The organism is Mycobacterium conspicuum (assembly GCF_010730195.1).
GTDB classification, from domain to species: domain Bacteria; phylum Actinomycetota; class Actinomycetes; order Mycobacteriales; family Mycobacteriaceae; genus Mycobacterium; species Mycobacterium conspicuum.
The window spans coordinates 3,938,970-3,996,640 of record NZ_AP022613.1 but is presented as its reverse complement, the minus strand read 5'-3'; the positions used below and the strand labels follow the sequence as shown (position 1 = coordinate 3,996,640).

The window sequence follows — 57,671 nt, the reverse complement described above, 5'->3', positions numbered from 1 at the left end:
GTGATGCACGAGGGGCCGCGGACCCTCGGCTTCGGCGCCGATTTGGCCGCACGCATTCAGGAAGAGATGTTCTACGAGCTGGAGGCGCCGGTCTTGCGCGCCTGCGGTTTCGACACCCCTTATCCGCCAGCGCGTTTGGAGGGGTTGTGGCTGCCCGGGCCCGACCGGCTACTCGACTGCGTCGAACGGGTTTTGGGGTTGCCGTGAGCACCGAGGAGCGGGTGAAGTCCTTCCGCGTCCCCGATCTCGGCGAGGGGCTCGAGGAAGTGACGGTGACGAGCTGGAACGTTGCCGTCGGCGACAGCGTCGAGCTCAATCAGACGCTGTGCACGGTCGAGACCGCGAAGGCCGAGGTCGAAATTCCGAGCCCGTACCAGGGCCGGATCGTCGAAAGGGGCGGCGCCGAAGGCGATGTGCTCAAAGTCGGCGCCGTGTTGGCCCGCATCGACACCGCAGCGGTGGCCTCCAACGGCGAGGCGCCACCCACATTGGTCGGCTACGGCGCCGACACCGGCATCGACACCGGCCGACGGCCGGTTCGGCCGCTGGCCGCGCCCCCGGCGCGCAAGCTGGCCAAGGAACTGTCGATTGATCTCGCCGCGATTCAACATGGCGCCGGCGCGGTGATCACCCGAGCCGATGTGCTGGCGGCCGCCCGCGACACCGAAGCCGATTCCGATGTGCGACCGGTGCGCGGCGTGCAGGCCCGGATGGCGGAGAAAATGACGCTGTCCCACCGCGAAATTCCCGCCGCAAAAGTGAGCGTGGAGGTTGATTGCACCGCGCTGCTGCGGCTGCGCGAGCGATTCCGTCGCGAGCACCCGGACATCACGCCGTTCGTGCTGACACTACGCCTGCTGGCTATCGCCTTGGCGCACAACACAATACTGAACTCGACGTGGCTCGACTCGCCCGCCGGGCCCCAGCTGCGCGTCCACCGGAGCGTGCACCTGGGGATCGGGGTGGCCACCGAGCGGGGGCTGCTGGTCCCCGTGATCGCCGACGCACACAACAAGACGACCCGCGAATTGGCCAGTCGGACAGCGGAATTGATCACCGGCGCGCGCGCCGGCACCCTCACGCCCGCGGAGCTGACCGGCTCGACGTTCACCGTGTCAAACTTTGGAGCCCTGGGCGTGGACGACGGTGTGCCGGTGATCAACCATCCGGAAGCGGCCATCCTGGGCATGGGAGCGATCAAGCCGCGGCCGGTGGTCCTCGACGACCAAGTCGTGGCGCGTCCGACGATGGTGCTGACCTGCGTGTTCGATCACCGGGTCGCCGACGGCGCCCAGGTGGCGCAATTCGTCCGCGAGCTGAGGGATCTGATCGAGTCGCCGGAGACCGCGCTGCTGGACCTGTAGCGAGCTGGCCGCGACCAGCTGTTACTCACCACACACTGCAGCCTGCCGCAGAGTAAGGCAAGCTAACTAATCATGGACAACCGCTACTTTCCGCTGGTCGTCGTCGTGGTCATGCTCGCCCTGGGGCTGACGCTGACCGTCGCCGACTTCCAACGGGCGGCCACGCTGCGGCGGCCGCTTCTGGTCGCACTGATTTGTCAGTCCTTGGTGCTGCCCACCCTGTGCCTGCTGATCGCCGAGGCTTTCCACCTGCAACCCACTCTGGCGGTGGGACTGATGCTGATGTCCGCCACTCCCGGCGGGACGATGTCAAACATCCTCAGTCATCTGTTCAACGGGGACCTGGCGCTCAATCTGACGTTGACCGCGATCAACGCGGTGCTGTCGATCTTCGCCCTGCCGGCCATATTGGCGGTCGCGATGGGTTGGTTCATGGGGGACGGACGGTTCATTCCCCTGCAGGTGGACAAGTTCCTCGGGCTGTTCGCACTGGTGCTCATACCGACCGCGGTCGGGATCGCGATACGCCACCGGTTCCCCGAGTTCGCCAGGCGACTGCAAAAGGGGGTCCGAATTGCCGCGGCGGTGCTGCTGGTCGTCGTGGTCGTCGCGTCGATCGCCAAAGGGCAGGCGACGCTCTGGGCCAACTTCGGCGTGCTGAGCGGCGCCGTCGTGTCGTTTTGCGCGGTCAGCCTGAGTGTCGGCTATCTGGTGCCGCGCCGCATGCACCTCGGGCCGCGGCAGGCCATCGCCGTGAGCCTGGAGGTCGGAATGCACAACGCCGTGGTGGCGATGGGTGTAGCCCTGAGCCCGCAACTGCTGAACAATGTCGAAATGGCCACGCCCGCAGCGGTTTATGGCGCGATCGCACCCTTGATGGCCCTGACGTTCGTGTTCGCCGCCCGTCGCCTGGACCCTGCGTTTCGCATGGGCGTGAACACCCCCATCACCGAATCACCCGCAAGTTAACGGCGTTGTGCGGCGGCCAGGCGGGCCGCGAACTCGGGCGACTGGATCGAGGTGGCCTGGGGCCCGAGCTCCGTGCGCATGGCGAGTTCGTGTTGTTCGGTGTCCACCGACCCCAGGCTGGCCGTGGCGCGCATGGTGGCCTTGGTCGCGATCACCACGTCGCGGGGAGCCGCTGCCGGTCCCGCAGCCAGCTCGAGGGCCGCGGCGACGGGGTCGTCGGCGACGCTGAGTGCCAGCCCGTGGCGCACCGCGGCTTCCGCGTCGAAGCGCATCCCGAACAACAACGCCGCCCGGGCGACCTGCGGGCCCACGGCTCGCTGCAGCATCCAGGTCGCACCCCCGCCCGGGTGCAGTCCGAGCTTTTGGAACCGGGAATCGAAGACCGCGCCCGGCCCGACGATGCGGACATCGGCCGCCATCGCCAGATTGAGGCCGGCGCCCACCGCCGCGCCATTGACCGCGGCGATCGTGGGCAGCTTGCACTCGCCAACGGCCATGAAGCCGTCGTAGAGCTCTTTTAGTCCCGACTCCGTCGCTTCGCCGCCCGCGGCGCCCAGTGCGCTGAGGTCGGCGCCCGCGCAGAACGCCTTGCCGGCCCCGGTGATCACCACGGCGTGCGCCCCAGGATCGGCCTCGGCCTGCTCGACGGCGGCACGCAACAACGCCGACATCTCGCCGGTCACCGCATTGCGCCGGTCGGGGTCGTTGACGGTGATCAGCGCGACGTGGTTGTCGACACTGGACAACACCAAGCCGGACTGGGTCATTGCGCACACCTCCGCGTTAGATTCACTCGCGCCGCTATCTTTGCAGGCTCCAGTGCGGGCCAACCGGCGGAGGGCGCGCACGCAAAGTTCACAGAAATTTTTCTCTTCGCCGCTCCCGGCGGTTGTAGGGTGCCGGGACATGACGACTACTTCGCCCGGGCCAGGTTGGTGGCTGGCGTCAGACGACAAGTGGTACCCGCAACGATGGGAAAACACCTTCATCTATCACACGAATGAGTCGCTGAAGGACCTGATCGAAGAGGTGACCGCGCTGGCGAAGTCCTACGGAGAACAAGGGTGGGAGATCGTCAGCTCCTCGGTGCAACGCACCCAGGTGTCCCACCACTTCAAGGGTTACGACAAAGACGGGGAACTGTATTTCGAGTGGAGCATCGTCTGCAGCCTGAAACGGCCGCTGCGACCCGCCTAGTGCCGCAACCGAACTCGTGGTCGTAGATCCCTAGTCGGTGAAGTCGATCCGCACCGACACCGGAGCGGTCTCCAGCGATTTCACCACCTTGGCTGCGATTCGCCCGAACTTGCGGCCCCGCGCCACCAGGTCGTCATCGGGCCTGAACTCTGCGACGCCGCTGCGCCACCGATTTCCCTGTCGGATACGGACATTCGGATTGGCGGCGATGTTTCGGCCCCAGCCCGAACGCGTGCCGTGCTGGCAGATAACCCACGCGCCTCGGTCATCGAATTGCGCCGCCACGGGAACGCGGCGCGGCTGCCCGCTCTTGCGCCCAATGGTCTCGAGTTCCGCGGCCAGGGCCGTCCGCAATCCCAGCCTGCCCAAGGCCTTCACCGCCGGGTTGAGCAGATACCGCCCCATCGCGCGTTCCCGCTGGAACTTCCGCAGCGTCTTTTCGTCGTGCGTGTTGGTCACGCCTGACCTCCCAAATTCGAAACATGTTCGGCCCGTTCAGGTGAAGACGCTAGTAGACCGATTGGTATAGTGCAAGTCATGTCCGCACGGGATGCCCTTATTGCCAGCGTCACGGGTCTGGTTCGGCGGCGCGGTGTCGCGGGAACCGGGATCAACGCGCTGTTGGAGGACAGCGGGTTGGCGCGTAGAACCGTCTATCTGAATTTCCCCGGCGGCAAAGCCGAACTCGTTGCCGAGGCCACCCGCATCGCCGGTCAGGGTCTGACCGCGGTGCTCCGGGCGGTCGACGACGGGGGAGATCCGGCACGCGCGGTCCAAACATTCATCGATGAATGGAAAACCCAACTGTGCGCCACCGAGATGGAGGCGGGTTGCCCGATTGTGGCGGCGATTCTCGGTCGCGCCGAAGTACCGGAGGCCGCGCAGGCGGCGGCCGCGGCGATCACCGAATGGCGGACAATTCTCGCCGATCGGCTCGTCAGGTCCGGCGTCGATCCGGACAACGCGCGCTCACTGGCCACCCTGACGATCGCGGCTATCGAGGGCGCGGTGATCATCGCGCTGGCCACGCAGTCGACCGACGCGCTCGATGACGTCGGACGTCACCTGTCCGAAGTTATCGATTTGCATCTCTGAACGGTTAAAAGTTCAAGCTGGAGAACATGATTCGGCCCGGATCGTATTTCTGTCGTACGGCGCTGAGCCGGGACAGGTTTGGGCCGTAATACCGCGACGCGGCTTGGTTGGCTTCGAGATAGTTCACATAGCCGCCGACCGAATACGGTTGCACCGCTTGATGTGCCGTGTTGAGCCAGCCGAGGGCTGCCGACGGGTCACCGGATGTTTCGACATACCACTGCACCAGCGACGACTGCCGACGCCAGGGAAAGGCCGTGGCTTCTGGTGCAACAGTCGCCAGGGCGCCATCGAGGGCGTGCATGATCGCCAGCATGCGGCCGGCGCCGCGGGGAAAAGCGTTGACAGCCGCGGCGATCCCCTGGGCGGCCGCCGGGGTGATCGTCGTGAACACATCCGAACCGCCGACGTATCCGAGCGGTGACGGATTGAGGTTGCCGACGGCCAGGTAATTCACCAGGTCCAAATAGTTGAACGTGTGGTTGTCGGTTCCGGTCGGTTGTGCTCCGACCGCTGCGGTGATGGCGCTCGCCACACTGTTCCCCGACCCGGCCGGGCAGGTCGCCATGATGCGACAGTGCGTCCCCATCGCGTCGGTGGTGCTGTCCGCCAACGCCCAGCTGTTGCGGTCGGCGGTGCGCAGCCAGTTCTGCCAACCGACGAGGACCTGCGCGAACGCCTGCGGCGGGTAGTTGAGGTTGACGACGTCATAGGTCGCGGTGGGGAAGGTGGCGAAGGTCAGCGAGGTGGTCACCCCGAAGTTGCCACCGCCGCCGCCGCGCAACGCCCACAACAGGTCGGGGTTGCTGCTGGCAGAGGCGGTGACCGCCTGGCCGCTGGGCAACACCACCGACGCGGACGTCAACTGGTCACACAGCAGTCCCGCGTGTCGGGAATGGGCGCCCAGCCCGCCGCCCAGCGCGTGCCCGGCGACACCGACCGATGGGCAGGTCCCTGTCGGGATGCCGCGACCGGCCGCGGCGAGCGCCTGGTGGATCGCATACAGAGTTGTGGCGGGCGTGACGGTGACCTGCCCGCTGGCCGCGTCGTAATGGATGTCGCCGGGCAATTGGCGCAGGTCGAGCACCAGGGCGCCGTTGGCGGTGGACGCCCCGACGTAGGAGTGCCCACCACTGCGCGGAGCGACTTTGAGGTTGTGCGCAGCGGCGAATGCCATCGCCTTCTGCACGTCCGCCGGCGACGTCACGGTGACCACCGCCGCCGGTGTGAAGTTGTTGTAGTTGGTGTTGAAAACCTGTTTGGCGCTGCCGAATTGGGCGCCGTTGTCCGGCAGGATCACCTGTCCTTTGATGGCGGTGGAAAGGCCTTGCCAGCCGGACATATTCGGGTCGGCGGCCGCGCGCCCCGGCCCGAAAACCGTTCCTGCGGCCAACGCTCCGGCCGTCGCCCGCAAAAATGTCTGCCGCGAGATCTCACGCGCCGGCCCCCGCGGAACTGTCATGTCCGCATTCTCGACGAGCCGTCGTCGAAAACCGTCTCGGCGCGTGACGTGTCGCATAACGATTGGGCTCCGACCACGGCCCGGGCCAGGTGGGGCCCGTGCGTCGCGGCAATCAACGCCTTGAATCGATGCCATCAAGCCGGAGCTTTACCTGCTAGCTGCCGGTTGGTTAACCAACTCCCCAGAACGGGTAGCCTCGTGCACAGGCCGGGCCGCTTCGCGGCTCCAACGCCGTGACAAGCAGGGCGATCCTTCGAGACAGGCAATCATCAAAGGCACCAAGCGAGCGGCCCGGCCCCCTCGACATTTTCAGTCATTGCTTCGTTTGGCGTGGGGGAACCACGGAACATCGTCGGGACTTTCGTTCGCCTTATCTGGAAACGATGGTCCGGCTCGTACCGAGCGGCACTGACTAACCCGCTGGGCGCCGGATCAACCCCGGAGAGTGACAGACCTGGTTACCGCCGGCGCGTTTGGCCTCATACATAGCGGCGTCGGAGGTGCTGATCAGATCATCGACGAGTTGCATGTCGGCGATCGGCGGGAGTTTGTCGAGTTCGACAGCTGACGTCCCAATGCTCGCCGTGACCCCGAATGAGATCTCGGCGATCGCCTGGCGGAGTCGTTCGCTCAGCTTTTCCGGGGTGGGTGTGGTGTCGGTGTCGACAACCACGAATTCCTCCCCGCCCATGCGGGCGGTCACCGCTGTGGAGCGGCAATTGTCCCGGAGGGCCTGGCCAACGGCGACCAGCGCCCGGTCGCCCGCGGCATGGCCCTCGGTGTCGTTGAGCTGCTTGAAGTTGTCCAAGTCGATCACCACGGTCACCAGGTACGTGCCTCCGGCGCGGCGGTGGAGCGTCATCAACTCCTGGACCGCGGCGTAAAACGATCGTCGATTGTGCAGGCCCGTGAGTGAGTCGCGGTCAGAACTGCGCAGGTCGTTGCGCAGGCTATGCATCAGAGACAGGATCCCGAACGGCATGCCGATATTGAGCGCGCCGACCGTGATCAGGCCGGCACTGATCAGCGCGACGTCGCCGGTGGCGACGATGAACCGGTGGGCCAGGATCGCCGCGCAGACTGTGGCCACGGCGAAGTTAACGAGCACGAGACGAAGCGTGTGGAAATAGGCGATGAAGCCACCGAGCATGGCGAAGGTGGTGCAGCCCATGAGTCCGGTATAGGGGTTGGACAACCACAGGCAGCAGATGCTGATCACGGCCATCGCCGCGATCGCGAAGAGAATTGACTCCCGACGTGTTGGCCAGCGCACCAGCCAAACCGTTGCTCCGGCAAAACCTACTGCCGAGATCGCGACCGATGCGGCTCTGGTTGCCGCGTGGGTGGGTCCGGACGGACTCCACAGCATCAGCAGCGGCAGGGCCGCCTGCGAAGCGGTGAACGCAAAACTCGATCTCTGCCAGACGGTTTGGAGACCCCGGCTTTTGAGGTAGGCGCTGAGCCGGTCGTAGTGATGGGATTGGTTCACCATCTACGCTCCTATCCGGTCACCGCTCGGGGGGCCATATGACCGTATTATTGGGTCTCTGCCTGCCGCAAAAGCTGGCCGGTTCGGGCCCGGAGCTCGATGTCTTCCCTCGATGGCCGAAGTTGCCATAATTCGCACTGTCCAACGCTTGGTAGTCACCAGTGCCCGGCACGCGACCTAGGGATTTGGAATCGGGCGCTCCGGTGGGTTCCGGATATGCGCCTGTTTGCCCTGGTAATAGCGGTTTTACTGCTGGCTGATTCGGCCCCGGGCCGCCCAAATCCGATCGATTCTTGGTCATAAGCGCCGAATAAGCGGCAACGCGAACGTGCTACGTATGAACCATGGCTGCACCAATACGCTGCGGGCCGATATGAGGGTCGCGCGAAATGATAACAAAGCTCTTCTTATTATCAGTTATGTATCTAAGTGATGATACTCTAATCGGGTGTCATCACATGGCGCTACAACCGCCGTCCAGTACGAGACCTTGAGATGGGGTATGCCGGCCGAGGCTGGGTACGGGCGTCAGGATGTGCGGGCAGCGCTGCGACAGTCCGGTGACTACCAAGCCGCAATCCCTGCAGAGGTCGCAAATCTTGAGGTTTCCCTTCCCTCCCGTACCCTTGCCGATGCAGAGGAGGCCAGCCAGGAGATAGCCCGCTTCGACGCGGAACTTGGTGTCGAGATTGCCCCCTTCGCTTCCGTGCTGCTCCGGTCAGAGTCGGCGGCCAGCTCCAAGATCGAGAACCTCACCGCCTCAGCGCGCGCCATCGCCGAAGCCGAGAGTCTCGGACAATCGAGTCGACGCAATGCCTCTGAGATCGTCGCCAACACCGAGGCCATGCAAGCCGCCGTCGCACTAGCCGACCGCATCGACGGTACCGCCATCCTTGCGATGCATGCTGCACTAATGAACGACAGCAATCCGCACATCGCCGGCAAGTGGCGAACCGAGCAGGTGTGGATTGGTGGCGGCGACTTCGGTCCCCGCGGCGCAGACTTCATTGCACCGCAGCACAGTCGGGTCCCCGGCGCCATCGACGACCTGATCCGGTTCGTCGGGCGCGACGACATACCCGTTCTTCCCCAGATCGCTATCGCACACGCGCAGTTCGAGACTATTCACCCGTTTCCGGATGGAAATGGCCGCACCGGCAGAGCGCTCATCCAGGCGATGTTGCGCAACAAGCGGCTGACTCGTCAGGTCACGGTCCCAGTCTCGGCGGGCCTGCTTACCGACACCGATTCATATTTCCAAGCGCTGACCGCATACCGTGAGGGTGACGCTGCCCCGATCGTCGAAAAGCTCTCTGCCGCATCGATCCTCGCAATCGACAACGGCCGCCGCCTCGTGAGCGACTTACGAGCCACCAGGGAATCCTGGGCATCGAAGATCACTGCTCGCCGGGATTCCGCCGTACACCGCATTGCCGACCTGCTCATTAGACGTCCTGTCGTCAACGCAAAACTATTGACCCGTGAACTGAACATCCCGATGAGCAACGTCTACCGCTATCTGGACCCATTGATCAAGGCAGGGGTCATCGTCGAATTCACAGACCAGTCACGAAATCGCGCGTGGCGCGCACCTGAAGTGCTTGCTGTGCTTGATGCTTTCGCCGAACGCGCGGGGCGGCGAAACTGAGCTCAGCTTGCCCGCTATCGTCGGACGGGAGTCCACCGGCTCATCCCGGCAACTGCAGACTGGACGTGGGCGGTTGTCAACGCCGCTTCTCCTGTCGCCGCAAAGACGACACGACGGCCGATCTCGACAGCGTGGTCTGCGAAGCGTCGGTAAAACCGACCTAGGAGGATGACACCGGGGTCCAGCGATTCGCAAGCCCATCACATAGGGTGCGCGAAGCGAACACATCCTGCGGTGTCGCGACGGGAGCAATGGATGGTTACCGACACGCTGCCGCCGGGTCCGCGGCTACCAATGACATTGCAAACCGCTGCGTGGATCGCTCGACCGTGGGACTTCATGACGCGTTGCGCTGCCCAATACGGCGACATGTTCACTATGAAGCTCGCGGGCTTGGGAGCCATCGTGATGGTTTCTCATCCCGAGGTGGTCAGGGAGGTATTCACCGCATCTCCCGAACTGTTGCACGCGGGTGAAGCCAACCGCGTGCTGTTGCCGGTGGTGGGGGCGAACTCGGTAATGCTGCTCGATGGTGACGCCCACAGGGAGCAGCGCCGACTGCTCGTGCCGTCGTTTCGCGGCAGCCACTTGCAGAGCTACATGAACACAATCAGAGACATTGCCGAGGCGGAGATCGCTCGGTGGCCGCGTGGTGAACCCGTGAGGCTGCTCCCGCAGATGCAGACGTTGACACTGGAAGTCATCCTGCGCGTCGTTTTTGGACTCGAGCACGGGGAACGCTTAGATCGGCTGCGGGCCGCGCTGCTACGCATGCTTGCCCTCACCATGAACGCCTTCGGTCAAATGATGATGTTGGTGGTCGGCCCTGAACGGATGAGGACCGCGCTCACCCACAGAGTTCTCAGAGAAGTAGATCGACTTCTCTATGAAGAGATCGCCGCGCGGCGGCAGGCAGACGACCTGGATGAGCGCCGCGACGTGCTCTCGATGCTGCTACGGGCGAAGCACGCCGATGGTCAGCCGATGAGTGATGGCGAAATCCGCGATGAACTCATCACGCTGCTGTTGGCCGGTCACGAAACGACGGCATCGGGGCTGGCCTGGGCGGTCGAGCGGATCATCCGACACCCTGACATCCATTCGCGACTTGTCGAGGCAGCACGCGCCGATGCCCATGAGTACATTGACGCCGTTGTGAAGGAGTCACTTCGACTGCGGCCAGTGGTCTCGCTGGTAGGCAGACGGCTGAAAGAGCCTGCGGTGATCGGCGGGGTGCCGTTGCCGGCCGGGGCGGCCGTCGTCCCGTCGATCTACCTCATGCATCGGCGGCCTGAAATCTACCCCGACCCTGAACAATTTCGTCCTGAGCGATTCCTCGGCGATCGTGCGGGCACCTATACGTGGATTCCGTTCGGCGGAGGTGTGCGCCGCTGCCTCGGGGCGACCTTCGCGGAGTTTGAGATGCGGATCGTGCTGGCTGCATTGTTCGCAAGTAACCAGTTACGGCCCGACCGGCCCGAGCCCGAGCCGGTACATCGCCGTTCGATCACGCATGTACCAGGTCGGGGTACAACCGCAATATTGCGATGAACTACCTAGCACTGCAACGAAGTTAAGTCAGTCCTCGCCACGATCCCTGCCCACCGATCATGCGGACGGCGGCAAGCGAGTGCAAGCGGGGAAAATGTTGGGGTCGTGCTCATGACTCAGACATTTAGCAGCTCGGATCGCGCTATGCGTGGGACAGCAAGAGACGATCTTTGCATCCAGCAGCGGAACACCTCGTGACACCGTCGCTGATCACCGCTAACACGGCCTGATACCGCTGCTCGGCCACGCTCAACTCCTTCATCTGAAGAAGTGTCAAGGATCAACCGAAGTAGATGTAAAGCATCAGCCGAAACACTGTTCGCCCATCACCCGACATAGATATGTCAAGCATCAGCCGACGTCATACACGAAACCAGTGCCCCCGGCACGACTCGAACGTGCGACCTAGGGATTAAGATTTGAGGGCTCTCGCCGTTGCTCGATTCTGCCTGTGTTTGCTTGCGCTGCAACGTATTTGGACGATGACCGGCATCGCTGAGAACCCGCCAATTACCGTCGAATCGTGGTCATTGGCGATGAATAAACGATGACTCGATGTCCCGCTGCTTGGGGGGTCGCGGAACGTGATCGCCCATCAAACCACCAGTGCGGTCGTTGCCTTATCAGTGTGCATTGTTTAGGCTTATGGCCTAATTCCTGCATAGTCAAGTGAATGAGGATGGTGAACCGCAGAAACACGTCGCTCCCGGCGCTCCTTGCGAGCGCACCGTTGCGAACCCTACGCGCCGAGGACGCTGGCGTCGCCTACGCCTTTCCGGGCCCCGAGCTGGCACGCCTGGCGGACAGGGGGCTTTTGCAGCGCGTGGCCCATGGCTATTACGTCGTCGTCCCGCAGGACATGGTTGGCCGCGAATGGATGCCGAGCCTTGAGGCCACGGCCGCGGGGATCGCCTCGGCCATCTACGGGCCGAACCACGCGGTCCTGATGGGTATCAGCGCCGCCCGCATGCTGGGCGCCATCCCGCGAGCCCTGGCAACGGCCGTTGTCGCCGTGCCTGGCCAACACCGACCGATTCGGCTCAAGGACCGTCCATCGATCGTGCGCTTCGTCAAGCGCGACACCGACAGGTTGGATGCCGAACGTGTCGAGACGCCCCTGGGGCCGGCCGTCGTCACCACGCCAGAGCAGACTCTCCTGGACCTCGCGCATCGTCCTCACCTCGGAGACGCCGCCGACGAGGTGCCCGCGGCGATCCGCATGTTGTATCAGCGCAGCGATCACCAGCGCCTAGAGGCTCTGGCCGCCGAGCAACGCCGCACTGCATCGCTGCGCCGCGCGCAATCGTGGGTCGCCACAGAACATGAACGCTGACGAGCGCGCCAAAGTCGCACAGCAGTTTGGCGTCGCACCCGAACAAGTCGAACGCGACCACCTCATCTCTCATCTGCTGGCATATCTCAGTTGCAACTTCAGCGACCGAATCCAATTCATTGGGGGCACCGCACTAGCGCGTACACATCTCCCCGACGGACGGCTCAGTGAGGACATCGACCTGATCGCCATCGACGATCGGAAGTCCGTGGCGGCCGATCTGGACGCGGCACTGCCGCGAGCGCTGGCCCGCACGCACGGCAGGCTCACCCTGGAACCGCCCTTCAGCGGTGGGGCCGATACCGCCGCGGCGATACTGCGATCCGCCGCCGGCATGGTTGTGAGGATCCAATTGCTCTCGGCCCGCGGCAGGGTGCTATGGCCCACGGAGCGCCGCCTCCTGGAGCAGCGCTATCGCGACGCGCCGGCAGCCGAACTTGTCGTTCCCACTTTGCCGGCGTTCGCCGCGTCCAAGACGGCGACGTGGGCGGACCGGCGAGCACCGCGAGATCTCTGGGACCTGTGGGCGCTCAGCAGAATCGGGGCCATCGACGCCCCCGCTCTAGAGCTGTACCGGCGATTGGGTCCGACGAATCAGCCGCCTGGTTCCTACGTGTTCGACACGCCTCCGTCCGACGCCGAATGGCAATCGCAGCTCGCCGGCCAGACGCGGCTCACCGTCGACGCCGCCGACGCGCTGGCCGCCGTTCGCGACGCCTGGGCCCGCGTAATTGCCTAGCGCGGCGGATGGACTGCGCCCACCATCCCATCAAATGCTTTATCTACCAATTCTTCTCAAAGAACCCTAACTTCTCCCGACGTCACCCTCTCGTCCCCTAATTCTCATGGTAACTTCCCAAAAGACCTACATTGCAACAACTTACATACAACACACCCCAAAAAATACGTCTGGCACATTGGCACAAGGGGTGCAATACTGATTTGGTGGCGCGTTGCACGCGTCACCAAATCCAAGCCGCTGCAGCTGGTTTCGCTCGTTGATGTTGTGAGGTGATCGCCTATGTTGACGATCTCTCGGTTGTCGCGGTGGAGCATCAACTATTACAACGACACCGCACGCCAGGCCGCGCAGTCCGGTCTGGATCGCCAGCGGGCTAACGGCGGGCTGGGGGAGTACTACTCCGAGGGCGATACCCGCACGCCGACGTGGTTGATCGCCGGCGACACCGCCCGCACCGTGGAACTGGTCGGGCTGGATGGGCGGGCGGTCGACGGAGGTTCAGCTGATCCTGAGGTGGTGCAGCGTTGGCTCGATGACGGTATCGCGCCCAACGGTGCTGCCGGACGCGCGTTTTCGAAGGGCAGCGTGCACGGGTTTGATTTGACGTTCGCCGCGCCTAAGAGTGTGTCGTTGCTGCGGGCGTTGACCGATGACCGGGCCGAGAAAGCGATGCAGGTCGCCCATCAGCGCGCCGTCAGCGCGGCCATGGATTATCTGCATCAGCACGCCGGATATACCCGAGTGCACAACCCGCTTACCGGGATGAAGGACTTGCAGCGGCTACCCGGCTTGGTGGCGATCGCCTACCAGCATGAAACCTCGCGCTGCGGTGACCCGCACCTGCACACCCATGTCATTGTTCCTAACCGCCAGGCCCGCGCCGACGGCGCGCTGGTGTCGCTGGATTCCAAGTCGCTGTTCCACGAAGCTAAAGCGGCCGGGGTCATCTATCAGGCGGTGCTGCGTCACGAACTGCACGCCGAGCTGATGCTGGAATGGGCTGCGGTGGACCCCTTCACGGGGATGGCCGAGATCGCCGCCGTCCCGAAACAGAGCATTAGGGCGTGGTCGCGGCGCTCGTCGCGGTTGCGCGAGTGGGCGCACCAGAATCTGGTGATTGTCGATGGCGCGCTGAGCGCGCAGCAGTTGGCGGCCGCGCAGAAGGCCACCCGGCCGGCTAAGCCGGAAGCCACCTCGTGGGCCGAGCTGAAGGCGGCCTGGCGCGCGGATGTGCGCGGTCTGGCGCTGGATCGCGCCGCGCATCTGGCGGCGCGCACCGCGCGGCGCGCCGCCGCGCGCGTGCGGCTGCGCGGACCGTTGGTGCGCGCCGTGGCACAGATTGACAAGGCCGCGTTCACCCGCGCGGACCTGGTCGAGCTGGTCGGCGCGCTGCTGCCGGTGGATGCACCGGGGGAGCCGCGCGATCTCATCGAGGGGCTCGTTGACATGTTCGGGGTGCGCATCAGCGCGGCGCGCGCCGCGCATCACCGGGAAGGACACGAGCTGTTCACTGTCGCGGCGGTCATCGCCGAAGAAGCGCGGATCTTCGAGCTGGTCGACGCGACCGATACCCGTTCGCGCCTCGATGTGCGCACCGCCGACCTCGAGGGCCTGTCGGTTGATCAGGCGCGCGCTATCGCGGCCATCGCGCACTCGCCGTATCTGGTGCAGCCGCTGCAAGCCCCGGCCGGCGCGGGCAAAACGCATTCGCTGCGTGCACTGCGCGCCGCCGCGGCGCGCACCGCCAAAGAGGTGTTGCTGTTCGCGCCCACCGGTAAAGCGGTGGACGAGGCGCTGCGCGAGGACGCCGGGGATCGCGGGTTCACCGTCGCCAAGGCGCTGCAGCTGCTCGACGACGGGCAACTGACCCTAGATCGGCGCACGGTCATCGTGGTCGATGAAGCCGCCATGGTCGGCACTCCTGAGCTACGACGATTGCTGGAGGCCGCTGCGGCGGCGGGCACCAAGCTGGTCCTGGTCGGCGACGGCTACCAGCTGGCCCCGGTCAAAGCCCGCGGCGGCATGTTCGAGCAGCTCTGCACTGACCTACCCTGGGCGCAGCGCCTCTCGGAGGTGTGGCGGATGCGCGACCCGGCCGAACGCGACGCCTCGCTAGCGCTGCGTTCGGGGCGCGGCAACCGGCTACGCAAAGCCGTCGGTTGGTATCGCAGCCACGACCGCCTGCGCACCGGCGACGCGGTCACCATGGCCGCTGATGCCACCACCGCCTACATCACCGCCCGCGCCGAAGGGAAAGACGCGGCGATCCTGTGTGACACCTGGGACATCGCGGATGCCATTAACCAGCGCCTGCACGACCACTACACCAGGCCTGATGCACCGAGTGTGCAGGTGGCGCGCGATCAGCAGGCCCGTGCCGGCGATCTGATCCTTAGCCGCCACAACGACGCCACCGTGGCCGTCGAACCCGGCACCGAGCATCGCCGCGGGTCCCAGCAGATCGATCAGGTCCGCAACGGGAACCGCTGGCGCGTAGTGAAAGTCGATGCCCAACTAGGCCGCCTCGCCGCCGAGCGACTCACCGATAGCGCCCGAGTCATCTTCGACGCCGACTACCTACGCGAACACATCACGCTCGGCTACGCCAGCACGGTGCACTCCGCGCAAGGGTTGACCGTCGGCAACTCCACCACCTCTGGAGTCTGCTGGACGATCCTGTCCGATCGCGCCAGCCGCTGTATGGCTTATGTCGGCATGACCCGCGGCCGCGACGAAAACCACCTCGCTATCTACGCCGCTAATGAAGCTGACCACCAGGGCGCCAATATCGGTATACAACCGGCGCAGCGCGGGACTAAAACGGCTGCATCTCAACGATTCCGGATGATCCTGGCCAACGACGACCGCGCCCGCACCATGCATGCCGTTGCCGCACAGACCGACCGCAACCATTTGCCCGCCATCGTCGCCGACTCACTGGACCGTAACGGCCAACGCCTAACACAACGCGCACACGCCTGGCGCCAACACACCGTCCAAACCCAAGCCCGCGAAGCCGCATACCAACGACTCAGCGCCACATTGCACCAAGACGTTGCGCGGGAACGTAGCCGCGGGTGGGACCGCGACTACGGGCTCGAGCTATAGACAGGCTCAACGCCGTTCACATCAGCCGGCGTCTGGCGAGGCCACGATGTAGAAGCTCACTCGGCGATCCAAGTCCCAATTTTCTTTCCGTAGCCCAGACTTAGCATTGTGGCCTGACCAGGGAAAACCAGGTCGTTAAGAAGCTCTGTAGCGCGAAATATATCGGACACAGCAAACACGGCGCTACGCGTCTTCTGGGGCCTCGACGGTCTCACTGCGCGCCTGATAGGCGTCCTCGATCGCGGCCAGCCTCGCCGGCGACTGGTACACCTCGTCAAGAATCTCGCCCATTAGCGTGATGACCGGCGAGGATTTCCTCGACGGTGCGCTGTGGTAACTCGGCGAAACCCTGCACCGCGCCAAGCCGTCGCGGTGGTCGTTCAGCGCCAACGTGGCCAACATCGGCGGCAGTCCGCGTGCCGGGTTTGAAATCTTGGCCAATCTGCAGTACGACGCCTACGACATCGGCTACCCGATGGGGGTGTATCTGGTCCAGGAGCTCAACCTGGTCGTGCGGCCGAGGAGGATCACCGGCCCCGACCAACCTGAAACCAATCCCGGTCGGCTGAGCGACACTCTCGAAAGTTGGATCACCGCAACGATCCGCGAACGTATCTCGCAATCTCAGAAGCGCCGCGAACAGGCCAAGCGCCGCAGTGGCGGCAAAAGGTCCGACGAGAAACGCTGGCGCGCTGGCTCGACGCGCGCACCAAGGCATTCGCGGAGTGGCAGCACCAGTTCGGATCCGCGGCGGACTGGGACGTCAGCATCGACAGCCTCGACAAGCTCGAGGCGGTGATCCGGCAGGTTGCGGCGGGACCTGAAGAGTTGCTCGAAGACAAGGCTAACGCCGACTTCCTCGAAGGTGCCGCCTGGTATTTCGGGGAAGTGCTGCGCCGCAGGCACCCTGACCACGTCCGCTGGGGTTACGAGCGTCACTACCATCCCGAGCCGTGCCTGTTGGGGTGGTTCGAAACCATTCCCGCGGAACACCTGGCCACGGTGTACACCAAAGACGGCGGGGTTCTGCGCCAGCGATACGAAAGGATCCGCGCACACCAGGAAGCCCGCACCGGCTAGCACAGGAGGCCAACCCAGCGCCGACCAGGCCGTCTCGCTGGAGGAGGTGGTGGCGACCGCGATCCCGATCGCCGTCGCCGGACCCGCCCGACTAAGCAACTGGTTCGGCTGGCGATCCCATGTCAGCCGATTGGGTGAAATATTCTGCAGCACAAGTAGTTCCGGGTGGTCGTTGCTCACACAGCGTACGCCCGGCCCGGTCCCCTTGGCTGCGGGCCTGGCGTCACTTTCGTCGTGTCGATCAGCTGTGGGGCCCGCGCGCGTTTAGGCCATGACGTTCAAAACGAACCGGTGAGAGTCGGTGGCAGCTATTCTGCACTTTTGCCACGGGCGATCATAAACACTGGACGAGCAACTAGGAGCATAGGGTTGCACAATGCGTTTCAACGTCCCACCGAATTGGCCTCGTCCACCGAAGAATCGTTGGAAGCCGTGGAAGCGTTGGCGACCGCCGCCGGGCTGGCAGCCCGACCCTCGCTGGGGACCGCCGCCACAAGGCTGGGAATTGTGGGTTAAGCCATCTAAAGGCGAACGCATCACCCTAGCCGGGGTGGTTGTCGCGGCGATCGGGCTGATTACTCCGGCGATTGCCTATATCTGGCCACACACTGCGTCACCGTCGCGGGTAACCGAGGCCGGCACACCGGAGACGAAAGCGCTTGCGGTGTCGACCGTGTGGCCGACGTCGAATGGCTGCGCAAACCAACAGGTCGCTATGCCGGTTGGAACGGGAAGCATTAACGATTTCCACGCCGGTTCCGACACCGTCAAAGAGTTGATTGCCCACGGTGGTGGTGTCTGGATTTCCGGGATGCTGGCGATTGATCTATCCGCGGCACCTGGCAAATCTGTCGCGATTCAGCGGATCATTCCGCACATCGACCGCCGCGATCTTGCCGCACCGGCGTGGATCTACAGCCCCAATTTCGGCTGCGGTCCTAACTCGGCAGACCGCCACATCGTGTGGAAGCTAGATAGCGCCTTCGACGATTTCCGCGACGAAGGTGTCGCGGCCGGCGCCGCCGGCCCGAGCAACGGTACCGCGCCAACGGCGGCTTTTGGGCCGGATTTCGTATTGTCTGGGAAGGATCATGCGCGAATCCGGGTCGACACGTACGCGTGCCGAGGAAACTACCAGTGGCGCTTGGACGTCGAATACACCGAAACGGGCCGTTCGGGTGTCCAGAGCTTTCCGGTCGGTCCTTACTTGTCCTTCGGTCTGGCGAATAACACCACCGACTACCACGCCGGCTGGGATGCTAGCGGCCACGCGGCGATCAAGTCGCAGACAGTCCTCACTGGGGCAGCCGCAGAGATTGACAACCAAAACGATTGCACTCCTACGATTACTCCCTCGATAAGTAACGCACCCAAGACGAGTCAGCCGCCGACACCATCAGCGTCCGACCCCCTACTATCGCGGTGGGTCGGGCATGGTCGGTCGCTGCAACTCGCCCCGGGCGGCTCAGGCACACTGACGCTTGCTTCTGGGGCCTCTACCGACGAGGTATGGACGGTCACGTGGAACGCCCAGGGCGCCGGTCGGGTGCTGATCACTCTTGCCAACAGGACCTCGTCCCGCGGCGGTGGAGTGGGGCTGAATGAAGGGGAGCAATACATTGCGGCGCTCCAGACATCGCCTCTTGGGGAACAGCTCTTGCACTTCGTCAAGTCCACCGAATCAGTCGACGATCCGAGTCGGGGTTTTTTCTTCTGCACTCCCGCGCAGCAGGCGCGACCGCAATCTCCTTGTGGTGCCTGAGAACTCGAAATTGTTGCCGAAGAGCGGGCTAACCCGCGCGGCCACCGATGGATGGGCGCGCGATAGCGATGTGTCGAGCGTAGGTGTGTCCCCGGAGAAAGTCTCGATGGCCGCGAGAGCACCTTCGCCAGCGACAATGGCACGGCTTGGGGGGCCGGACGCGATATATCGGTAACCATGACGCCAATAACATTGTTGCCCAGCGCAATTAAATAGTGCAGCAACGTCTACTAGTACCAGCCGACAACGGAATTGCTGCGGCACACCTGGCTGAGCTCAATACCGGCATTAACCTCTCAGACGAGTTGCCTCGGCAGGAGTGGGAACGCGACCCAGGACAGCCAGGGCATGGCCAGCACGCTCCCAATTCGCTACCAGCGTCGGAAACCGGCTCCAACGTCCCCGAGATCACCGAGGATGACAACGACTCCTGGCAGGTGCTGAGCGCAGTGCGTTGGTGTGCCGGGTGCGGGCCCAGATCAGGTTCTGGTGCCCGCGGGCGAGGACCTTGATCGCCTCGGCTTCGGAGCTGTCGCTGGCCATCGAGCGGTGGTTGTGCCGGTCGGTGCGGACCAGATCGGCCAGCAGCTTGGCGTCGGCAGCGGGGTTGGAAAGCAGAACTGCCGAGTGCTGGGGCTGACTGGGGCGACACAATGAAAACAAGCCAGTGACCGCGCGCGACCGGGTACGGCGGCGTGCCGGGCGTGCGCATGTTGGTGACTTGTCCGCAGCGTTGGTTATCGTCACGAAGCCAGCCGATGCGGAAGGAGACGGTCGATGGGGCGTGTAGTTGCTGACCGATATGCCGAAATCGAGAACACCCGTCGGCTCGGTGGCCAGTCCGAGGTGTTCCAGGCTGCCGACCTCCATCAGGGCGGCCGCCAGGTCGCGGTCAAGATCGTGCCGGCTACCTCCGATGACATCAACCGGATCTACTTCGAACGCGAGACCGCTGCGTTGCGCAAGCTCAGCCACCCCAATATCGCCTCGCTCATCGACAGCGGCACAGACGCCTCACAAGGTGTGTATTACGTGGTGCTGGACTGGGTCGATGAAACGATCAAGGACTGGCTGGCCGCGTTTCTGGAGCCGCCGGGCTGGGACGACATCGCCGAGGCCGTCGCACTTCCGCTGGCCTCGGCGCTGGCCCATTCGCATTCGATGTCGGTGCTGCATCGCGATATCAAGCCTGGCAATGTGTTATGGACCGGGGCCATGCCGCTGCTGGCCGACTTCGCGTTGAGCAAGATCAAAGACCAGGTCGCCGCCGCCGGAGACGCGACCGTGGTCGGGATGACCACGCCGCCGTGGGCGCCGCCCGATCAGGCCTCGCGTGGGTCGGCCCGCTTCGACGTCTACGGGTTGGCGGCGACGCTGCTGCAGTGTGTCAGCGGGGTCCAACTGCGCGACTATCCCGACATCAGCCGCGCTCTCGACGATGCCAATGTTCCCCCGGACGTGCTGGAACTGTTGCGCGACGCGCTTAGCTCCGACCCTGACCGGCGCCCGGCTGACGGTCAGGTGTTTCATCTCGCGCTGCAGACCATCCAAACCAAGCGAAGCACCCGTTGGCACAAGCAGAAAGAGATCGCGTTCGATCTATCGGGTTCGGCCCGGCGGGCGCTCGAAGAGGGCGGCGAGGGGCGCAGCGCTGAGGCGCTGATCGCCGCGCGCCTGGGTACGGCCGCCTATGCGGTTCCTCGCCTGAAGAGCACCGCTACCGGCGGTGCTGAGCTGACCGCCGAGGAGTTTCGCCTCGTGGGTGATCAGCTCGAGCTGGTGCTGGCGTTCAAGACCTCGCAGAAGCTTTTGTGCATCCGCGGTACGGTCAAAGACTTTGAGCACCTGGAAGTTTGGCGCCGCCATGAGCACGCCGTCACCCTTGACGGCCGCGACTTCGCCTGGACCGCGTCACGGCCGGCTAACCCGCACCAATCCGCGCTGGCCACCGACGAACTGCACACGATACTGGCCAAAGCAGTGCAAGACGCCGGCGACAGAGTCAGCGACCGGTTCAAGCAGATGCGGCTGACCAACTGGTCGAAGTTGATCGACGCCAAGGAGCAACTGGAAAAGCGCCTCGAAGAACCGATCCGCTACCGGCGGGTCGGACGTTCGGGTGCGGAGTTCGAAATCGAAGCCAGCACAGCGCAAACCGGGGCGATCCTCGATCAGGAACGCATCGCTCGGCCGCTGGATGAACCCAACAGCCGCGGCGTCCCCACGCGGATCGTCGACGTCGACGACCAAAGCCTCACCGTGCACGTCATCCGCCCCGGCGCCGATCTGCCCGTCCACGGCGTCCTGGTCCGTGACCGCACCCCATCCCATGCCGCGATCCGCCGCCAGAAGAGCGCTCTGGCGGCGCTGCGTGAGGGAAGCGCGGCCCGCCCGCATCTGCGGGAACTGGTGTTGGATCCGTCCTTGGCCGCCCATCCGCAGCCCGTCTCCTTCGAGCCGACCCTCCCGGATCTCGACGACGATAAGAAGGCCGCCGTGGCCAAAGCGCTCGGGTCTAGCGACCTGTTCCTGGTTGAGGGTCCGCCCGGCACCGGCAAGACATCGTTCATCTGTGAACTGATCAACCAGTACCTGGCCTTACGCCCCCATGACAAAGTGCTGCTGGTCAGCCAGATGCACGTGGCGATCGACAACGCCATCACCCGCCTCCACGACTCCGGGGTCACCTCGGTCGTGCGGTTGTCCAGCCGCGACGACAACGTCGACCCCGAAGCGGTACACATGCTGTTGTCCAACAAGCTACGCGACTGGGCAGCTCAGGTTGCCGACCGTGCACGCGCGGGAATGTCGGCGCTGGCCGAACGCGAAGGCATCGCCGTCGAACACCTTTCGCTCGCGCTGACCGCTGAGGAGGCGTCTTCGACGCTGCGCCAGCAAGCGCAGAGCGCCGAGGCCCTTGGCCCGCTTGATGACGACGATCGGCTTGATAACGAAGACCTGCCTGAAGAGCGCGCCGAGCTGCTGGCCGACTACCTACGAGCAACAGACCGGGCCGAGGATGCGATCACCACAGTGCGTTCTGCGGCAACCGAATTGGGTATTCCCCTGGCCGCCCAGGTGGACGAGGCCGACCTGCAGAGTTTGGTCGCCGATCTGCTCGGCGGGCGCCGCGCTGATCATCGTCTGCGTGAATTGATGCGCGCCCAGGGTGATTGGTTGGCCAGCCTCAACGACCCCGCCAGCGCTGAGCCGATGTTCCTGCCCACCCAAAGTGTCGTTGCCGGAACGTGTATGGGGTTCTTGGCTAACAGCCATATCCAGGAGATGCAGTTTGACCTGTGCATCATCGACGAGGCGTCGCGGGCGACTGCACCCGAGCTGTTGGTGCCGATGACCCGCTCCAAACGATGGGTGATGGTGGGCGACACCAAACAGCTCCCTCCGATGGTGGAGGAGGTGTTCGAACACCCCGACCTCGTCGAGACTTTCGACCTCGACCAAACATTCCTGACATCCTCGCTGTTTGACACCCTCCTCGGGGAGGCGCCCGAGCAATGCCGGACCAGCCTGGTCACCCAGCACCGCATGGCCGCGCCCATCGGCGAACTGATCTCCCATACCTTCTACCGTGACACACTGATTCACGACCCAGTACCAGTCGTCGATCCCGACACCGTCGATCCCGCGCAGCGGCTGGTGTGGTTTTCCACCAGCCGACGAAGCAACCGCCATGAGGAGAGCCGCCACGCCGGCAGCTCCAGCTCTTCAAACAAGCTCGAAGCCGAACAGGTCGCCAAACTCGTCGCGCATCTCGACGACGAAATCAGCGCCGGGGCCTATCGCCGCCGCGACAGCCGCCCGCTGGAAGTGCTTGTCCTGTCAGGATATCGGCGCCAATGCACCGAAATCGAACGCGCTTTGCGGCGGTTGACGCTGACCAACATCGAGCCCCAGATCAAGACCGTCGACGCGGTCCAGGGCCGCGAAGCAGACGTCGTCATCTTCTCAGTCACTCGCAGCAACCTGGCCGGCGAACTGGGCTTTCTGGGCGAACGATTCCAAGGCCGAATGAACGTGGCGCTCTCGCGCGCCCGTGAAGTGTTATGGATCGTCGGCGATTCCGATTTCAGCGCCGGCAAGGAAGGCCCCCTGCGGCGGGTGCTCGGCCACATCGCGTCCAGCGACGCGGGAAGGGTGGAGTACCTGTGAGCCGCGACATCTACGCCGACGCCGCGCGCCGCAACGCCTACATGCTACCCGGGCACGTTCTGCTGGCCGCCGAGCCGTCAGCGATCCCGGTGTCCACCTTGACCGTTGACGTGCTGGCCGAGCAGGCCGAGGAGCTCGAGGCGTCATCGAAGTACGCGCTGCGCGCCATGCTCAACGGCATCGACACCGTCGAAGACCTTCAACTCTTCCTTGGCCTCGATGACGGCGACACTGCGCGGGTCGTCGCCGCGCTGCTGGTCGCTGAATTCATCGACTACCGGCCCCCGCCCGAAGGCGGAACCCGCCGTCTTTCACTGCTCCCCACCGGACAGGAAGCCGCCCGCAACGCCCACATCCGCCGACCCCGATCGACAGCGATCCAGGTGGTCTACGACCGGCTCACCGACACCGTCACCGACTGGCGGAAGAACTCGCTTCGCCGCGCGATGCAAGCCAAGTCAGATCCCGGACGCATCCTGCTGCCGCCGTCGAGCAGCAGGCCGGTGGGCCTAGAAGACCTCAGCATCGATGCGGTGTCATCGGCACTGGACGCGCGCGGCGACAGCGTGCGCATCCTGGGTGTCAGCGGTGTCACCGAAAACCGCAACTACTACCACGATGCAATCCTGCTGGTGTTCAAGGACATTGACTCCAACACGCTGCGGCTCGGCGTAGAGATCGACGGGGTGTGGAGCGAGCCGCACGCGGCAGCACTCGAAGCGATCGGCGCCGTCGAACGCCTCGGCATTTCAGCTGCCCCGGTCGAAGACCCTCACGAACCGGTCAGCGATCCAGGCCAGCGGCTGTCCCGAGACGAAGTGATCGCGTTGCAGACCGCGATGACCGGCACCAGCCAGGCCGAGGACACCGATGTGCTCAACCGCTCGGCGATCCGCTGGCTCGGTGTCTACGAGCACCCGATACGGCTGGATGACGCACTGTCCAATTCCAAGCGCCGCTTGCTGATCATCAGCCCATGGATCACCCGATCAGTCGTCGACGCGCAATGGGTCTCCCGTGTCGAGGCGCTCGCACGCAATGTCGACGTCACCATCTTCTGGGGCTTCGGCAACAACGAGAAGACCGACCCCACCGCCATCGCAGAGCTGCACGCCGCAGCGCAGCGATCGCACCGGCTAGCGATCGTAAAAGTGGACGACACGCACGCGAAAGTCCTTGTGGGCGACGACTTCTACATAAAGACATCATTCAACTGGCTGTCGTTTCGCGGCGACCCGTCCCGCAAATACCGGCAAGAAGAGGGCGACCTCGTCCAGGACCAGGTGCTCGCCGACGGCGCCTACGACCGGTACATGACCGACAATCTCGGCCACGCTGTCGAGGTGATCGGTACCCTGCCCGCGCCGTACCGCGCCCTCGTCGGCCCGGATGTCGCCACCGGCGCGGCCGCGCCGCCGCCAGCGCAGAAGAAGGCTACCCGGCCCGCGGCCAAAGCGCCAGCGAAATCCGCCAGCCGCGACCGCGGACCGCGTAAACAAGCCGCGCGGCCCGAGTCGCGTAAAAAAGCTGCGCTACGCAACCTCGCTATAGGACAAACGATGTCGGGGTCGGTCAAGAACGTCACCGACTTCGGTGCATTCGTCGACCTCGGCGACTGCGACGGCCTGATCCACAAGACACGCATGGGCAGACGGCGCAACGACCACCCCTCCGAAGTCTTCACCGTCGGCGAGGAGGTCTCAGTCATGGTCGTCTCAGTCGACGTTGAGCGTGAACGCGTCTCTCTGGCACTCAACACCTTCTAACCCACCCCTCGTGGTCGGGATCGGGTCGCGCAGCGGAATGTGCGTCAGTGCACTGGCTACGGTGGATCAGCGCCGGCGCCAGTAGTCGCTCGAAAAGTTATGTTTGGTCGCCGGCCTCATCGAGATTTTTGCAACGGCTGTGGAATCGCTCCCAGTCCGCCACTGAAAGCGAGTCCACGTAACAGCGTTCGCGCTTCGAACGTAGATTGGCGACTAACAGTCGACCATGACGGCGCTCATCGAAAATCCCCGGCTGTGCTCGCCGAAATTCCTCACCTGTGAGCAGCGGTCAGTGTAGTTGTTGGCGGGTGCCGGTGGTGGTTCGGCGCAGGGTTTCTGCGGCGGCGTGGTGGTCACGTAGCCGGTAGGACTCTCCGTCGAGGTTGATGACCACGGAGCGGTGCAGCAGGCGGTCGAGCATGGCAGCGGCCACGGTGGTGTCGCCGAGGATCTCTCCCCAGGCTCCCACGCCGCGGTTGGTGGTGATGACGATGCTGGTCTTTAAATACCGTTGGGAGACAACCTGAAACAACGCCGAAGCGGCCTCGGCGGGCAGTGGAAGGTAGCCGAGTTCATCGATCACCAGCAGCGTCGGGCCGGCGAAGAAGCGCATGGTGGTGGCCCAGCGTCCCTCGATGGCGGCGCGGTGGCAGCGGGCGGCCAGATCGGCGGCGGTGGTGAAGTACGTCCGGTAGCCGGCATGTGCTGCGGCCCTGGCCAATCCGACCGACAGGTGTGTTTTCCAGTACCCGGTGGGCCGATGAGCAGGATGTTGGTCGCTGATTCCAGATAGCGGCAGGTGCCCAGCTCGTCGATGAGCTTGCGGTCGATCCCGGCGGCAGCATCGACGTCGAAGTCGGCCAGGGTGGCTGGGGTGGGCAAGCAGGCGAACCGAAGCCGTCCGGCCAGTCGGCGGGCGGTGGAGGCTTCGACCTCGACGGCCAGCAGCCGCTCCAAGGCAACGGTCAGCGACAGCCCGTCGGCGGTGGCCTGGTCGAGCACGGCAGGTAGGGCTTCAGCGGCCGCGGCCAGTTTGAGTTCGGCCAGATGCGAGCGTAGCTGCTGATAGCGGCTCGCCGCCGCCGACAGCGATTCCTCGGTTGTGGTGGTGGTCTTACCGGTGCGCGGTGTGGGGGTCATTGGATGGTCCTGTTCTGGGCGGCCCGCTCGTAAGCGGACAGATCGATGACGGTGGAATTGGTTGACGGAGTGGATGTTTCAATTGCGGTGACGGATGGCTGATTGATCGCAAGCAGTTGCGCGGCAGCGGCTTTGGCCGCCGGGCCGGGTGGGATGCGTTCCTTGCGGCGGTGCGCCCGTCCGGTGGTCGCGGTGGCGATCGCCGCGGCATCCAGCGCGATGACGTGGCCGTTGTCGCGCACCATGACGCCGAGCCCGTCGGCGGCCATCCGGTGCCTGGCAACCACGATCCCACTGGCGGTGGCGATGTCGCAGAACTGACCGCCGACCGGATGCGACACCACCACGTTGGCGGCGGCCAGCTCCGGGGGCACCGAGTAGCGGTTACCGCGGTAGGACACCATCGCTTGGCGCGATGCGGTGCGGGCCTCGGAAACGATCACCGGATACGCCTGCGCCGGTATTGGTTGTAGTGGCTCCGTTTCGGCCACCACGGCGACCGAGGAGCGGCCATCAGCGGTGGCCCGCAGCCTCGTGTCACCACGCACCCGGGCGAAGCGATCCAGGTTCGCCTGGGCCGCCTCGACGGTGACGTCGTCGGCCAGGGTGCGCCACCAGCGTTGCGCGGCGGTGTGATTGACCTTCTCCACCACGCCCTTGCGGTTGCCGCGCCGCGGCGGGCAGATCGCCACCGATACGCCGTAGTGCTTGGCCACCCCGGCGAACGAGGCGCTCACCCGGCCGCTACCGGGATCGCAGACCGTGGCCATCCGGTCGAACCGCCACACCCGCGAGACGCCGCCCAGACCGCGGGTGACGCGGTCCAGGCCGGCGACCAGGTGGGGTTGGTCCTCGCTCGGCGACAGATAGCCGCGCCACTTGCCCGAATGGGCCAACGAGCCGACCAGCAGGTGTGCGGTCTTGCCCCAGCCCCACGATTCCGGCGGATCGGGCAATTCCAGCCAGTCCCATTGAGTTTCATCACCCGGTGCATGGGGGATCACCGCGTTCGGGCGCTGCGTGGCCGTCCGGCACGCCTCACAGACGGGCCGCAGGTTCCGGGTCCGGATGTTGCGGGTCAGGCTCTGATACGACAGCCCGAACCCGAGGTCCTCGAGTTCGTCGAACAGGGTGCGGGCCCACAGGTGCGGGTCCTCGGTCAGCCTGGCGGTGACGTAGTCGATGAACGGATCGAACGGGTCCGGGTCGGGCCGGGCGCGGACCCGGGCGCGCCGTCACCGGCCAGATACTTCCGGACCGTCTTGCGGTCGAAGCCGGTGTGGCGGGCGATCGCCGAGATCGACCAACCACGTTTGCGTAGGGCATGTACTTCCACATCGTCCTCCCATGTGAGCATGAGAAAGCGGGCCTCCTTCGGTGGAGCTACTGGCGTCAGACACCAGCAGCTTCGAGGGAGGCCCGCCCTTCTCGGCGGAGCCACACGGGTGGGGAATTTCGATGAGCGTCAGTGGGGAATTTCAGTGAGCGCGGTCAACCATTCGCAGCCGCCAATATCGGATGCGGCGGAGAGCTTTTCAGGCTATCGGTCGGGTCCGACTTCACACCATCGGTCGGCGGTTTAGTACTGCAGCAAACACCGCTGAATCACTCAAAGTGGAGCGCGCGAACGCAAATGTTGTCACGACGTTGTCACAACTAGGTGCGAATACGGAGAGTCGACAGGGGACAGCGCGCGACGGCTTTGGCTGGTCAGGCGACTTCGAGGCTCAATGCAGTACAACGTAATTCGGCCTACGTCCGACTGGGGGTCAAGTGGTCGCAGGTGCATATGGCGCTAGCCCGGCGGCGGTGAGGGACAACCAGCGTCATTATGTCGCTGGCAGTCACTGTGCCGTGCCGATCACGGATTGCTGGCCTTTTGGTTGGGAACCTTGGTCCGGTGTCGCGGCTTTCTTAGCTGTGGGTCCGCTAGCATGCGTTGCAGCTTGTCCGCCAGGTCGACGTCATTGATTCCAGGCCAAAGGTTCTCGGCCAAGTCGAGAACAAGAATGCAGTCTTTGCATCCGGGAGCGCTGTTGGGTGCATCGGAGAGTTCGAAGATCTCCCTTGTCTTAGCCATCGCGCGCTCCAATGGATCGTCGTCGATCGGAATCTCTTTTACGCGTGCTTGAAAACCCATGACGAAACCGTCTTCGCGGCAATTTCCGCACAAGTTGACGGCGTGGCCCTTCGTTGCAGGCTCCATGAAGATGAGCGCTAAACGGGATATCGGCATCGGGCCGCGGTCAGCGGCGATCCGGGCATAAGCGTTGAGTTGCACGTGGTAACGCGGCATCAGCTTGGTGTTCTCGGCGTCGTTGAACCGCGCGGTCTTATAGTCGGCGATCAGGTGTGAACCGTCGGCGTATTCAAAGATCGCGTCCGCTTCGCCTGTCAGGTGGATGCCGTACTCGGTATCGACGGTCTGGAAATGCGACCAGTGTGGAGGCTTCCGGTATCCGACGACACTTCCTAACGGTGAGAGCCAGCCGGGCGGCACACCGTGGGCTTCAAACCATGACTGAACGATGTCCTTTGTGTAGGAGTCAATCGAACTCAAGATGCTTGGAAAAAGCTGAAACGGCAAGTGGTGGTTGAGATGCAGCTTGACCCAATAGCAGCGTTCGCAGAGGTCGTTCATGACGACTTCCCCGAGGCGGCTCGCGGAGATCCGGATAGGCTTCACAGGCCAACGGTGGCGAGGACCCGGCTGCGTGTCAAGAGACGCGCTGACCGCAATGTTTGGGACGGTTGCGACGGGTAGCCGCCGGCGTAAGGACTCGTCGGCGGCGTCGCGGTCTGGCCGCAGGCGGCGGCGAGCACCCTGGTTGCGAGCACGACGAGCAGCCTGGTCATAGACCGAGGTCATTCCTTACGGCGTCGCGGTACTCCGTCGTCAAATCGTTGACGGACTTTTTCATCAATTCAGCTTGGTTGGGTGGTGGCGACGGATTGCCAGGTACAGCGACGAGGGCGTCGGCGAGCATGTCGTCGGTCATGTCGTACTTGTTGTGCAGCCGGGCACGCACATCGGCGATCTGGCTGAGGACTGACTGCCGGTAGTCGTAGCGGTATTTGTCCCGCAGCGCGCGGGCGCAGTCGATTGCGCGGTCTGATGCGGCAATCTCTGCCTCGGAAACGGCTTGGGCCAGTGCGCCATACGCGTCCTGCCACCTCCCGCGAACGTTCTCAAGAGTGGTGGGGCCAGGTCCAGGCGGCGAGGGCGTCGGCGTGGGTGCTGGTGTTGAGGGTGCAGCAGGTGGCGGCGTGGATTGCGGAGCCCCGACACTGACACTTGGGTTACCAAACGCCTCTTGGCTCAAAATCGGTCCCGGTCGGACAACCTGCGTGTAGTTCAAGTAGTTCGGGTCGTTTGGATCGCTGATTGCTGCCAGCGAGAAGCCGCCCAGATTCCGCAGTGCGGCTGCTTGCTTGAGCACTGCGGCGTAGCGATCGTATTGCGGCGGCTCGCGGCGGAACTGTTTGAGGTTTTCTGCCTTCTGCGCGTTGATTGTATCTTGGTTGTTTTTGGTCGATATTTGGTTGGTTTTGACGCCGCCCAGGAACGATATGAGACCAACTATGAGAGCAACGATCGCAGTCACGATGACCTGCACCAGAGTGATGTTCCCGCCTCCCTCCTCGTCGCCCGATGTCGGCAATTGATTACCTTCCGATTCGCGGTGTGAAAGCGCAACTAGCAGAGCGCGCGGCCGCGGTCGAGTAGCGGCCCGATGTCGATTTTCGTGCCGGGGATATCCGGGTTGTCGCGCCAAACGTCGTGTAGGTCCGCGTATTTGTGCGCTGCTTTGGCGCTGCCGTTGATCCAGTAGGTGACTCCACCGTTGGTGATCGTGACGCGGCCCGGCGGCTCGCACCGCAGGGTGCCGTCGGGGACGGTCAGCGGCCACGGGCCGTCTGTCCAAGTGGCCTGCGACACGTAGCCGCGCGGTGCGGCCGGGGTGGTCGAAATGGGTTGCGTAGTGGTCGTCGTCGGCGCTGCTGGCCTCGTGGTGGTCGGCGCCACTGAGGTGATGGTCGTAGTCGTAGTCGGCGGTGTCGCGGGGCGGGGGGCGGTCTGCTGTGCAGCACAGGCGGCAATCAGCAGGCCTGTGGCGGCGGCAAAGGCGGTAGTCGATTTACGCATTTGGGTCGTGAATCTGCTCTGCGGGTTAGCCGTTGTCTTTGCCGGGGTTGCCGGCTGCACCGGGCAAACCGTTGGTACTGCCTGGACCGCCGTTGCCGCCGGTGCCACCGTGCTGGAGGTTGTCGCCGTCGCCTCCGTCTCCGCCGTCGCCGCCTCGACCGTTGCCTTGGGCTCCGATTTGGCCCCCGTTGCCCCCGTTGCCCCCGACGCCGCCGTAGCCGCCGTCGGTGTTCGGGTTGCCGCCGATCGTGCCGTCGCCGCCGGCCCCGCCGTCCCCGCCAGCTCCGCCGGTTTTTCCGGCGGCGCCGTTACCGCCGTTGCCTCCTGTTCCGCCGTTACCGCCGATGCCGTGGGGGCCGCCTGCTCCTCCGAGGCCGCCGGCGCCGCCGGCGCCGCCAGTGCCGCCGTTGCCGTCGCCGCCGTTGCCGCCGTCACCGCCGCTGCCGCCAGCGCCGGGCGTGTTGTTGCCGTTGCCGCCAGCGCCGCCGTTGCCGCCGACGCCGCCGTTGGCGTTTCCGCCTGCGCCGCCGTCGCCCCCAACGCTTAGTGCGCCCGTACCGCCGTTGCCGCCGGCTCCGCCGGCGCCGCCGTTGTTGAGGTCACCTGACCCGCCGGCACCGCCCGTGCCGCCCGTGCCGCCGGCGCTTTGTTGACCGGTTCCACCGTTGCCGCCGGCCCCACCGAAGCCGCCGACGCCGCCGTTCGCATCTCCGCCGGTTCCACCGGCGCCGCCTGTGCTGACGAACCCACTGCCGCCCTTGCCGCCTGCTCCGCCGTCGCCGCCGACGCCACCGTCTCCGGCGCCGCCTCCCGCGCCGCCGCCGCCACCACCGCCGAAGGCGTCGCGGCCGGCGTAGCCAGCCCCGCCAGCGCCCCCTTGGCCCGCGGTGCCACCGTCACTGGTGCCGCCGTCCCCGCCGTTGCCGCCGTTGCCTGCGGTTCCGTCGAAGCCTGCTCGGCCGCCTTGACCGCCATGCCCGCCGTGACTCGCGTCGGCGCCGTTGACACCGTTACCGCCGCTGCCGCCGTTACCGCCGTTGCCGCCGGAGCTACGGCTGGTGCCATCGGCGGCACCGCCGTCGCCGCCGACACCACCAATGCCGCCTTTCTCGCCGTCTCCGCTCCCGGTGCCGCCGTTGCCCCCTGCTCCGCCATCGCCACCGGTATCAGTGGAGAGGCCCGAGCCGCCGCTGCCGCCGTTCCCGCCGTTGCCGCCGTTGCCGTGGCCCTCTGCGTCACCGCCGTTGCCGCCGGCGCCGCCGTCAGCGCCGACGCGGACGTCGCTACCGCCAGGGCCCCCCGTGCCTCCGTCGCCGCCTGCGCCGGCGTTGCCACTCGACCCGCTGTTGCCTCCGTCGCCGCCGACCCCGCCAGCCTGGCCCGCCCCGCTGGCGAGCTGAACGCCGTTGCCGCCGTTGCCGCCTGCTCCTCCGCCGCCACCACTTGTGGCAGTAGAACCGGCAGTGCCGTCCGCGGCGTGGGTGCCCCCGCCGCCGACTCCGCCGTTGCCACCTTCCCCAGCGATACCGTGGTCCCCTCCGCGAGCACCATTACCGCCGGCGCCCGCCGTAGCGCCGCTGCCGCCGCCGGCGCCGCTTCCGCCGTTTCCGCCGTTTCCGCCGTCACCAGCGTTGCCGCCGTTGCCCCCGTGACCGCCGGCACCGTCTACGCCTGCGCTGCCGAAGGCAGAGGTACCGCCTGCACCGCCGTTTCCGCCGTCGCCGCCTGCGGCGCCGTTGCCGCCGTTGCCGCCCGCACCGCCGTTGCCGCCAGCATTACCGCTGTTGATGGTGGCGTTGGTGCCCGCGGCGCCGTCAGCTCCGTTGCCGCCATTGCCGCCGGCCCCGCCCGCACCCCCGACCCCGCCGCTGCCGCCTCTGCCGAGTATTGAACCGCCCGAGCCGCCAGAGCCGCCGTTGCCCGCGGTTCCGCCTGCTGTGCCGTTGGTGCCATTCCCGTCGTTGCCTGTGACGCCGTTGTTCCCGGCCGTGCCGGCACCGCCAGCTCCGCCGTTACCGCCACGGCCGAACAAACCTGCCGAACCACCGTTACCGCCGTTTTGCCCGGGCGCACCCGAGCCGCCGTTGCCGCCGCTGCCGAGCAGCCAGCCGCCGTTGCCACCAGCCTGTCCAGTTCCGGCCGCTCCGTTGGTGCCGTGGCCGATAATCGGACGCCCGGTCGCGGCGGTGACGGGTGAAAACACAGCTAGGTTCTGGGCGCCGGCCACGACCGCCGCCAGCGGCGAGGCATTCGTCGCCTCGGCTGCCGCGTAGGCGCTCTGCGCGCTGGTCAAAGCCTGCACAAACTCGGCATGAAACGCCGCCGCCTGAGAGCTGAGCGCCTGAAAGTGCTGGCCGTGGCCGGAAAACAGCGACGCGATCGCCACCGACACTTCGTCGCTGGCGGCGGCAACCAGTGAGGTGGTTGGGGTGGTTGCGGCCGCGTTGGCGGCGCCCAATGACGAACCGATCCGCGCGGCATCTGCTGTCACCGACGCGAACATTTGTGGTTCTGTCAGCAGAAACATTCGAGCCTCCAAATCCGTGTCAGCGCAGTGCATGCGGACTCCGAAGCCTAAGGCCAACAGGCAGGCTACGGACGAGTTTCGAATTTTGTGGAGATGGTGACGAGCGTCGACGACGTGCCAACCGGTGAGTTGCCTGCGCGTCCAGGCTTCGGCTGGTCAGGATGATTGAGTCATTGCAAAACAACGTAATTCAGCCCATGTCCGACTGGGGGCCAAGTGGTTGCATGTCCAGACCGTGTCAGGTCAGACGGGTTTCGGTCACTAACGACCAGGAGAATCCGGTGCCTAACCCACATGCTGCCGATCAATGTGGCACCGGCAAGGTGTCCTCCTCAGAAAGGAGTTGGCCTTCTAAGCGGACAGCAGCCAATGGGCAAACGACGACACCGACAACTGGCATGAGCTAGCGGTACTCGGCTCCAGGCGGAAGTTCTTGGCCGGAAGGAAGAGGCGGACAGTCCGGATCGAAGATAATGGCGAAGGGATACGATGCCAACGCGTCTTCGGTCGGGTCGCCTCCATTGGCATACACTCCGAACGTGTAGACGCCGTCGCTGAACATCAGGAACGGCAACTGGAGATCGAACACGCGCCACTTGCATGGGGCGTCTGGTACATCGTCCCAGGCCCACACCAACTCAGCATTCCCCCTTGTTTCCCCGTTAGGATCGCGCGCTTGGACGTAGAGATGGGGATCGTGATCGGTACCGTTCTCTGCCCAGAGGCACAGTAGGATTGGAGCGCTGAGCTGGTGCACTTGTTGATCTTGCAGCGGTGGCAAGCGGAGCGACGTAAACGGGACTTGAGTGGCATTGACGGCATTCCCAACCATCAGCGCGCTCTCGGTGGGCACGAAGGCATTGATATGCACTCTGTGCTTCCTTCCTGTGTGGTGATGACTTCCCCTCTAGCATGACCAACACCGAGCTTGCGCTCGCAAGAGATCGCCTGGCCACCGAGCGATCCGCAGCGCAGGTTTGGGAACAAACTCCGTGAAACTGGCCCAAGTCGGTGGGACTAGGCGCGACCAGTGAGATCGTGCCCCTTAGTTGACCTGCACTTTCAGAGTCGACGAATATCCGAAACCCTCCGTTCGTAGAACATAACCTAGGGGGCACAGACTGATTCTCGGTCAGTTCAAGCCTTCAAGCCGTCGGTGAGCGCTACGCCACGACGGCTTCGCGACCCTGACCGACCCACGCGGAAAAATGCCGCAAATCGGCGTCCCTCCATCGACTTACAGTTATGTAGTCCAGCCTCGCTGAGGATCGAAGGGAAGTAACCGCCATGGAGGAAATTGACGAGGACAAGTGGCTCAGTCGCCAGGAACTCGCAGACCGTTACGGGCTACCGGTCAAGACCCCGGCCGAATGGGCGACGAAAGGCACGGGGCCACGTTTCGCCAAGATCGGCCGACACGTGCGCTACCGACTGAGCGACGTAATTGATTGGGAAAGAACGCGATTCAATGAGAACGAGCGTCCCTCAGCATAACTACCATAGATTGATGTTCGACTTATCCAAGCGGTCGGATGCGGCCGCTATCAACTGGCTCGGCCCACGCTGATAGCCGGCAGGCCCGCGCTTCGAATTGGGCAGCACGGCAAGGTAAAACGCATCTATGTCGGCGGGGGAGTGTGGCTGGCGCGGTGTCGCTACCGCGACACCGACGGCGTGACGCGGATCGTCCAAAGGGTCGGCCCTGTCGATGAATTCGACAAACACGGAAAGCTCGCCGAGGACGCCCTAATCGAGGCCATCGCCGAACGGCGCCCGCCGAGCGGCCCGGACGCGATTGGGCTCGAGACGCGAATCTTGGCCTTGATCGATCAGCACATCACGCGCCTCGCCGAGGACGGTCGGTCGGTGCGGACTCTCGACACCTACCGATACGACGCCACCAAGCTGGCCAAGTTCATCGCCGGCGTGCGCGTTGGGGAGGCAACCCCAGCACGCATCGACGCCGCCCTCAGATCGATGCGCAACACCCACGGCCCCACGATGGCGCGCCGCGCACGCACCCTGCTACGTGGCGCCCTTCAGCTTGCGGTGTTGAACAACGTCCTCGGCACCAACCCGGTGCGCGATGTGCAGTCGATCAGATCCAAGGCGGCTCCCAAAGGTGCCTCAGCGCTCACGGCCGAACAAGTTCGGGAATTGCTCGCCAAGATGCGAGCATCCGAAGAATGCCAACGGCGCGACTTGGTCGACCCGGTCACGGTCCTGATCGCGACCGGACTGCGGCGCTCGGAACTCCTGGCGTTGCGGTGGAGCGACTTCGACGCCGACGCGGGCACCATCGCGGTCACCGGCAAGGTGGTACGCCAAAGCGGGACCGGCCTGACGCGCGTCGACGAGACCAAGACCGCCGCCGGACGCCGCACCATTCCGCTGCCGTCGTTCGCCGTCACAGCTCTCAACGACCGGCGCCGGCGCCCGTACGTTGGCCAACAGCAAACAATTTTCGCGTCCAGCAGCGGAACGCTCCGTGACCCGGAAAACTTCAACACCGCCTGGCGCGCCGTCCGCGACGAACTCGGAATGGCCGACGTGACCTCGCACAGCTTTCGCAAGACCGTGGCAACGCTCATCGACGATGCCTGCCTGTCGGCGCGGGTCGGCGCCGACCACCTCGGGCACGCCAAGGTGTCGATGACCCAGGACCGCTACATGTCCCGCGGACGGGTCCACACTCAGGTCGCCGAGCTCCTGGACCGCGCTGTGACGGACATAAACGATGAATAAACGATGACTCGAATTTTCAGAGGTTCCGAAAACCACCTCTGACCAGTGCCCCCGGCACGACTCGAACGTGCGACCTAGGGATTAGAAGGCCCTTGCTCTATCCACCTGAGCTACGGAGGCAATGCGCAGGTCAGTCTATCCAATGGCGACCGCGGCTCGTTTCAGTCGGACGCCACGCGCGCGAAAACCCTTCCCGCGCCGGGCTTATCGGTTATCGTGTGGGTCTCGACACACGTACAACATCAGTTGGTAAACAACTGTTAACCGCAACGGAGCGTGTGCCTGACGTCGAGGGGTGGCGTTGACGATGGTCATGAACGTGACTTCGCGGTGCTCGCGGGCTGGTGCCGAAGCGCTGCGACAGGGAGTTGCGCTGGCGGCGGACGCCAAGGATACGGTTCGGGCTGGCACTTTGCTGCTGCGCGCTTCGCCGTTCGCCCTGGGCTGGGTCGCGGGCTGGCTTTCCACCGAGTTTCCCCCGCACGTGGTGACCGGGCATGCGTTGTCTCGGTCATCGCGGCCGTCGATCGGTCGCGTCGGCACTACGTGGGCCGCGCAGCGGGCGGATCAAACCCTCACCGCCGCGCTCGAGGAGTCCCTCGGGCCAGACTTCCGCGAACGGGTGTGTCATCCGACCCCCGCCCAACGCACGTGTGCGCCTCGCGGCGGCCTGCTTCCCAGGCTCGGGCCCCACAACCGGTACGCCGGACAGACCTCAGACATCTCCTACGGCCCGGGCGGGCGCGACCATCTGCTCGACATCTGGCGGCGCCATGACCTGGCGCCCGGATCGCGGGCGCCGGTGCTGATCCAGGTCCCCGGCGGGGCGTGGGCCGTCGGCGACCAGCGGGTACAGGGCTACACGCTGATGAGCCACATGGCCGAACTCGGCTGGATTTGCGTGTCGATCAACTACAGCAAGAGCCCGCGCTGCGCGTTTCCCCGGCACGTCATCGACGTCAAGCGGGCGATCGCGTGGGTCCGCGAGAACATCGCCGACTACGGTGGCGACCCCGATTTCATCGCCATCACGGGCGGCTCGGCGGGCGGCCATCTGGCGTCGCTGGCGGCGCTGACGCCCAACGACCCCGCGTTTCAGCCGGGCTTCGAGAGCGCGGACACCAGCGTGCAGGCGGTGGCACCGTACTACGGCGTGTACGACTTCACCGACTTCGACAACATGCACGAGCTGATGCTGCCGTTCCTCGAGCATTTCGTGATGAAGGCCCGCTACGCCGAAGAGCCCGAACGGTTCAAGGCGGCGTCGCCGATCTCCCATGTGCACAGCGCGGCCCCGCCCTTCTTTGTGCTGCACGGCGAGAAGGATGAGTTGGTGCCCAGCGGCCAGGCCCGGGCCTTCACCGCGGCGCTGCGGCAGGCCGGAGCCGCCTCGGTGGCCTATGCAGAACTCGCCAATGCGCATCACGCTTTCGACATCACCCCGACGGTCCGGTCACGGCTGGCCGCCGGCGCCGTCGCCGACTTCCTGGGCGTCGTCTACGGGCGGCGCGCGAGCTCGGTACGGGGCACGTCGCCGCTGTCGGCGAGCTCAGCCAGCTAAAGCGGCGAGCCGAACCTCCGCGCGAATCCGCAAGCCGGCTATCCGCCAGCCGACTTGCTTTCACCAGCGCGTCAAGCCGACTAGCGTTGTGTGCGCAGCTGGGTTGCCACGTCGAAGGCAGGAGGGCTTGATCGGTGTCTGAGTCCGTCGATCGTGTTGGACTGCCTGACGAACTGGGTGCGGTCGACTATCTGTTACACCGCGGCGAGGCGAATCCCCGGACCCGTTCGGGAATCATGGCACTCGAACTTCTCGACACCACGCCGGACTGGGACCGGTTCCGGAACCGCTTCGAGAACGCCTCCCGGCGGGTATTGCGGCTGCGGCAGAAGGTCGTCGTGCCGACGCTGCCGACGGCCGCGCCGCGCTGGGTGGTCGACGCCGACTTCAACCTGGACTTCCACGTGCGCCGGGTGCGGGTCTCAAGCGCCGGCACGCTGCGCGAGGTGTTCGATCTCGCCGAACTGATCCTGCAATCACCGCTGGACATTTCGCGGCCGCTGTGGACGGCCACGCTGGTCGAGGGGCTGGCCGACGGCAGGGCCGCGACGCTGCTGCACGTCAGTCATGCGGTAACCGACGGCGTCGGCGGAGTCGAGATGTTCGCCGAAATCTATGACCTCGAGCGCGATCCGCCAGCGCGGCCGACGCCGCCCCTGCCCATCCCGCAGGACCTGTCGCCCAACGACCTGATGCGCCAAGGCATCAACCGCCTGCCCATGGCCGTGATCGGCGGCGCGTTGGGCGCGGTCTCCGGCGTGGTGTCGGCGGCCGGGCGGGCCGTACTGGAACCCGCGTCGACGGTTTCGGGGCTGGTGGGCTACGCGCTCTCGGGCATGCGGGTGCTCAATCGGGCCGCCGAGCCGTCGCCGCTGCTGCGCCGCCGCAGCCTGGCCTCGCGCACCGAGGCGATCGACATCCCGCTCTCCGACCTGCACAAGGCGGCCAAAGCGGGCGGCGGATCGATCAACGACGCCTATCTCGCGGGCCTGTGTGGCGCCCTGCGTCGCTACCACGACGCGCTCGGCGTGCCGGTCAGCACCCTGCCGATGGCGGTTCCGGTGAGCCTGCGGGCCGACGCCGATACGGCCGGCGGCAACCGCTTCACCGGCGTCAACCTGGCGGCACCGCTGGGTACCAGCGATCCGGTCGCGCGGATGAAGAAGATCCGTGCGCAGATGACCCAGCGTCGCGACGAGCCGGCGATGAACATCATCGGCTCCATCGCCCCGGTGCTCAGCGTCTTGCCCACGGCCGTACTGGAGGGACTCACCGGGTCGGTGGTCGGCTCGGACGTGCAGGCAAGCAACGTCCCGGTCTACCCGGGTGACACGTACATCGCCGGCGCAAAAGTATTGCGGCAGTACGGCATTGGGCCGCTGCCGGGCGTGGCGATGATGGTGGTGCTGATTTCCCGCGGTGGCTGGTGCACCATCACCGTGCGCTACGACAGGGCATCGGTGCGCAAAGAGGCGTTGTTCGCCCGGTGCCTGCTGGAAGGATTCGACGAGATCCTCGCGCTGGCCGGTGATCCGGCGCCGCGGGCGGTGCCCGCCTCGTTCGCCGAACCGGCCGACTCGGCGCCTCGATCGGTGTCCGGCTCATGAGCACCGCCAAAGAGCAAGGGGCAGAGCGCAACAAGCCAGTTCGGGATCTGCAGCTGCCCGGCTCGGTCGCCGAGATCCTGGCCAGTCCTCCCGGCCCGCAGATCGGCGCGTTTTTCGACCTCGACGGGACGCTGGTGGCCGGTTTCACCGCCGTCATCCTCACCCAGGAGCGGCTGCGGCGCCGCGACATGGGGGTGGGGGAGCTGCTCAGCATGGTTCAGGCGGGCCTGAACCACACCCTGGGGCGCATCGAGTTCGAAGACCTCATCCTCAAGGCCTCGTCGGCGCTGGCCGGGCGCCTGATCGACGACTTGGAGGAGATCGGCGAGCGGCTGTTCAACCAGCGGATCGAGGGCCGGATCTACCCGGAAATGCGCGAGCTGGTGCGGGCCCACGTGGCGCGCGGCCACACCGTGGTGCTCAGCTCGTCGGCGCTGACCATCCAGGTCAATCCGGTGGCCCGCTTCCTCGGGATCACCAACACGCTCACCAACAAGTTCGAAACCAACGAGGACGGACTGCTCACCGGCCGCGTGGTCAAACCGATTTTGTGGGGGCCGGGCAAAGCCGCCGCGGTGCAGAAGTTCGCCAGCGAGCACGACATCGACCTGAAGGACAGCTACTTCTACGCCGACGGTGACGAGGACGTCGCGTTGATGTATCTGGTCGGCAATCCGCGGCCGACGAACCCCGAAGGCAAGATGGCGGCCGTCGCCAAGCGCCGTGGCTGGCCGATCTTGAAATTCAACAGCCGCGGCCCCGTCGGCCTGCGGCGGCAGGTGCGCACCCTCGCCGGCTTCAGCACGCTGTTCCCGGTCGCCGCCGGCGCGGTGGGCATCGGTCTGCTGACCGGTAGCCGACGCCGGGGCGTTAACTTCTTTACTACCAACTTCTCTCAGCTGTTGCTCGCGATCAGCGGGGTGCAGCTGAACGTCATCGGTAGAGAGAATCTGACCGCCCAGCGTCCGGCCGTCTTTATCTTCAACCATCGCAACCAGGTTGACCCGGTGATCACCGGGGCCCTGGTCCGCGACAACTGGGTCGGCGTGGGAAAGAAGGAACTGGAGAGCGACCCCATCATGGGCACGCTCGGCAAGCTGGTGGACACCGCGTTCATCGACCGCGACAACCGGGTCTCCGCGGTCGAGACACTGCACACGGTGGAAGAGCGTGCCAAGAAAGGGCTTTCGATCGTGATCGCCCCCGAGGGCACCCGGATGGACACCACCGAAGTCGGGCCGTTCAAGAAGGGGCCCTTCCGCATGGCGATGGCGGCCGGCATCCCTCTCGTGCCGGTGGTGATCCGCAACGCGGAGATCGTCGCCTCGCGAAACTCCACCACGATCAATCCCGGCACGGTCGATGTCGCCGTCTTTCCGCCGATTCCGGTCGACGATTGGACCCTTGACACGCTGCCCGAACACATCGCCGCGGTGCGCCAGCTCTACCTCGATACTCTCGCGGACTGGCCCGTGCACGAGTTGCCGAAGGTCGACCTGCACAAGCTGGCCAAGAAAGCCGCGCCCAGGAAGTCCGCGAACAAGAAGTCCGCGAACAAGACGGCGGCCAAGAAGCCCAAGCCGTCGACGAAAAAGGGCGCCGCCAAGAAGACGAATCCGAACGAATCCGAGGTTGCCCTCAAAGACGGTGAGGCACACCAGTCCCCGGTGGCACGGCCGTGACCGAACCGACCGCAGACATCAGCGCTGTTCTCACCGACCAGGATTCGCTCGTGCTGGCATCCATGGAGACTCCGGTCGAAATGCAGTTGGTGATGGATTGGCTGGGCCGTCAGCGGGCCCGAAATCCAGACGCGAAGTACGAGGTATTGAAGCTGCCGTCCAGCGACGCGCCACCGGCTGCGCTGACTGCGCTCGTGGGGCAGCTCGAGTCCGGTGAGGACCGTTCCGTCGTGCCGGTGCGGGTGTTCTGGCGACCGGCGCCGGATCGCGGCAGGCTCGCCAAGCTCGCCGGGCTGCTCCCGGGCCGGGATCCCTACCAGCCCAACGAACGTCTGCAACGCCGCGTCCTGGACAAGGACCCCCGCTGCGCGCGGGTGATAGCCGGTGACCCGGCCAAGGTCTCCGAGCTTCGTCAGCAGTGGCGCGACACCACCGTCGGACAGGACGAGCGCGACTTCGCCCAGTTCGTCACGCGCCGAGCGTATTTGGCGATGGAACGAGCCGAGTACCGGATCCTCGGTCCGCAGTACAAATCTCCGCGGCTGCTCAAGCCGGAGATCTTGGCGTCCGCCCGGTTTCGCGCCGGCCTGAAGAAGATCCCGGGCGCAACGGTCGAAGAGGCGGGCAAGATGCTCGACGAACTCGCGACCGGGTGGAGCAGGGTGTCCGTCGACCTCGTCTCCGTCCTCGGCAGGGCCATCAGCCGCGGATTCGAACCGGAGATCGACTACGACGAGTATCAGGTCGCGGCGATGCGCACCGCGTTAGAGGCGCATCCCGCCGTGCTGCTGTTCTCGCACCGGTCCTACATCGACGGCGCGGTGGTCCCGGTGGCGATGCAGGAAAATCGGCTGCCCCCGGTTCACGTATTCGCCGGCATCAACCTGTCATTCGGGGTGATGGGGCCGTTGCTGCGACGCTCCGGGGTCATCTTCATCCGTCGCAACATCGGCGATAACCCGCTGTACAAGTACGTCTTGCGTGAGTACGTGGGCTACATCGTGGAGAAGCGGTTCAACCTGAGCTGGTCCATCGAGGGAACCCGCTCGCGTACCGGCAAGATGCTGCCGCCCAAGCTCGGTCTGATGGCCTATGTGGCCGATGCCTACTTGGACGGCCGCAGCGAAGACATTCTGCTGCAGCCGGTTTCGATCAGCTTCGACCAGTTGCATGAGACCGCCGAATACGCCGAATACGCGCGCGGCGGCGAGAAGACCCCCGAGGGCATCGGCTGGTTGTACAACTTCATCAAGGCGCAGGGCGAACGCAATTACGGCAAGATTTACGTCCGCTTCCCCGAAGCCGTCTCGATGCGGCAATACCTGGGTCCGCCGCACGGTGAGCTGGCGCAGGACAAGGACGCCAAACGCCTTGCGTTGCAAAAAATGTCGTTCGAAGTCGCCTGGCGGATCTTGCAGGCGACACCGGTGACGGCGACCGGTCTGGTGTGTGCGCTGCTGCTGACCACTCGCGGAGCGGCGCTCACGCTCGCTCAGTTGCACCACACCCTGCAGGATTCACTGGACTACCTCGAGCGCAAGCTCACCCCGATGTCGACCAGCGCGTTGCGGCTGCGCACGCCCGACGGTGTGCGCGCGGCGGTCGACGCGCTGTCCAACGGACATCCGATCACCCGTGTCGACGGCGGGCGAGAACCGGTGTGGCGCATCGCGCCCGACGACGAACACGCGGCCGCGTTCTACCGCAACTCGGTGATACACGCCTTTTTGGAGACCTCGATCGTCGAGCTGGCACTCGCGTACGCCCAGCGCGCGGAAGGCGACCGGATGGAAGCGTTCTGGTCCCAAGCGATGCGGCTGCGGGATCTGCTGAAATTCGATTTCTACTTTGCCGATTCGGCGGCGTTTCGGGAAAACATCGCCGAAGAGATGGCGTGGCACCAAGATTGGGAGTCGCACGTCGCCGCCGGGGGCGACGAGATCGACGCCCTGTTGTTCGCCAAACGCCCCCTGATGTCGGACGCGATGTTGCGGGTCATCTTCGAGTCGTATGAGATCGTCGCCGACGTGTTGCGCGATGCCCCGGCCGGCATCGGTGACAAGGAACTGACCGACCTCGCGCTCGGCGTCGGCCGCCAGTACGTGGCGCAGACCCGGGTCCGCAGCAACGAGTCGGTCTCCACGCTGCTGTTCGCCACCGCGCGCCAGGTCGTCGCCGACCAGGACCTGATCGGGCCGGGCCCCGATCTCGCCGAGCGGCGCGCGGCGTTTCGGAGCGAGCTGCGCGACATCGTCCGCGATTGCGACTACGTCGGGCGGATCGCGCGCACCCAGTTCGTCTCGCGTGAGGCCGAGGCCCTGCAGAAGGGGCGGGCCAGCCGAGCTCAGTAGTCGGGCCGCGCGCCCATACTCTGGACGGCATGACGCTCCCACGACCAGCCGGCAAGCCTGGGCTGGTCTGGCTGCTACTGACCGGCGTCGCGGTGCTGGCCGGCTGCACGGCGGCCGGCATCGGGGCGTTGTCGCTGGCGGACGCGCTGACCGCCACCGGTCTGCCCGATCCGGGCCCGGCCACCACGCTGGGGCTGCCGTTCGTCCGCGCCGCCGGCGAGATCGCCGCGGTGCTGGCCGTCGGATCGTTCCTGTTCGCGGCGTTTTTGGTGCCGCCACAGCCCAGCGGAGTGCTCGACGCCGGCGGGTATCGCGCGCTGCGGTTGGGGACCGTGGCATCGGGGGCGTGGGCGGTGTGCGCCGCCCTGCTGGTGCCGCTGACCATCTCCGACGTGTCCGGCCATCCGGTGGCCGACCACCTCAACCCGGTGGCGCTCTGGTCGCTGGCCGACCTGGTGAACACCGCCTCCGCGTGGCGCTGGACCGCGGTGCTGGCCGCGACGGTGACCCTGGCCAGCCTCGCGGTGCTGCGCTGGTCATGGACGCCGCCGCTGGTGGCCGGTTCGCTGGTGACCCTGATCCCGCTCGGGCTGACCGGACACTCGTCAGCCGGCGGCTCGCACGACCTGGCCACCAACAGCCTGCTGATTCACCTCACCGCGGCCAGCCTGTGGGCCGGCGGACTGCTGGCCCTGCTGGCCCACGGATTGCGGCGCGGCGACCACACCGACTTGGCGGCGCGGCGGTTCTCGGCGCTGGCGCTGTGGTGCTGGATCGCGATGGGGCTCAGTGGTTTCGTCAACGCCGCGGTCCGGGTTCCGCCCGCCGACCTGCTGGCCACCGGCTACGGCCGCCTGGTGATCGCCAAGTTCGTCGCGCTCTGCGCGCTGGGCGTCCTGGGCTGGCGCCAACGCCGCGCGGGAGTCGTTGCGCTGCAAGCGGATCCGAATAACCGCCGCGTCCTGATCCGGCTGGCGCTCGTCGAGGCGGCCATCTTCGGAGTGACTTTCGGCATCGCCGTCGGGCTGGGACGCACCCCCCCGCCGCCGCCACCGCTTCGGCTGCCGTCGATTCCCGAAGCCGAGATCGGCTACGACTTCGCCGGACCTCCCACGGTGGCGCGCATCCTGTTCGACTGGCGCTTCGACCTGATCTTCGGCACGGCGGCCATCGTGCTCGCGGGGCTGTATGTGGCGGGGGTGCTGCGGCTGCGCCGCCGCGGCGACCACTGGCCGCCGGGCCGGGTGCTGGCCTGGCTGCTCGGGTGTCTGGCGCTGCTGTTCGTGACGTCGTCGGGCGTCGGCCGCTACATGCCGGCGATGTTCAGCGTGCACATGGTGGCGCACATGGGGCTCTCGATGCTGGTTCCGATCCTGCTGGTGCTGGGTGCCCCGGTCAGTTTGGCGTTGCGGGCGCTGCCCGCCGCGCGACGCGAGGACCCCCCGGGTATGCGGGAATGGCTGCTGGCCGCGCTGCACAGCCGGGCCTCGCGGATCCTCACCAACCCGATCGTGGCCACCGTGCTGTTCGTCGCCGGCTTCTACGGGCTGTACCTGTCGAGCTTGTTCGACACCGCGGTCGGCAGCCACGCCGGGCACCTGGCGATGAACGTGCATTTTCTGCTCAGCGGCTACCTCTTCTACTGGGTGGTGATCGGGGTGGATCCCACGCCGCGCCCGATTCCGCCGCTGGCCAAGGTGGCGGTGGTGTTCGGCTCGCTGCCGTTGCATGCCTTCTTCGGCGTGGAGCTGATGAGCACGCGGACCGTGCTCGGTGGCGCCTACTACCGGTCCCTGGGCCTCAGCTGGCACACCGACCTGCTGGGCGATCAGCGGTTGGGCGGTGGAATCGCTTGGGCGGCAGGCGAATTGCCCCTGGTGATCGTCATGATCGCGCTGCTGGTGCAGTGGGCGCGCAGCGATCAGCGCACCGCCCGGCGGTTGGACCGCGCGGCCGAGCGTGACGACGACGCCGACCTGGCCGCCTACAACGCGATGCTGGCCCAGCTGGCGCGGGGCGAGCCGCCGGCCGCTAGCTCGGGATTTGCGAGCCGAACGTCACTGCGATTTTCTGCCTTCATTTTCGCAGTGTGGTTCGGCTCGCGAGTTGTCCACAGTCGCCGCTTTGTCCCCAGTTGCCGATCGCCGCGCCAGCCAGCCGTGCGTCGTGACGGTGGCCGAGCGCTGAATGGGCGCCAGAGCACGAACGCTGCTGAGAACACTCGCGAAAGGAATTGAGTCAATGTTTGAAACACCGTTTACCATCGTCGGTCACATCGTCAACGACCTTCAGCGCCGCAAGGTCGGCGATCAGGACCTCGTCAAGTTCCGGGTGGCCAGCAACTCCCGCCGCCGCACGGCCGACGGCGGTTGGGAACCGGGCAATTCGCTGTTCGTCACGGTCAACTGCTGGGGACGATTGGTCGGCGGTGTCTGCGCCGCCCTGGGCAAGGGCGCGCCGGTGATCGCGACCGGTTACATCTACACCAGCGAGTACGAGGACCGCGACGGCAACAAGCGGTCGTCGACGGAGATGCGCGCCACGGCGGTGGGACCGGACCTGTCGCGGGTGTTCGTGCGCATCGAGAACCCGCGCTACACCGGCCCGGCGACGCAGGAAAACCCGGCGCCGGCGGCGACGACCGATGCCTCCGGCGACGCGCCCCTGCAGCCCGACGATCCCGCGGCGCTGCCTCTGTCGGCTTAGCGGACATGAGCGGTGCCTAGGATGGTCGGCGAGTCCCCCTCAAAAGACCAGAAAGGCAATACCGCGGCATGGCTGAGTTCATCTACACGATGAAGAAGGTCCGCAAGGCGCACGGCGACAAGGTGATTTTGGACGACGTCACTTTGAGCTTCTTTCCGGGAGCCAAGATCGGTGTCGTCGGCCCGAACGGCGCCGGCAAGTCGAGCGTCTTGCGGATCATGGCCGGTCTGGACAAGCCGAACAACGGCGACGCCTTCCTGGCCACCGGCGCCAGCGTCGGCATCCTGCAGCAGGAGCCGCCGCTGAACGAGGAGAAGACCGTCCGCGGCAACGTGGAAGAGGGCATGGGCGACATCAAGGTGAAGCTTGACCGCTTCAACGAGGTCGCCGAGTTGATGGCCACCGACTACTCCGACGAGTTGATGGAGGAGATGGGCCGGCTGCAGGAGGAGCTCGACCACGCCGACGCGTGGGACCTCGACTCGCAGCTGGAGCAGGCCATGGACGCGCTGCGCTGCCCGCCGCCCGACGACCCGGTGACCAACCTGTCCGGCGGTGAGCGTCGCCGCGTGGCGTTGTGCAAGCTGTTGCTGTCCAAACCCGACCTGCTGCTGCTCGACGAGCCCACCAACCACCTGGACGCCGAAAGCGTGCAGTGGCTCGAACAGCACCTGGCCAGCTACGCCGGCGCGATCTTGGCGGTCACACACGACCGCTACTTCCTCGACAACGTCGCCGAATGGATCCTCGAGCTCGATCGCGGCCGCGCCTATCCCTACGAAGGCAACTACTCGACGTATCTGGAGAAAAAGGCCGAACGGATCGCCGTGCAGGGCCGCAAGGACGCCAAGCTGCAGAAGCGGCTGCAGGAGGAGCTGGCCTGGGTGCGCTCCGGCGCCAAAGCCCGTCAGGCCAAAAGCAAGGCGCGCCTGCAGCGCTACGAGGAAATGGCCATCGAGGCGGAGAAGACCCGCAAGCTGGACTTCGAGGAGATCCAGATCCCCACCGGTCCTCGGCTGGGCAACGTGGTCGTCGAGGTCGACCACCTCGACAAGGGGTACGACGGACGCACCCTGATCAAGGATCTGTCCTTCACGCTGCCGCGCAACGGCATCGTCGGCGTCATCGGCCCCAACGGCGTGGGCAAGACCACGCTGTTCAAGACGATCGTCGGCCTCGAGCAGCCGGACAGCGGCACGGTCAAGGTCGGCGAAACCGTGAAGCTCAGCTACGTCGACCAGTCCCGCGCCGGGATCGACCCGAAAAAGACGGTGTGGCAAGTGGTGTCCGACGGCCTGGACTACATCGAGGTCGGCCAGAACGAGATACCGTCCCGCGCCTACGTCTCGGCGTTCGGGTTCAAGGGTCCCGATCAGCAGAAACCCGCGGGTGTGCTGTCCGGCGGCGAGCGCAACCGGCTGAATCTGGCGCTGACGCTGAAGGTTGGCGGGAACCTGATTTTGCTCGACGAGCCGACCAACGACCTCGACGTGGAGACCCTGAGCTCGCTGGAGAACGCGCTGGAGAAGTTCCCCGGCTGCGCGGTGGTGATCTCGCACGACCGCTGGTTCCTGGACCGCACCTGCACGCACATCCTGGCCTGGGAGGGCGACGAGGACAACGAGGCAAAGTGGTTCTGGTTCGAGGGCAACTTCGGCGCCTACGAGGAGAACAAGGTAGAGCGGCTCGGCGCCGACGCGGCGCGACCGCACCGGGTCACCCACCGCAAGCTCACGCGGGACTAATGTCGGCTCTGCCACCGCGACGATGCGGCCGCCACGGCCGCTGAGGAGCGACGTCAGTCAACCCAGCGTGTGATGGGAGCAATCGGTATGGCGATCGATCCCGGAGCTAAGCAGGTCGCCGCACCGTGGACCACGTTCGCCGACCGCGGGGACATCCCCGACTGGATCACGAAGGCCTACGTCGAGAGCTATCGCGGTCCGCACACCGACGAGACCGAAACCGGCCCCGCCGATTCGGCCGGGCCCGAGGCGTTGGTGACCCCCGGCATGCTGGCTGCGCACTATCGGCTCGGCCAACACCGTCCGGCGGGCGATAGCCGCGTCTGCGTCTACCCGGCCGACGATCCGGCCGGGTTCGGCCCGGCGCTGCAGGTCGTCACTGACCACGGCGGCATGCTGATGGATTCGGTGACCCTGCTGCTGCACCGGCTGGGTGTCGACTACACGGCCCTGATGACCCCGGTGTTCGAGGTGCAGCGCAGCCCGGCGGGCGACCTGCTCGGCATCGAACCGAAGCCGCCCGGCGCGCCGCAATACCTCGGCGAAGCGTGGATGTACATGCGGCTGTCGCCCTCCGTCGACGCCAAGACGCTGGCCGAGGTCGAGCGGCTGTTGCCCAGGGTCCTGGCCGACGTGCAACTCGTGGCCACCGACGCCAACGAGCTGATCACCACCCTCAGCGGGGTGGCCGCCGCCGTCGAAGCCAACGTCGAAGGGCATTTCACGGCGCCGGACCGCGACGAAGTCTCGGCGCTGCTGCGCTGGCTGGGTCGCGGGAATTTTCTGCTGCTCGGCTATCAGCGCTGCCGCGTCGATGGCGCCATGGTCACCGCCGCCGAGGGCGAGACCGGTCTCGGCGTCCTGCGCATCCGGGTGACGGCGCGCCCCCGCTTGACCGACGACGATCATCTGCTGGTCTTGGCGCAGGCCGCCGTCGGCAGCTACCTGCGTTATGGCGCCTACCCGTACGCCATCGCCGTGCGCGAATACGTCGACGACGGCGTGATAGAGCACCGCTTCGTCGGGCTATTCACGGTCGCCGCCATGAACGCCGACGTCCTGGAGATCCCGACGATTTCGCACCGGGTCCGCGAAGCGCTCACGCTGGCCGACAGCGATCCGGTCCACCCGGGCCAGCTGCTGCTCGACGTCATCCAGACCATCCCGCGCCCGGAACTGTTCGCGCTGAGCGCCGAACGGCTTTTGCTGATGGCCAAGGCCGTGGTGGACCTGGGATCGCAACGCCGCGCGTTGCTGTTCTTGCGCGCCGACCGGCTGCAGTACTTCGTCTCGTGCCTGGTCTATGTCACCCGCGACCGCTACACCACGCCGGTGCGGCTGCAGATGGAGGACATCCTGGTCCGTGAATTCGGCGGCGCGCGACTAGAATTCACCGCTCGCGTCAGCGAATCACCCTGGGCGCTCATGCATTTCATGGTGCGGCTGCCCGAAGGACAACGCCAGGCCGCGATCGACGTCTCCGAAGAAAACCGGATCCGAATCCAGGGCCTGCTGAGCGACGCGGCGCAAACCTGGGGCGACCGGCTGCTCGGCTCCGCGGCGACCGGCTCCGTCAGCCAGGCCGCAGCCGAGCATTACGCCGGCGCCTTCTCCGAGGCGTACAAGCAGGTCGTTACCCCGGCCGCGGCCACCGACGACATCGCGATCATCGAACAGCTGACCGATGATTCGGTCAAGCTGGTGTTCACCGAACGCGACGACGAGCAGGGCGAGGCCCGGCTGACCTGGTACCTGGGTGGGCGCGCCGCCTCGCTGAGCCAGCTCCTGCCGATGTTGCAAAGCATGGGCGTGGTGGTGCTCGAGGAGCGACCGTTCACCGTCACCCGACCCGACGGGCTGCCGGTGTGGATCTACCAGTTCCGGATCTCGCCGCACCCCACCATCCCGATGGCCGCCACGGAAGCCGAACGCGACGCCACCGCCGAACGATTCGCCGACGCGGTCACCGCGATCTGGCAGGGCCGCGTCGAGATCGACCGGTTCAACGAGCTAGTGATGCGCGCCAACCTGACCTGGCAGCAGGTCGTACTGCTGCGCGCCTACGCGAAATACTTGCGGCAGGCCAACTTTCCGTACAGCCAGTCCTACATCGAATCGGTGCTCAACGAGCACCCCTCGACCGCGCGGTCACTGGTCACATTGTTCGAGGCGCTTTTCAACCCGGAGTCGGGTTCGCCGGCCAGCCGAGACGCGCAGGCGGCGGCCGCGGCGGTGGCCGCCGACATCGACGCGCTGGTCAGCCTGGACACCGACCGCATCCTGCGCGCGTTCGCGTCGCTGGTGCAGGCCACCTTGCGCACCAACTACTTCGTCACCTGGGAGGGTTCGGCCCGCAGCCGAAATGTGTTGTCGCTCAAGCTCAATGCCCAGCTGATCGACGAGCTGCCGCTGCCGCGCCCCAAGTTCGAGATCTTCGTGTATTCACCCCGCGTCGAGGGCGTGCACCTGAGGTTCGGTCCGGTGGCGCGGGGCGGGCTGCGCTGGTCGGACCGCCGCGACGACTTTCGCACCGAAATCCTCGGTCTGGTCAAGGCGCAGGCGGTCAAGAACGCCGTCATCGTGCCGGTGGGGGCCAAGGGTGGCTTCGTCCTCAAGCGGCCGCCACTGCCCACCGGCGACCCGGCCGCCGACCGTGACGCGCTTCGCGACGAGGGCGTCGCCTGCTATCAGTTGTTCATTTCCGGGTTGTTGGACGTGACCGACAACGTCGACCACAAGACCGGGGAGGTCAGCGCGCCACCGGAGGTGGTGCGGCGCGACGGCGACGACGCCTACCTGGTGGTGGCCGCCGACAAAGGCACCGCCACGTTCTCCGACATCGCCAACGATGTCGCCAAGTCCTACGGCTTCTGGCTGGGCGACGCGTTCGCGTCCGGCGGATCGGTGGGCTACGACCACAAGGACATGGGCATCACCGCCAAAGGCGCATGGGAGGCCGTCAAGCGGCACTTCCGCGAGATCGGCGTCGACACCCAGACCGAGGACTTCACCGTGGTCGGCATCGGCGACATGAGCGGCGACGTCTTCGGCAACGGCATGCTGCTCTCCAAGCACATCCGGCTGATCGCCGCCTTCGATCACCGGCACATCTTCCTCGACCCCAACCCGGACGCCGCGGCCACCTGGACCGAACGCCGCCGGATGTTCGACCTGCCCCGCTCCAGCTGGGACGACTACGACAAGTCCTTGATCAGCGCGGGCGGCGGGGTGTTCAGCCGTGAGCAGAAGGCGATTCCCGTCAGCGCGCAGGTCCGCGCCGCATTGGGTATCGAAGCCGCCGAGGCCGACACCATCGAAATGTCCCCGCCCGATCTGATCAAGGCGATCCTGCAGGCGCCGGTGGACCTGTTGTTCAACGGCGGCATCGGCACCTACATCAAGGCCGAATCCGAGTCCGACGCCGACGTCGGCGACCGCGCCAACGATCCGGTGCGGGTCAACGCAAACCAGGTGCGCGCCAAGGTCATTGGTGAAGGCGGCAACCTCGGGGTGACCGCGCGCGGCCGTGTCGAATTCGACCTGTCGGGTGGGCGGATCAACACCGACGCCCTGGACAACTCGGCCGGCGTTGACTGCTCGGACCACGAGGTCAACATCAAGATCCTGATCGACTCGCTGGTCACCGCGGGCAAGGTCAGCGCCGACGAGCGCAAGCAACTGCTGGAGTCGATGACCGACGAGGTCGCCCGACTGGTGCTCGACGACAACGAGAGCCAAAACGACTTGATGGGAACCAGCCGCGCCAACGCGGCCAGCATGTTCCCGGTGCACGCCGACCAAATCAGGCACATGGCCGAACGCGGCCTCAACCGGGAACTGGAGGCGTTGCCGTCGGAAAAGGAGGTGCAGCGCCGCACCGACGCCGGCATCGGGCTCACCTCGCCCGAGCTGGCCACGTTGATGGCCCACGTCAAGCTGGGGCTCAAGGAGGAGCTGCTGGCCACCGAACTTCCCGATCAGGATGTGTTCGCGTCCAGGTTGCCGCTGTACTTCCCGAAGCCACTGCGCGAACGGTTCACCCCGGAGATCCGCACGCACCAACTGCGTCGCGAGATCGTCACCACCATGCTGGTCAACGACATGGTGGACACCGCCGGCATCACCTATGCGTTCCGGATAGCCGAGGACGTCGGGGTGCGGCCCATCGACGCGGTGCGCACCTACGTCGCCACCGACGCCATCTTCGGGATCGGCCACATCTGGCGCCGGATCCGCGCGGCAAACCTGCCGGTCGCCCTGTCGGACCGCTTGACGTTGGATACCTGCCGGCTCACCGATCGCGCCGGCCGCTGGCTGCTCAACTATCGTCCGCAGCCGTTGGCGGTGGGCGCCGAAATCAACCGCTTCGCCGCCAAGGTCAAGGCGCTGACGCCGCGGATGGGGGAGTGGCTGCGCGGCGACGACAAAGCCATCGTCGAACAGGAAGCCGCCGAATTCACGGCGCAGGGCGCGCCGCACGACCTGGCCTACCGCGTGGCCACCGGCCTGTACCGCTACAGCCTGCTCGACATCATCGATATCGCCGACATCACCGAAATCGATACCGCCGAAGTCGCGGACACGTACTTCGCCCTGATGGATCGGCTCGGCACCGACGGACTGCTCACCGCGGTGTCTCAGCTGCCGCGAAACGACCGCTGGCATGCGCTGGCGCGCTTGGCAATTCGCGACGACATCTACGCCTCCCTGCGGTCGTTGTGTTTCGACGTGCTCGCCGCGGGGGAGCCTGACGAGAGCGGCGAGGAAAAGATCGCCGAGTGGGAACACACCAGCGCATCCCGGATCGAGCGGGCCAGCCGGACGCTGGATGAGTTGCGCGAAAGCGGTCAGAAGGATCTCGCGACCCTATCGGTGGCGGCCCGACAGATTCGGCGCATGACACGAACCAGCGGAAGGGGATCATCAGGGTGAGCGTCGGATATGTCGCGCCCGTGCCGGTGCGTTGGTCGGACATCGACATGTACCAGCACGTCAATCACGCCATCATGGTGACGATTCTCGAAGAGTCGCGAGTCCCGTTCCTGCAGCCCGCGTTTGGCGGCGAAATTATCGACACCGGCCTGCTGGTCGCCGATGTGCGGGTCACCTACAAGAGCCAGCTGACGCTGCTGGATTCGCCGCTGCAAGTCACCATTTGGGTTCAGCGGCTGCGGGCCGTCGACTTCACGCTCGGCTACGAGGTGCGTTCGGTCAATGCGGCACCCGAGTCGAGGCCGGCCGTCATCGGAGAGACCCAGCTGGTCGCGTTCGACATCAAAAAGCAACAGCTGGTCCGCCTTTCGCCGCAACACCGGGAGTACCTGCAACGGTGGCTCAGGGATTAGCAGGGCAGGCGGGGGGCACGGCCGAGCGGGGATTATGGCTGGGTCCGGAATCTCGGGCTGCCCACCGCGCGGATCTGGCCACGTTCGTCGATAATGCGATTCGGCTCGACGACGCCGCGGTCATCCGGCTGCGCGCTCGATCGGCCGGCCTGCTGACGGCGTGGGTGGCAACCGGTTTCGAGGTGCTGGCCAGCCGGGTGGTGGCCGGCAAGTTGCGGCCCGACGATCTGTCGGTCGGTGCGAATGAATTGGCCCGCGGGTTGTCGGCGATGGACGCCTCCGGCTACGTCGACCCGGGCTTCGCCATGGACTCGGCCTGGCGGGGCGCGCTTCCCCCGGAATCGGGCTTCACCCACCTCGACGACGTGCCGGCTCCCGTGCTGCTCGACCTGGCGCAGCAAGGCGCGCGACTTGCCAAGGAACACAGCAGTTCTCACGGCCCGCCGGTATCCCTGCTCGACCAGGAGGTCATTCAGGTCAGCTCGAACGAGGTCAGCGTCGGGCTGCCCATGCGCTGCGTATTCGCCTTGACCGCAATGGGTTTCCTGCCGCAATCGCCCGAGGACGCCGACGAGATCATCCGGGTCCGGATCACGCCGGCGTGGTTGCGCATCGACGCCCGGTTCGGGTCGGTCTACCGGCGCCGCGGCCACCCCGCGCTGGTGCTGCGCTGAGCCCGCGCCCTCTCAGGGCCCGTACACCAGCCACAACGGCAGCACGGCGTCCAGGTAATCCATGAATTTCTGCAGTCCCACGCGGTACTGTCCAAACCCGTACGGATCTTCCGCGTATTCGGGATACGCGATGCCCAGCCCAAACAAGCCGGGCGCGAGTATTCCGTTCTGCTGGTTGTACTCCAGCTCGCCCCACTGCGGTGTCCGCGGCAGCTTTCGCCGTTCGAAGCCGACCGTGTAGACCGCGCGGTCGCACTCGGCAAGTTTCTCGTCGAATTCCGGGCTGCAAACCCAGCACCTCTCCAGCCGGTCCGGCAGGGTCCCGTCGATGTTGTCCCGGGCCCACTGGGCCGCGCGCCCCTTGAGCCCGGTATCGTCGAACAAGATCCAATCATTAAGGTATACGGCGTATTTGAGCGGGCTGCGGTAAAAGTTGATCACCTTGGCGACCGGATGACGCAGCAGGTGCGGCAGGGCGATCATCGACGAGTGGGACGAGCCGAAGACGGCAACCGTCGCCCCTTCGAGCGGAACCTGAGCAAGCTTCTCGGGATCGAGCGCGACCTCCACCGGGATCGCGTCCAGATGCGGGTAGGACAGCTTCTTCGGAACGGCCCCGACGGCCAGGACGACGTTTTGGGAGGCGAGCGGCTGCCGTGTGGTTTGAATCTCCCAGCGTCTCTTGGTCAGACGCAGGGTGGTCGCGGTCGCTTCGAAGGTGTCGACCCGCTCGCGCAGTTGCCCGGTGATCCACACCAACGGATCGGCAACCAGCATCAGCGCGCACGTTTCGTCGGGATCGACTTCCTGCAATGGCATCGGGGGCGCCTCGGAGAACCGAAATGCCGCAGAGCCGTTCATAAAGCTCAGAAATGTCCCGGCAATGGTGTTGCTCGACACCGCCCGCCACTTTTGGCCGAGGTCCCCGGCGGCGAACGCGGGATCAATCCAGGCGATCTTTTCCGGCGGGATGCCCTGGTCCAGCAGCCTTCCCACCGCGGCAATTCCCGCGGCGCCCGCCCCGATGACTGTCCACGCGTAAACGGCTACACCAACCAGGCCGCACTGTCCGGCGGTAACTTGCCCTGCACCAACGGCGCACTGGCCAGAATGAGCTCGCCGTCCGGCAATGCGATCGCGCGCTTGCCGGCGTTCAGCACGCAGACCAGGCCGGCGCGGCCCCGAAACTTCACCGCATCGCGCGGCGCAGACAGCCACTCGACGTCGGTGCCCTCGAATTCGGTACGCTCCCTGCGCAATTCGAGCGCACGCCGGAAGAACGACAGCGTCGATTCGGCGTCCGCCAGCTGCTTCTCCACGGTCAGCGCCGCCCACTCCGCCGGCATCGGCAACCAGGTGTCAGCCGACGCGGAAAACCCGAATGGGGGAGCCTCACCCGACCACGGAATGGGAACCCGGCACTTGTCGCGGCCGCGTTCGGTGTGCCCGGACCGTTCCCACGTCGGGTCCTGCAGCACCTCCTCGGGCAGGTCCAGCACGTCGGGCAAACCGAGCTCCTCGCCGTTGTAGATGAACACCGTGCCCGGCAGCGCGAGCATCAACATCACCATCGCCCGCGCGCGCCGCAGCCCGAGCTCGCCGCCGCCGTAGCGGGTGACTTCGCGGTCGACATCGTGGTTGGACAGCGTCCAGGTCGGAACGGCGTCGTAGATCGCAGTGGCCGCGAGCGAATTCTCGATCGCGTCGCGGATTTGGGCGGCGTCGAACCCGATCTTGGTCAGCCGGAAGTTGAAGCCGAGGTGCAGTTCGTCGGGTCGCAAATATTCGGCCCAGAGCAGGTTGTCCATCACCCACACCTCGCCGATGGTCACCGCGCCTGGATACTCGTCGACGATCTTGCGGATCTTGCGGTGGATGTCATGCACGCTCGGATGGTTGAAGCGCGGATCGTCGTCGCTGTGGCTCAACACCTTGACGTCGTCCGCCGCGTCGGGCAGCCCGGGCGGCTTCGCCATCCCGTGCGCCACGTCGATGCGGAAGCCGTCCACCCCGCGGTCCAGCCAAAACCGCAGGGACCTCTGGAAGTCGTCGAAGACCTCCGGGTTGTCCCAGTTCAGGTCCGGCTGCGCAACGTCGAACAGGTGCAGGTAGTACTGGCCCGGACTGCCGTCCGGTTCCGCCACCCGCTGCCAGGCCGACCCGCCGAACACCGAGGTCCAATTGTTCGGCGGCAGCGCACCGTCCGGCCCGCGACCGTCGCGGAAGATGTAGCGCTCTCGGGCGTCGGTGCCCGGCCCGGCGGCCAGCGCCTCGGCGAACCACGGATGCGCCGAACTGGTGTGGTTGGGCACCACATCCATGGTGATCTTGATGCCGCGCTCGTGTGCCGCCGCGATCAGCCGGTCAATCGCGGGCATGCCGCCGAAGAGCGGGTCGATGTCACGCGGATCGGCGACGTCGTAGCCGTGGTCGGCCATCGGCGAGACAGTGACCGGGCTGAGCCAGATCGCGTCGATGCCGAGTTGCTGCAGATAGTCCAACCGGGCGGTCACGCCGTCCAGGTCGCCGACCCCGTCGCCGTTGCTGTCGGCGAACGACCGCGGATACACCTGGTAGAACACCGCGTTCGACCACCACGCAGAGCCGGGGCCCATGTCGCTCCGTTCGGTTTGATCTCGACGCTGAAGTGCCTACCACCGTAGCCGCTCGTCGCGATCCCGCACGGCTCGCCGGCGGCGCGCGGCAGCTAGCTCCAGGTGGAGTTGACCAGCGAGTGGGCGGCCATTTCCAGATAGTCGAGCAGCTCGCGGCGGCGGTCGTCGTCGAGGGTTTGCGAATCGATCGACGCCACGGCCGTGCGCATGCACCGCAGCCACGCGTCGCGTTCGATGGGCGTGATCCGGAACGGGGCGTGGCGCATCCGCAGTCGCGGGTGTCCGCGCTGGTCGGAGTAGGTCCGCGGGCCGCCCCAGTACTGCTCGAGGAACATCCGCAGCCGCTCCTCGGCGCCTTGCAGGTCATCGGCCGGGTACAGCTCGCGCAGTATCTCGTCCTCGGGCACCTGCGCATAAAACCGGGACACGATCGCGTTGAAAGTCTCGGCTCCGCCGACGGCGTCGTAGAAGGACTGTGGCTCCTGATCCATCCCCGCCATTGTGGTCCATGCGGCGCGGTGGTGCCCGGACGGGCCCTGCCGCCTCCGGCTGTTCACCGGTTTGACATGGCGCGCACCAGCAATACGCGTGCTATTGGCGGCAAATCATGGTGGACTATCCGCGGAGGATCTATGGCGCATGGCAAGAAACGCCGCAGCCACCACAATTCGGGTGCCGCGGCGGGGCTAACCGGACCCGCGACCGCATCATGCCTGCACGCTGTCCATTCCCACCGCTCCACCCCGGGCGCCGATACCCATCCCCCTAACCGCCACGAAAGCGCGTCGATCTGGAGTCGCCGGCGGGTGCTCCTGCTGAATTCCACCTACGAGCCGCTGACCGCGCTGCCCATGCGGCGGGCGATCGTCATGGTGATCTGCGGAAAGGCCGACGTCGTGCACCACGATCCGGCCGGGCCGGTGATCCATTCCGCGACGCATTCGATCGTGGTGCCATCGGTGATTCAGCTGCGGACCTACGTGCGGGTGCCCTACCGCGCGCGCGTGCCGATGACCCGCGCCGCGCTCATGCACCGCGACCGGTTCTGCTGCGCCTACTGCGGCGCGCGGGCCGACACCGTCGACCACGTGGTGCCGCGCAGCCGCGGCGGTGACCACTCGTGGGAGAACTGCGTCGCATGCTGCTCGACCTGCAACCACCGCAAGGGCGACCGGCTGCTGAGCGAGCTCGGCTGGACCCTGCGCCGCGCGCCAGTACCGCCGACGGGGCAGCATTGGCGGCTGTTGTCCACGGTCAAGGAGATGGATCCGGCGTGGGCGCGCTACCTCGGCGAGGGCGCCGCGTAAATCACGCCTAGTGCGACACCCGGGTGGCGCGCACCTGCGACGTGGCTTTCGTCGGACAGTCACGAGGCGAACCGCAAAAGGCGAGCACAGCCTTAAGCACGGTGAGTTTCTCGCGCCCTAGGTGCGCCGGTAGCCGACTCGGTGGGATACGGTTTGCGTCGTGAACGCTATGGAGATCCACCTGTTGGTTGTGGGAATCCCGCTGCTGCTGGTCGCGGCGCTGGCGGCGATGATCTGGTCGCGCAAGGGACCTCACCCCCAGAGCTACAAATTGTCGGAGCCCTGGACGCATCCGCCGATCCTGTGGGCTGCGACCGACGAGGCCGTCGGATCCGCCCATGGACATGGTGGGCATGACACATCGGAGTTCACGGTCGGAGGTGGCGCTAGTGGCACGTGGTGAAGTTGCGACGGTCGAGCCCGCCGAGCTCCCCAAGGGCACGGTGGTCACCACCAGCGGTCGCCTCTCCGGGGTCACCGAGCCCGGCGAGCTGTCCGTGCACTACCCGTTCTCGATCAACGACCTCGTCGCCATCGATGACGCGCTGAAGTACGGTTCGCGGGCGTCCAGGGCGCGCTTCGCCATCTACATCGGCGATTTGGGCAGCGACACCGCCGCACGGGCTCGCGAGATCCTGGCCAAGGTGCCGACGCCGGACGACGCGGTGTTGCTCGCCGTCTCGCCGGACCAGTGCGCCATCGAGGTGGTCTACGGTACCGCCGTGCGGGGCCGCGGCGCCGAGTCTGCCGCGCCGCTGGGCGTCGCCGCGGCTTCGTCGGCGT

Annotated in this window: 41 protein-coding genes, 1 tRNA gene and 5 pseudogenes (2 of these 47 cut by a window edge); 29 read left to right on the top strand and 18 right to left on the bottom strand. The window is 65.8% G+C overall.

Going from position 1 to position 57,671, the window contains the following annotated elements; genetic code table 11:
- The 3 genes from bkdB to G6N66_RS18335 all read left to right on the top strand — a co-directional run.
- Positions 1-207, top strand: the final stretch of a protein-coding gene (bkdB, locus tag G6N66_RS18345) for a 3-methyl-2-oxobutanoate dehydrogenase subunit beta (protein WP_085233090.1). The gene continues 828 nt to the left of window position 1, outside the view; the window shows 207 of its 1,035 coding nt (coding positions 829-1,035); its start codon lies beyond the left edge, outside the window; the stop codon is at positions 205-207.
- The gene (locus tag G6N66_RS18340) at positions 204-1,364 is read left to right on the top strand and encodes a dihydrolipoamide acetyltransferase family protein (protein WP_085233089.1); all 1,161 of its coding nucleotides are present in this window, start codon (positions 204-206) and stop codon (positions 1,362-1,364) included. The genes bkdB and G6N66_RS18340 overlap by 4 nt, the downstream gene beginning before the upstream one ends.
- Positions 1,365-1,436: 72 nt before the next feature.
- Entirely contained in the window at positions 1,437-2,333 is an 897-nt protein-coding gene (locus G6N66_RS18335) for a bile acid:sodium symporter family protein (RefSeq protein WP_085233088.1), read from the top strand.
- Here G6N66_RS18335 and G6N66_RS18330 read toward each other — a convergent pair.
- Positions 2,330-3,100: an enoyl-CoA hydratase gene (locus G6N66_RS18330; RefSeq protein WP_085233087.1), complete on the bottom strand. Its 771-nt coding sequence runs from the start codon at positions 3,098-3,100 to the stop codon at positions 2,330-2,332. The genes G6N66_RS18335 and G6N66_RS18330 overlap by 4 nt on opposite strands.
- Positions 3,101-3,239: 139 nt before the next feature.
- On the opposite strand from G6N66_RS18330, the gene G6N66_RS18325 reads away from it, so the two are divergent.
- The gene (locus G6N66_RS18325) at positions 3,240-3,530 is read left to right on the top strand and encodes a hypothetical protein (protein WP_085233086.1); all 291 of its coding nucleotides are present in this window, start codon (positions 3,240-3,242) and stop codon (positions 3,528-3,530) included.
- Positions 3,531-3,560: 30 nt separating this feature from the next.
- Here the strand turns inward: G6N66_RS18325 and G6N66_RS18320 are convergent, their stop codons facing one another.
- Entirely contained in the window at positions 3,561-3,935 is a 375-nt protein-coding gene (locus G6N66_RS18320; protein ID WP_085233327.1) for a nitroreductase family deazaflavin-dependent oxidoreductase, read from the bottom strand.
- A gap of 132 nt (positions 3,936-4,067) precedes the next feature.
- On the opposite strand from G6N66_RS18320, the gene G6N66_RS18315 reads away from it, so the two are divergent.
- Positions 4,068-4,625: a TetR/AcrR family transcriptional regulator gene (locus tag G6N66_RS18315; RefSeq protein ID WP_085233085.1), complete on the top strand. Its 558-nt coding sequence runs from the start codon at positions 4,068-4,070 to the stop codon at positions 4,623-4,625.
- Between the two features lie 4 nt (positions 4,626-4,629).
- On the opposite strand, the gene G6N66_RS18310 is transcribed toward G6N66_RS18315, so the two are convergent.
- Entirely contained in the window at positions 4,630-6,087 is a 1,458-nt protein-coding gene (locus G6N66_RS18310) for an FAD-dependent oxidoreductase (RefSeq protein WP_085233084.1), read from the bottom strand.
- A gap of 412 nt (positions 6,088-6,499) precedes the next feature.
- Entirely contained in the window at positions 6,500-7,579 is a 1,080-nt protein-coding gene (locus G6N66_RS18305; protein WP_085233083.1) for a GGDEF domain-containing protein, read from the bottom strand.
- A gap of 499 nt (positions 7,580-8,078) precedes the next feature.
- Between G6N66_RS18305 and G6N66_RS18300 the strand changes: the two genes are divergently transcribed.
- Positions 8,079-9,224 (top strand): Fic family protein, encoded by a 1,146-nt coding sequence (locus tag G6N66_RS18300; protein WP_139825230.1) that lies wholly within the window; start codon positions 8,079-8,081, stop codon positions 9,222-9,224.
- A 14-nt stretch (positions 9,225-9,238) separates the two neighbouring features.
- On the opposite strand, the pseudogene G6N66_RS29665 reads toward G6N66_RS18300, so the two are convergent.
- Positions 9,239-9,391 (bottom strand): annotated as a pseudogene (locus G6N66_RS29665) (hypothetical protein); the annotation flags it as partial.
- An 88-nt stretch (positions 9,392-9,479) separates the two neighbouring features.
- On the opposite strand from G6N66_RS29665, the gene G6N66_RS18290 reads away from it, so the two are divergent.
- The 4 genes from G6N66_RS18290 to mobF all read left to right on the top strand — a co-directional run bounded on the left by G6N66_RS18290 (position 9,480) and on the right by mobF (position 15,958).
- Positions 9,480-10,775, top strand: coding sequence for a cytochrome P450 (locus G6N66_RS18290; protein WP_085233081.1), 1,296 nt, complete (start codon positions 9,480-9,482; stop codon positions 10,773-10,775).
- Positions 10,776-11,454: 679 nt separating this feature from the next.
- Positions 11,455-12,108, top strand: a complete 654-nt coding sequence (locus G6N66_RS18285) for a type IV toxin-antitoxin system AbiEi family antitoxin domain-containing protein (protein ID WP_085233325.1) — start codon at positions 11,455-11,457, stop codon at positions 12,106-12,108.
- Positions 12,098-12,847 (top strand): nucleotidyl transferase AbiEii/AbiGii toxin family protein, encoded by a 750-nt coding sequence (locus G6N66_RS18280; RefSeq protein ID WP_085233080.1) that lies wholly within the window; start codon positions 12,098-12,100, stop codon positions 12,845-12,847. Before G6N66_RS18285 ends, G6N66_RS18280 begins: the two co-directional genes overlap by 11 nt.
- A 282-nt stretch (positions 12,848-13,129) precedes the next feature.
- Entirely contained in the window at positions 13,130-15,958 is a 2,829-nt protein-coding gene (gene mobF, locus G6N66_RS18275) for a MobF family relaxase (protein ID WP_085233079.1), read from the top strand.
- Positions 15,959-16,141: 183 nt separating this feature from the next.
- On the opposite strand, the gene G6N66_RS18270 is transcribed toward mobF, so the two are convergent.
- Positions 16,142-16,399, bottom strand: coding sequence for a hypothetical protein (locus tag G6N66_RS18270; RefSeq protein WP_139825229.1), 258 nt, complete (start codon positions 16,397-16,399; stop codon positions 16,142-16,144).
- Between the two features lie 144 nt (positions 16,400-16,543).
- Between G6N66_RS18270 and G6N66_RS18265 the strand changes: the two genes are divergently transcribed.
- On the top strand, positions 16,544-17,038 hold the full coding sequence (locus tag G6N66_RS18265) for a hypothetical protein (protein ID WP_085233077.1): 495 nt from the start codon (positions 16,544-16,546) through the stop codon (positions 17,036-17,038).
- Between the two features lie 550 nt (positions 17,039-17,588).
- A complete protein-coding gene (locus G6N66_RS18260) occupies positions 17,589-18,800 on the top strand; it encodes a hypothetical protein (RefSeq protein WP_163645872.1) in 1,212 nt (403 codons plus the stop codon).
- A 431-nt stretch (positions 18,801-19,231) separates the two neighbouring features.
- Here the strand turns inward: G6N66_RS18260 and G6N66_RS30475 are convergent.
- Positions 19,232-19,403: pseudogene (locus tag G6N66_RS30475) on the bottom strand (IS110 family transposase); the annotation flags it as partial.
- Positions 19,404-19,577: 174 nt separating this feature from the next.
- Between G6N66_RS30475 and G6N66_RS18250 the strand changes: the two are divergent.
- Positions 19,578-22,970, top strand: a complete 3,393-nt coding sequence (locus tag G6N66_RS18250; RefSeq protein WP_085233076.1) for a serine/threonine-protein kinase — start codon at positions 19,578-19,580, stop codon at positions 22,968-22,970.
- A gap of 110 nt (positions 22,971-23,080) precedes the next feature.
- Positions 23,081-24,736, top strand: coding sequence for a S1 RNA-binding domain-containing protein (locus tag G6N66_RS29120; RefSeq protein ID WP_197747044.1), 1,656 nt, complete (start codon positions 23,081-23,083; stop codon positions 24,734-24,736).
- A 289-nt stretch (positions 24,737-25,025) separates the two neighbouring features.
- On the opposite strand, the pseudogene istB reads toward G6N66_RS29120, so the two are convergent.
- From istB to G6N66_RS18210, 7 genes and pseudogenes are all read right to left on the bottom strand, one after another.
- Positions 25,026-25,876, bottom strand: a pseudogene (gene istB, locus G6N66_RS18240) (IS21-like element helper ATPase IstB).
- Positions 25,873-27,233 (bottom strand): annotated as a pseudogene (locus tag G6N66_RS18235) (IS21/IS408/IS1162 family transposase). The pseudogenes istB and G6N66_RS18235 overlap by 4 nt, the downstream one beginning before the upstream one ends.
- Before the next feature lie 504 nt (positions 27,234-27,737).
- Positions 27,738-28,517 (bottom strand): PD-(D/E)XK nuclease family protein, encoded by a 780-nt coding sequence (locus G6N66_RS18230; protein WP_085232636.1) that lies wholly within the window; start codon positions 28,515-28,517, stop codon positions 27,738-27,740.
- Between the two features lie 211 nt (positions 28,518-28,728).
- On the bottom strand, positions 28,729-29,493 hold the full coding sequence (locus tag G6N66_RS18225) for a hypothetical protein (protein ID WP_139825166.1): 765 nt from the start codon (positions 29,491-29,493) through the stop codon (positions 28,729-28,731).
- 80 nt (positions 29,494-29,573) lie between these two features.
- The gene (locus tag G6N66_RS18220) at positions 29,574-29,903 is read right to left on the bottom strand and encodes a DUF2511 domain-containing protein (protein ID WP_163645871.1); all 330 of its coding nucleotides are present in this window, start codon (positions 29,901-29,903) and stop codon (positions 29,574-29,576) included.
- Between the two features lie 145 nt (positions 29,904-30,048).
- Positions 30,049-32,550: a PE family protein gene (locus G6N66_RS29655; RefSeq protein WP_085232633.1), complete on the bottom strand. Its 2,502-nt coding sequence runs from the start codon at positions 32,548-32,550 to the stop codon at positions 30,049-30,051.
- 403 nt (positions 32,551-32,953) lie between these two features.
- Positions 32,954-33,421, bottom strand: a complete 468-nt coding sequence (locus tag G6N66_RS18210; protein ID WP_085232632.1) for a hypothetical protein — start codon at positions 33,419-33,421, stop codon at positions 32,954-32,956.
- A 416-nt stretch (positions 33,422-33,837) separates the two neighbouring features.
- On the opposite strand from G6N66_RS18210, the gene G6N66_RS18205 reads away from it, so the two are divergent.
- Together G6N66_RS18205 and G6N66_RS18200 are read left to right on the top strand one after the other, a co-directional pair.
- Positions 33,838-34,044 carry a helix-turn-helix transcriptional regulator gene (locus G6N66_RS18205; protein WP_085232631.1) on the top strand — a complete coding sequence of 69 codons (207 nt, stop codon included), beginning with the start codon at positions 33,838-33,840 and terminating at the stop codon, positions 34,042-34,044.
- 72 nt (positions 34,045-34,116) lie between these two features.
- Positions 34,117-35,295: a site-specific integrase gene (locus G6N66_RS18200; RefSeq protein WP_085232630.1), complete on the top strand. Its 1,179-nt coding sequence runs from the start codon at positions 34,117-34,119 to the stop codon at positions 35,293-35,295.
- A 46-nt stretch (positions 35,296-35,341) separates the two neighbouring features.
- On the opposite strand, the gene G6N66_RS18195 is transcribed toward G6N66_RS18200, so the two are convergent.
- Positions 35,342-35,415: transfer RNA gene (locus G6N66_RS18195), tRNA-Arg, on the bottom strand.
- A gap of 187 nt (positions 35,416-35,602) precedes the next feature.
- Between G6N66_RS18195 and lipQ the strand changes: the two genes are divergently transcribed.
- The 10 genes and pseudogenes from lipQ (at position 35,603) to G6N66_RS18145 (ending at position 52,966) form a co-directional block, all read left to right on the top strand.
- Positions 35,603-36,856 (top strand): esterase LipQ, encoded by a 1,254-nt coding sequence (gene lipQ, locus G6N66_RS18190; protein ID WP_232079529.1) that lies wholly within the window; start codon positions 35,603-35,605, stop codon positions 36,854-36,856.
- A 134-nt stretch (positions 36,857-36,990) separates the two neighbouring features.
- A complete protein-coding gene (locus G6N66_RS18185) occupies positions 36,991-38,463 on the top strand; it encodes a WS/DGAT/MGAT family O-acyltransferase (protein WP_085232629.1) in 1,473 nt (490 codons plus the stop codon).
- Complete coding sequence (locus tag G6N66_RS18180; protein WP_085232628.1) at positions 38,460-40,145, top strand: HAD-IB family hydrolase/lysophospholipid acyltransferase family protein; 1,686 nt, start codon at positions 38,460-38,462, stop codon at positions 40,143-40,145. The genes G6N66_RS18185 and G6N66_RS18180 overlap by 4 nt, the downstream gene beginning before the upstream one ends.
- Positions 40,142-42,496, top strand: coding sequence for a glycerol-3-phosphate 1-O-acyltransferase (locus tag G6N66_RS18175; protein WP_085232627.1), 2,355 nt, complete (start codon positions 40,142-40,144; stop codon positions 42,494-42,496). The genes G6N66_RS18180 and G6N66_RS18175 overlap by 4 nt, the downstream gene beginning before the upstream one ends.
- Before the next feature lie 29 nt (positions 42,497-42,525).
- A pseudogene (locus G6N66_RS18170) lies at positions 42,526-44,535 on the top strand (cytochrome c oxidase assembly protein); the annotation flags it as partial.
- A gap of 202 nt (positions 44,536-44,737) precedes the next feature.
- The gene (locus G6N66_RS18165; RefSeq protein WP_085232626.1) at positions 44,738-45,202 is read left to right on the top strand and encodes a single-stranded DNA-binding protein; all 465 of its coding nucleotides are present in this window, start codon (positions 44,738-44,740) and stop codon (positions 45,200-45,202) included.
- Between the two features lie 68 nt (positions 45,203-45,270).
- A complete protein-coding gene (gene ettA / locus G6N66_RS18160; RefSeq protein ID WP_085232625.1) occupies positions 45,271-46,947 on the top strand; it encodes an energy-dependent translational throttle protein EttA in 1,677 nt (558 codons plus the stop codon).
- An 87-nt stretch (positions 46,948-47,034) separates the two neighbouring features.
- Positions 47,035-51,879 carry an NAD-glutamate dehydrogenase gene (locus tag G6N66_RS18155; protein WP_085232624.1) on the top strand — a complete coding sequence of 1,615 codons (4,845 nt, stop codon included), beginning with the start codon at positions 47,035-47,037 and terminating at the stop codon, positions 51,877-51,879.
- Positions 51,876-52,292: an acyl-CoA thioesterase gene (locus G6N66_RS18150; RefSeq protein ID WP_085232623.1), complete on the top strand. Its 417-nt coding sequence runs from the start codon at positions 51,876-51,878 to the stop codon at positions 52,290-52,292. The genes G6N66_RS18155 and G6N66_RS18150 overlap by 4 nt, the downstream gene beginning before the upstream one ends.
- A complete protein-coding gene (locus G6N66_RS18145; protein ID WP_085232622.1) occupies positions 52,277-52,966 on the top strand; it encodes a hypothetical protein in 690 nt (229 codons plus the stop codon). Before G6N66_RS18150 ends, G6N66_RS18145 begins: the two co-directional genes overlap by 16 nt.
- Positions 52,967-52,978: 12 nt before the next feature.
- Here the strand turns inward: G6N66_RS18145 and G6N66_RS18140 are convergent, their stop codons facing one another.
- From G6N66_RS18140 to G6N66_RS18130, 3 genes are all read right to left on the bottom strand, one after another.
- Positions 52,979-54,025 carry a pyridine nucleotide-disulfide oxidoreductase gene (locus G6N66_RS18140; protein WP_085232640.1) on the bottom strand — a complete coding sequence of 349 codons (1,047 nt, stop codon included), beginning with the start codon at positions 54,023-54,025 and terminating at the stop codon, positions 52,979-52,981.
- Positions 54,013-55,581: a glycoside hydrolase family 13 protein gene (locus G6N66_RS18135; protein WP_085232621.1), complete on the bottom strand. Its 1,569-nt coding sequence runs from the start codon at positions 55,579-55,581 to the stop codon at positions 54,013-54,015. Before G6N66_RS18135 ends, G6N66_RS18140 begins: the two co-directional genes overlap by 13 nt.
- A 92-nt stretch (positions 55,582-55,673) precedes the next feature.
- Positions 55,674-56,072, bottom strand: a complete 399-nt coding sequence (locus G6N66_RS18130) for a globin (RefSeq protein ID WP_085232620.1) — start codon at positions 56,070-56,072, stop codon at positions 55,674-55,676.
- Between the two features lie 141 nt (positions 56,073-56,213).
- On the opposite strand from G6N66_RS18130, the gene G6N66_RS18125 reads away from it, so the two are divergent.
- The 3 genes from G6N66_RS18125 to G6N66_RS18115 all read left to right on the top strand — a co-directional run.
- Positions 56,214-56,888 carry an HNH endonuclease gene (locus tag G6N66_RS18125; RefSeq protein ID WP_085232619.1) on the top strand — a complete coding sequence of 225 codons (675 nt, stop codon included), beginning with the start codon at positions 56,214-56,216 and terminating at the stop codon, positions 56,886-56,888.
- A 169-nt stretch (positions 56,889-57,057) separates the two neighbouring features.
- The gene (gene ctaJ / locus G6N66_RS18120; protein ID WP_085232618.1) at positions 57,058-57,291 is read left to right on the top strand and encodes an aa3-type cytochrome oxidase subunit CtaJ; all 234 of its coding nucleotides are present in this window, start codon (positions 57,058-57,060) and stop codon (positions 57,289-57,291) included.
- Positions 57,278-57,671, top strand: partial view of a DUF5130 domain-containing protein gene (locus G6N66_RS18115; RefSeq protein WP_085232617.1) — the 5' portion only. Its footprint extends 74 nt past the window's final position; only the first 394 of its 468 coding nucleotides appear in the window; the start codon lies at positions 57,278-57,280; its stop codon lies beyond the right edge, outside the window. The genes ctaJ and G6N66_RS18115 overlap by 14 nt, the downstream gene beginning before the upstream one ends.

Excerpts from the sequence above, each read along its gene's own strand:
- G6N66_RS18335 (WP_085233088.1), top strand. The coding sequence starts at position 1,437 with ATGGACAACCGCTACTTTCCGCTGGTCGTCGTCGTGGTCATGCTCGCC.
- G6N66_RS18330 (WP_085233087.1), bottom strand. The coding sequence starts at position 3,100 with ATGACCCAGTCCGGCTTGGTGTTGTCCAGTGTCGACAACCACGTCGCG.
- G6N66_RS18325 (WP_085233086.1), top strand. The coding sequence starts at position 3,240 with ATGACGACTACTTCGCCCGGGCCAGGTTGGTGGCTGGCGTCAGACGAC.
- G6N66_RS18320 (WP_085233327.1), bottom strand. The coding sequence starts at position 3,935 with ATGGGGCGGTATCTGCTCAACCCGGCGGTGAAGGCCTTGGGCAGGCTG.
- G6N66_RS18315 (WP_085233085.1), top strand. The coding sequence starts at position 4,068 with ATGTCCGCACGGGATGCCCTTATTGCCAGCGTCACGGGTCTGGTTCGG.
- G6N66_RS18310 (WP_085233084.1), bottom strand. The coding sequence starts at position 6,087 with ATGACAGTTCCGCGGGGGCCGGCGCGTGAGATCTCGCGGCAGACATTT.
- G6N66_RS18305 (WP_085233083.1), bottom strand. The coding sequence starts at position 7,579 with ATGGTGAACCAATCCCATCACTACGACCGGCTCAGCGCCTACCTCAAA.
- G6N66_RS18300 (WP_139825230.1), top strand. The coding sequence starts at position 8,079 with ATGCCGGCCGAGGCTGGGTACGGGCGTCAGGATGTGCGGGCAGCGCTG.
- G6N66_RS18290 (WP_085233081.1), top strand. The coding sequence starts at position 9,480 with ATGGTTACCGACACGCTGCCGCCGGGTCCGCGGCTACCAATGACATTG.
- G6N66_RS18285 (WP_085233325.1), top strand. The coding sequence starts at position 11,455 with ATGGTGAACCGCAGAAACACGTCGCTCCCGGCGCTCCTTGCGAGCGCA.
- G6N66_RS18280 (WP_085233080.1), top strand. The coding sequence starts at position 12,098 with ATGAACGCTGACGAGCGCGCCAAAGTCGCACAGCAGTTTGGCGTCGCA.
- mobF (WP_085233079.1), top strand. The coding sequence starts at position 13,130 with ATGTTGACGATCTCTCGGTTGTCGCGGTGGAGCATCAACTATTACAAC.
- G6N66_RS18250 (WP_085233076.1), top strand. The coding sequence starts at position 19,578 with ATGGGGCGTGTAGTTGCTGACCGATATGCCGAAATCGAGAACACCCGT.
- G6N66_RS18230 (WP_085232636.1), bottom strand. The coding sequence starts at position 28,517 with ATGAACGACCTCTGCGAACGCTGCTATTGGGTCAAGCTGCATCTCAAC.
- G6N66_RS29655 (WP_085232633.1), bottom strand. The coding sequence starts at position 32,550 with ATGTTTCTGCTGACAGAACCACAAATGTTCGCGTCGGTGACAGCAGAT.
- G6N66_RS18205 (WP_085232631.1), top strand. The coding sequence starts at position 33,838 with ATGGAGGAAATTGACGAGGACAAGTGGCTCAGTCGCCAGGAACTCGCA.
- lipQ (WP_232079529.1), top strand. The coding sequence starts at position 35,603 with ATGGTCATGAACGTGACTTCGCGGTGCTCGCGGGCTGGTGCCGAAGCG.
- G6N66_RS18180 (WP_085232628.1), top strand. The coding sequence starts at position 38,460 with ATGAGCACCGCCAAAGAGCAAGGGGCAGAGCGCAACAAGCCAGTTCGG.
- G6N66_RS18165 (WP_085232626.1), top strand. The coding sequence starts at position 44,738 with ATGTTTGAAACACCGTTTACCATCGTCGGTCACATCGTCAACGACCTT.
- ettA (WP_085232625.1), top strand. The coding sequence starts at position 45,271 with ATGGCTGAGTTCATCTACACGATGAAGAAGGTCCGCAAGGCGCACGGC.
- G6N66_RS18155 (WP_085232624.1), top strand. The coding sequence starts at position 47,035 with ATGGCGATCGATCCCGGAGCTAAGCAGGTCGCCGCACCGTGGACCACG.
- G6N66_RS18135 (WP_085232621.1), bottom strand. The coding sequence starts at position 55,581 with ATGGGCCCCGGCTCTGCGTGGTGGTCGAACGCGGTGTTCTACCAGGTG.
- G6N66_RS18130 (WP_085232620.1), bottom strand. The coding sequence starts at position 56,072 with ATGGATCAGGAGCCACAGTCCTTCTACGACGCCGTCGGCGGAGCCGAG.
- G6N66_RS18125 (WP_085232619.1), top strand. The coding sequence starts at position 56,214 with ATGGCGCATGGCAAGAAACGCCGCAGCCACCACAATTCGGGTGCCGCG.
- ctaJ (WP_085232618.1), top strand. The coding sequence starts at position 57,058 with ATGGAGATCCACCTGTTGGTTGTGGGAATCCCGCTGCTGCTGGTCGCG.